Consider the following 55,940-nt stretch of genomic DNA (forward strand, 5'->3'; position numbering starts at 1 on the left):
CCGAAGCTCGCGCCTACCCGGACCGCCCGGCCGTCAATCTGGATCGGCGGGATGATCGCGTTCCGCAGCCGCACCGCGAGGTCCTGCGCCTCGGCCGGGCCCAGCCCGTCGGCCAGCACCACGAACTCGTCGCCGCCCAGCCGCGCGACCGTGTCGTCGTCCCGGACCCCGGCCTCCAGGCGGCGGGCCACCGCGATGAGCACGCCGTCCCCGCAGTGGTGGCCGTAGCGGTCGTTGATGGACTTGAAACCGTCCAGATCGCAGAAGAGGACGGCGAGCCCCTTCTCACCGGGCCCGTCGCCCTTCGGCGGCACCGCGTGCACATGGTGCGGATCCGCTCCCCCGTCCGCGCCGGACCCGCCGAATTCGTCGGCGCCCGCGGAGCCGGGCGGACCGCCGGGTGCCACGGCGGTCGCGTACGGAGCGGTGGCCTGCCGGCTGCCCGCGGGGGGCGGGCCGGTACCGGGTCCCGTCCCGGCGCCGGGTATTCCTCCCAGACCCTCCAGGTCCCAGAAACCACCCCCCTGCCCGTGCAGCCGGCCGGGCCCGCCCTCCGCGTACCCGGAGGGCCCGACGCCGGGCAGCACGCTGGACTGGACCGCAGGCCGGTCCGGCCTCGCACACAGCCTGCTGCTCAGCCGCGCTCGCAGCTCGGCGCTGTTCGGCAGCCCGGTCAGCTGGTCGTGGCTGGCACGGTGCGCGAGCTGGAGCTCGTGCCGCTTGCGCTCCTCGATGTCCTCGACGTGAGTGAGCAGGTAGCGCGGCCCGTCAGCGGTGTCGGCGACCACGGAGTTGCGCAGCGAGACCCAGACATAGCTGCCGTCCCGACGCGCCAGCCGCAGCTCGGCCCGGCCGCCCTCCGCCGAGGTGCGCAGCAGGGTGCGGATGTCCTCCGGGTGCACCAGATCGGAGAAGGAGTAGCGGCGCATCGCGGCCGCCGGGCGGCCCAGCAGCCGGCACAGCGCGTCGTTGATCCGCAGCAGCCGCCCGTGCTGGTCCCCGCCCATCTCGGCGACCGCCATCCCGCTGGGCGCGTACTCGAACGCCTGCCGGAAGCTTTCCTCGCTGGCCCGCAGCGCCTGCTGCTCGCGCTCCAGCCGCACGAGCGCACGCTGCATGTTCGACCGCAGCCGGGCGTTGCTGAGGGCGATCGCGGCCTGGGAGGCGTACATCTGCAGCGCCTCGCAGCCCCACGCACCGGGGCGGCGGCCGTTGCGCGGGCGGTCGACGGACAGCACCCCCAGCAGCTCGCCGTCGGAGGCGTACAGCGGTGCGAAGAGGCGGTCCATGGGGTGCCAGGCGTCCGGGGTGTCCCGTACCGCCGACGGCGCGTGCCACTCCGGCACCTCGTCGTCGTCCAGGACCCAGCCCTCGGTGTACGGGACGAAGTGCAGCGCCCCCCACTGCCGGCCCAGCGACAGCCGCCGCTCCCAGGCGGCGCGTGACCCCGAGCGGCCCGCCATCATGGCCTCGGCCGCGGCGCTCCCGGCGACGGCGGCCACGACCAGTTCGCCCTCGGCCCGCACCAGGTGGACGGCGGCTATCTCGAAGCCGAGGCCCTCGACCACCCCGTCGGCGACGATCTGCAGGGTGTCGGCGAGGCTGCGGGCGGTGTTGAGCTGTGCCACGACGTGGTGGAGCTGCCGCAGGCTGGCGAGGCGGACGTAGGGCTCCGACTCGGTTTCCATAGCCCTCCCCCTGAGCCTTGCTCGTCCACTCCAGGTGCTCGTGGCGTCGCTTCCGGGCCTCACTGACTCAGTGCTTCGGCTGTCTTTCGGCTGCCACCGCCACTGAATCACAGCGAGCTGTTCACTCGGTACACAGGGTCAACAATTAATGCCCTCTGTGACTCAAGTCACAACAGTCCGCGATTAGTTGATTGCGCAACGTGTACCCCCGCGGGGCAGCGGTATACGTCGCGTACATCTCGTGCAAATTCCCCGCATACTCCGGACGGCCTCGGCCGGTCCTAGTACCCACCTGGTCCCCGAGTCCGATGCGGGGCCGGGAGAGCGCCCGTTAGCGTAGCCGACGTGTCCCACGCAGTGCAGCAGCAAACGACCCCCGCGCCCCCGGGCCCCGCCATGCCCCATGCTGATGGGGTGAGCGACGAGGAGTTCCGCGCGGCGATGGCCCGGCTCGCGGCCGGGGTGGTGCTCGTCACCGCACACGACCCCGAGGAGGGCGTGCGCGGTGAGGACGTCGGCATGACCGCCACCGCGTTCCTGTCCGTCTCGCTCGACCCTCCCCTGGTGCTGGTCAGCGTGCGCGAGGACTCACGGATGGACGAGCTGCTCTCCCGCCAGAACCACTGGGCCGTCTCCCTGCTCACCGAGGCCCAGCACCAGACCGCCGGTCGTTTCGCGATGAAGGCGCGGCTCAGCGACCGGCTCCTCTTCCAGGAGCTCCCCCACACCCGCGGCCCCGTCAGCGGCGCACCCCTGGTCGACGGCGCGCTGGCGGCCGTCGAGTGCCGCACCGAGCAGCGGGTCACCGCGGGCGACCACACCCTGGTCATCGGGCGCGTCCTGGCCACGCGGCTCACCCACGGGGAGAGCGGGCCGCTGCTGTACCACAGCGGGCGGTACCGGTCCCTGCGCTGATCCGCTGCCGCGGGGCCCGGGGACGGTCCGGGTCCGGGGGCGAGTCCGGGGACGGGTCCGGGGGCGTCAGTCCCAGCCGCGTCCCGCCCGGCCCCGCTTCAGGTCGCTGCGCTGCTTCTTCTGGCGCAGCCTGCGCTCATTGATCCCGCGGGGCGTCTTCTTCTTGCGCCGCGGCGGCGGAGGGGGCTCCGTGGCCTCCGCGAGCAGCGCCGCCATCCGCACGGCCGCCGTCTCCCGGTTGCGCCACTGCGAACGGTGCTCGCTCGCCCGCACGACCAGCACCGCACCGTCCACCAGCCGGTTCGCGAGCCGCTCCAGCGCCCGGCGCTTCCACACCTCGGGCAGCACCTGGGTGCGGGCCAGGTCGAAGCGCAGCTCCGCCTGGCTGTCGCTGGTGTTCACATGCTGGCCGCCCGGACCCGACGAACGGGTGAAGCGCCACGTCAGCTCAGCCTCGGGCAGGGCGACGTCACCGCGGATGAAGTGGGGGCCAGACATGGACATGGTCTCCATGGTCCGGCCTCCGGGCGCGGCCGTCATCCGCTTTTCCGGACACCAGCCCCGGTACCGCGCCGGACACCCGCGGGGATGCCGCTTCGGACACGCTCGGACCTCGCGGGCGGGACCGCGAAGGTAAAGAACGCAAAGTGGACCGGGAAAGCTGGAACCCGTCCGTCCTCCGGCTGCGTTGTGCAGGGTGTGAGGCGTACGGCCGCGGACCCCGGTGAGGTTCCGTTCCGGCGCCGGTGATTCCCTCGGAGTCACCACCAGAGCCAGACACGACAGAAGGGCACCCCATGGCTGTAAGCCTGTCCAAGGGCGGCAACGTCTCGCTCACCAAGGAGGCACCGGGCCTGAGCGCCGTCACGGTCGGCCTCGGCTGGGACGTGCGCACCACCACCGGTACGGACTTCGACCTCGACGCGAGCGCCATCGCGGTGACCGCCGAAGGCAAGGTCTACTCCGACCAGCACTTCATCTTCTTCAACAACAAGGCGACGCCGGACCAGTCGATCGTCCACACCGGTGACAACGTCACCGGCGAGGGCGAGGGCGACGACGAGCAGATCAACGTCAACCTGGCCGCGCTGCCCGCCGAGATCGACAAGATCGTTTTCCCGGTCTCGATCTACGACGCGGAGAGCCGCAGCCAGAACTTCGGCCAGGTGCGGAACGCCTTCATCCGCATCGTCAACCAGGCCGGCGGCACCGAGATCGCCCGCTACGACCTGAGCGAGGACGCCGCCACCGAGACCGCCATGGTCTTCGGCGAGCTGTACCGCAACGGCGCGGAGTGGAAGTTCCGCGCGGTCGGCCAAGGCTACGCCTCCGGCCTCGTCGGCATCGCCCAGGACTTCGGCGTCAACGTCTGAGACCGGCGGACCGCCGCCCGGCCCGCCGGTCCGGCACGCCGGGCACCCGCCCAGCCCCGGGCCCTCCGGCCCGCAGGCCCATCCGGCGGGGACCGACCGGACACCGGCCGGGCACCGGCGGTGGCGCTCCCCGACACGGGAGCGCCACCGCCCACCCGCGCCCGTGCCGCACAGGGACCGCCCGACACCGGCCGGAACCCCCCGACCGGAACCCCCCGTCACCGTCCGGAACCGCGCGGCACCGCGATCCCGGCGGGCGTGACACCATCGCGCCGTGCTCGACATCGGCTACGCCCTCTCCCGCCGCTTCCCCGACCCGCCCCAGACGGACTACCGCACCGCCGACGTGCGGACCCTGCGGCACGACCTGTTCTGCGGCGACATCTACCTCGCCGACACCGACACCGACACCGAGCTGTCCACAGCCTGGGGATGGGTGCCGGTGCTCGACTTCGCCTGGGCACTCTGCGACATCGTCGAGGAACTGGACCGCGACCCGCTGGGCAGCCGCTCCCCGGGCCCGCACCACGCCGCCCTGGACTTCACCGAGTCCGCGGACCTGCTGCGCTTCACCCGCCGGTTCGGCTGGATCGAGATCACCGCCGACTGGTCGCCGGCCGGCGAGGAACCGCTCTCCTTCTCCCACGGCGCCCTGCGCCGGGAGGCCCGCGACTTCCTGCACGACCTCGTCGCGGACCTCACGGACCTGCACGAGGACCTGGCCGCCAACCCCGCCGTCCACGTCCTCACCTCCCGCTTCCCCCGGGTGCCCTGACTCCGTTCCCGTGCGCCGGGGCTCCCTCCACCAGGGGGCTCAGGGCTCCACCCGCACGCCGATCTGCGCCGCGAACGCGCCGGCCAGCTCCAGCAGCTGCCCCGGGTTGATGGTGGCGCCGGCCAGCCGGTCCACGCCCGAAGCGATATCCAGCTCGGTCGCTCCCCGCAGGTCCACGTCCTTGAGCCGCACCTCGCGAAGCTCGGCCCGGCGCACCACACAGTCGCGGAAGGCCACGCGCTCCAGCGCGGCACCCGCGAAGTCCGGCTCGTCCAGCACACAGCCCTCGAACGTGACGTCGGTGAGCGACGCCTGCCGGAGGTTGAGGAAATCGATCTTCCCGCCGGACACCAGCACCCGGTTCAACCGCGCCCCGTGCAGCCGGACACCGCCCAGCCGCGCGTCCCGCAACTCCACGTCACGGAACTCGGCGCCCGCCAGCTCCGTACCGACACCGCGGACTCCCTCCAGCACCGAGTCGATCACCCGGAGCCGCCCCAGCCGGGCCTCGTCCAGCACGCACCGGTACATCCCCACGTCCAGGAACGTCGCACCACCGCCCTCGGTCCCGCTCAGGTCCAGTTCCTCGAACCGCACGCCGTCGTAGTCCCCGTCGGGCTCCAGCCCCCGCCCCTCGAAGGGCCGCAGCGCGGGAAGAGAGACCTGCGGGCGCCGCGCCGCCCGTACCGCCGATGTCGCCATCCCCTCATGGTGCGGCCGACCACTGACAACGGCGCCACCGACGGCGGGTCGGCGGCGGCGCGCACCGCCCCGAACGGCTGCGCGCGCCCCGCTCGGAAAGTGGTCCTGGTCCCATAACCGGTATCCGGGCCCCGCCACCCGGCGCACTGGCCTAGCGTTTCTCCCATGACCACCAGGACCGGGAACCGGAAGCGATGGCTCATCGCGGTGGCCCTGCTGTGCGCCCTGGCCGTCACCGCGGCCGCCGTGGTGCTGATCCGGCAGTACCAACAGGACCGGGCGTCGAAACCCTTCGTCGTCCCCGAGGGGTGGCGCGCCACCCAGGTGTACACGGCGGCCGACAAGGCGCTCTCCGTGCCCGAGGGCACGACGCGGAAGGCCGCCGAGCGCGCCGCCCGCGCGGGCGAACTCCCCCTCCCCGCCGCGGCGAAGCACAATCCCGAGGGGTACCTCTACCCCGCCACCTATCCGGTCCGCGCCAAGACGACCCCGACCGCGCTGCTCACCTTCATGGCCGAGACGGCGAAGGAGCGGCACGCGGCGGCGGGCGTGGGCGACTACGACACCCTCGTCATCGCCAGCCTGGTCCAGGCGGAGGCCGACACCCCCGAGGACATGGCGAAGGTCGCCCGCGTCATAGACAACCGCCTCAAGCGCGACATGCCGCTACAGATGGACTCGACCATCAACTACGCCCTCGGCCGCTCCACCCTCGACACCAGCCACGCCGACACCCGCCTCGACTCCCCCTACAACACCTACCGCCACAAGGGCCTGCCTCCCTCTCCCATCAACAACCCGGGCCCCGAAGCCCTGGAAGCCGCCCAGCACCCCACTGCCGGCGACTGGCTCTACTTCGTCACCGTGAAACCGGGCGACACCCGTTTCACGGACGACTACGCACAGCACGAGAAATGGGTGGAGGAGTTCAACACCGAACAGGCCGACGGCGCCTGAGCCGATCCGCCACTCGGCACCGGGACCGAGGACCGGACCCGGCGACGAGAGGGGCCGCAGCCGATTTCCCGCGAACCCCGCAGGCACCGGGCATGAGTACTACGATTTTCTCGGTGTGTCGTACGTCACATGGAGAGTGCGACAGGTGGTCCGTGCGGGAGAGCTGTGTGCCCCGCACGGGAGATGGGGGGTTCTTGTGCGCGAGATGACCAAGGGGATGAATGTAGGGCTCAGCTCTCTCAGCCCCCATGTCGGCTCGGTGCTCGTCGGTCTGAGCTGGGTCAGCCCGACCGGGGACGGCGACGCGGACGTGTCCGTCCTGCTGCTGGACGCGAACGGCAAGGTGCGCGGAGACAGCGACTTCTACTTCTACAACAACCCCACCGCGGCCGACGGCAGTGTGCAGCTTCTGGGCAAGACACCGACGGAGAACGGCGACGAGGACCGCATCAGCTTCGACCTGACCGCCGTCCCGCCGGGGATCGACCGCATCGTCGTCACCGCGAGCCGCTACGGCGGCCGGAACTTCGAGGAGTTGGCGGACGTCGAGGTCACGCTGGCCGACGGGACCGGCGAGCGCCTCCTCCGCTTCGCCGTCGAGGACGCCGACACGGTCAGCGCGATCATCTTCGGTGAGCTGTACCGGCGCGGCGGGGAATGGAAGTTCCGGGCCGTCGGCCAGGGGTACGCCAGCGGACTGGCCGGACTGGCGACGGACTTCGGCGTCGACATCGAGGACGACGCCGGCACCGCGGAAGGCGCTCATGCCGAGGACGGCGAGGACACGCTCCCCGACGAGCAGGGCACCGCCCGGACCGGGCACACGGCCACGGACGCGCACAGCAGCGCGAACGCTGCCGGGGCCGGGACCGGCAAGGAGCCCGGGGACGGGGCTGCGCAGGCCGGCGGTCCGGATTCGGTGGCGCCCCCCGGCCCGGCACCGGCTCCGCGCACGGTGCCGACTCCGCGCGCGCCCGACGGCCCCGTCCGGCCGACAACGCGTACGCCCCGGCCCCGCACCGCGAAGAAGAAGGTCACCCTGCCCCGGGCGGACCGGAAGGCGCTGGCGGAGAACGAGTCCTGGCGGCCGTCCCGGCTGGTACCGGTCCCGACGCTCAAGAGCGACCGGGACCGCGAGGTGCGGGCCACCTCGGTGCTGCTGTCGGTGATGGCCCAGGTGCCGGAGTTCGGCAGGAGACTCACGGCCGCGTTCGGGGCGCCCGCCGGGCGCATGGAGACCTACACCGAAGTCGTCCTCCCGCACGGCGAGACACCGCGCCGCCCGGACGGGGTGATCCGCGTCGAGCGGGCCGGCAAGCTGTGGACCGCTCTCGTGGAGACCAAGACCAACGGAAGCGCCCTCAAGCCCGACCAGGTGCAGGCGTACATGGACATCGCCGCACGCCGCGGCTACGAGGCAGTGATCACGGTGTCCAACGACGTCGCGCTGGAGGGCAGCCCGCTCGTCGACGTCAAGATCGACGGACGGCGCAAGCACCGCGTGGCCCTCCGGCACCTGTCCTGGGCCGAAGTCACCTACCAGGCGCAGATGCTGATCCGGCACGAGGGCGTCGGAGACAAGGCGCACGCCTGGCTGCTCCAGGAACTGCTGCACTACCTGCAGCACGAGAACTCCGGCTGCCACGGCTTCCAGAACATGGGCGCGGCCTGGGTACCCGTACGCAACGCGATCAACGACGAAACCCTGTGCGAGGGTGATCCGCGCGCTCTGGACGTGGTCGAGAACTGGGAGCGGCTCGTCCGCCAACTGTGCCTCGGCCTCGGCGGCGAACTCGGGCAGAAGGTGCTGCCCGTCCATCGTGCCAAGCGCGGCGCCGATCCCTCCGCACGCCGCAACCGCCTGGCCGACCGGCTCTGCCGCGAGGGGCTGCTCCAGGCGGAGTTCCGGATCGACGGCGCCCCCGGAATCCTGGCACTCACCGCGGATCTGCGCACGGGGAAGCTGCGCACCTCCATCGAGATCCCGGCCCCCGAGAAGGGCTACCCGCTCAGCAGGGCGAAGCGGCTGCTTCGTCGGCTGGCCGAGGCACCGGCGGACCTCCACGTGGAAACGCTGCTGGAAGGCGGGGCGGGTGGCCCGCGGGGCACGCTGGAGAGGCTGCGGCCGGAACCGGCGGACATGCTCCCGAAGGGCGACGCCGGGATCACCGGTTTCCGGCTGTCGTTGTTCAAGAGCATGGGCAACAGCCGGGGAAACGCCGAATCCGGCTTCATCCGCAGCGTCGACAACGCGGTGCACCGCTTCTACACGACCGTGGTGGTGCATCTCGACCAGCCCTGACCCCCTGTCGGTCCCCGCAGCCGGTCTCCGCAGGACAAGCAGGGACCGACGAAATCAGGCCGTCGAAGCCGGCTGGTCGGCCCGGCGGCAAGCCTCCTCCCGAACCGCCTGCATTCGCCGCCCGCACGCCGTACGGACCTCCCGGCGGGCGTGCCGCGCACGTCCACCCGGGTTCACGAGGGGTGGTCGGATGACAGCGCCGGGTCGAATCGGCCCTGTACCGGCGGGTGCGGGGCCGCTATGGTGAAGGCCCGTCATACACGTTGCGGAGAGCAGTGAGAGGAGGAATTCCGTGCCCTATCGAGAGACACGCTGGAACGCCGCAGATCCCTCGCGGATCGGCGTACACCGTGACCGGCGAGAAGCTGCTGGAGAGGCCGGATCCTCCAGCTTCTCCGTCCGAGGAGTCGTTCTCCTGTCGTTGTGAATCACAGAGTGCACGCCCGGCCCGTGTGCGGTAAGGCGAGCGCGATGTATCTCGATCTCATGGAAGCCCTCGGCACATTCTTCGGCGGTCTCGGTGCCTTTCTCGCCGCCACGGCCCAACTGCTGAAAACCCTGCAGAAGAAGGACCAGGAAGAGCGGGGTGCGGGCAGCAGCCACGACGCACCGGTCGGCTGGGAAATCCCCCAGGCGCTGCCCCGCCACCTGACCACCGCGGCCTGACCCGCTCCCTCTGACCTCGCCCTCGGGAGACGCCACCCCGCACCACGCGTCCCTCAGGCCGGCCCAAGCCGGTCGGCCGGCTGAACCCAGCCGGGCCGGGCAGCCGCGTCAGGCCGCAGGCGCCCTACTTCGGCGTGGCCGGGCACCACACGCGCACGCGCCCCCACAGGGGGAGGAGCACTCCCGCTCCTCCCCCTGTTGCCGCGAGGCCCGAGGCTGAACGTCGGACATCGGATGTCCGACCTCACACGTCCTACGGTTCCCACGCGCCCAACACGCTCCACGCAGAACGCGAAAACCAGCACACAGACCCACTCCCAGGCGAGCACTGGTCACAGAATGGCCACCTCTCGTCCAAGTTCTCCACCCGGTGCACCGCAGGGCACTACGGTCACTCCACCCGAAACACACTTGGGGGGACGAGATGACCAATCCGTACACCGCTCCCATACCTACGGCTCCCCGCCTGCCCGACACCCGCCCCCTCCGCAAGCGGGTCCTCGTATGGGTCGCAGGCGTGGCCCTCTTCGTCGCCGGAGTAGGCATCGGCGCCACCGGCGAGGACGGGCAGCAGCCGGTCGGCGACGAGGCGAGACCCGCGACAACTGTCACCGCGACTCGGACGGCAGACCCCGAACCCGCGCCCACGGTCACCGAGACCGTCAAAGCCAAGGCGAAACCCCGCCCCACGGTGACCGTCACCATGACCGCAGCCGCGAAGGCGGCCGACGACGGCGGCGACGGAGGCGGCGGCAACAGCAGTGACACCAGCAGCGGCCAGGGCAGCTCGGGCACCTGCTCGATCGTCTCCAACTCGGGGAACTGCTATTCGGCAGGGCAGTACTGCCGCAACGGCGACCACGGCGCCACCACCTCCACCGCGAGCGGCCGGACGCTCAAGTGCGCCTCCTCCCGCTCGGGCTCCTGGCGCTGGACATACAACTGACGCCCCATCAGTCCAGCACAGGCACGGCATCGTGGTCGTCGCCCCGCTCGGCCCGCTCGGCACGTGCGGGCGGGCCGGACCGGCGCAGGACGAGAAGCGCGACGAGGACGGCGGCGGCCAACAGCCCGGCGCCGAGGCGCAGGCCGAGCGCGTACCCCGTGTTGAGCGCCTCGGGAGTGACGGCGCCGCCGGCGCGGTGCTGGGCCGCGGTGCCCAGTACCGCCAGCCCGAGGGAGGCACCGATCTGGCGAGAGCTGTTGAGCAGGCCGGACGCGGTACCCACCTCATGCGCTGCCACCCCCGCGGTGGCGGTGGAGACGACGGGCCCGAGGCAGAGCCCGAAGCCGGCCCCGGCGACGACCGACGGCCCGAGGACATCGGTGGCGAAGGCGCCGTCGGCGCTGATCAGGCCGAACCAGGCGAACCCGGCCGCGGTCAGCGACCCGCCGACGACCAGCAGGGTGCGGGGCGCGACGCGGTAGCCGAGGACGATGGCGAGCACCGACCCGGCGATCACCGCGAGGGCGAAGGGCAGGAACATCACCCCGGTCAGCGCCGGACCGTTCCCGAGGACCTGCTGGAGGTAGAGGGAGACGAAGTAGAAGGACGCGGCCATCGCCGCACCCACCAGGAGATTGTAGGTGTTCGCACCCGCGACCGATCTGTTGGCGAACAGGCCCAGCCGGACCAGCGGTTCGCGGGCCGTGGTCCGCTCGACGTGGAGGAACGCGGCCAGCAGCACAGCGGCGACCGCCAGCGTCACCAGAGTGACCAGCGAGCCCCAGGCGTACCGGTCGGTCCGGACGATGCCGAACACCAGCAGCGTCGTCCCCGCCGTCACCAGGACGGCACCGAGCACGTCCGGACGGCCACGGGGAGCCGGCGCGCTGTCGGCGACGCCGCGCCAGGCCAGTGCCAGCGCGCAGGCGGCCATCGGCACGTTCACGAACATCACCCAGCGCCAGTCGGCGTACTCGGTGAGCAACCCGCCCATCAGCACGCCCATGGCGCCGCCCGCGGCGTTCATCGCACTCCACACACCGAAGGCCCGGACCCGCGCCCGCCCCTCGAGGAACGTCTCGGCCAGCACCGCCAGCGCGGCCGGTGCCAGCGCGGCGGCCCCCACGCCCTGCGCGGCCCGGGCGGCGACGAGGTGGCCGGGCTCATGGGCGAGGCCCCCGACCAGCGAGGCAAGGCCGAACAGAGCCAGCCCGAGCAGCAGGACGCGCTTGCGGCCGTACCGGTCCGCGGTCCGGCCTCCCAGGAGCAGCAGCCCGCCGAAGGTGAGGGCGTAGGCGTGGATGACCCAGGTCAGGCCCGCATCGCTGAAGCCGAGACCCTCGGCAATCTTCGGGAGTCCGACATTCACGACCGACAGGTCCAGCGACACCATGAACTGCACGACAGCCACCGCGGCAAGCGTCAATCCGGGGCGGGCGGTTCGGCTCTCCGTCATCGCGTTCTTCTCCGTTCCCGGCGGGGGCCCGTGGCGGGGCGGGGCAAATTTTCGAACATGTTCCAAAAGTAGCACTGGAGCGTCCGCGCTCACAAAGAGCTTCGGGAGCGGGCCACGACTGCGCGGACGGCGAGGGATCACCGCGCTCAGCGGCATGGGCGGGACGGCCTCGTCCACGGCGGAGGCGCCGTCCTCGTCCCGACAGACGGGACGGCATGATGGGGCAATGCCTCGACCGCCCGAACCGTCCGAGCCGACCGGCCCACACGAGTCAGCCGAGACACGTGAGACGCCCGACGTACGTGAGATGTCCGAGGCACGCGAGTCACCCGCACCGAGACCGCAGGACGGGAGCGCTCGCACCGGCACTCGCACCGGCCCCGCCAGGGACTCCGGCCGCAGCGGACGCACCGGTCGCACCGGCCGCCCGCGGTTGACCTCCCGCGCGGAGATCCTGGCGGCGGCCCGCCGGCTCATCGACCGGGACGGCTGGGAGAAACTGACCATCCGCCGCCTGGCCGCCGAACTCGGCGTCGGCGCGACGACCCTGTACCACCACATCCGGGACAAGGACGAACTGCTCGTCCTCCTCCTCAACCACCACGTCGACCAGAGCGAACGCCCGCAACTGCCGGACGACCCGCGCGACCGCGTCGTCACGGCCGCCACCGCCCTGCACGACGCCCTCGCCAACTGGCCCTGGGCCGCGGAGATCCTCACCGCCGACGGATTCGTCGGCCTGCTCGACGCATCGGCCCTGTGGATGGTCGAAGCCATCGTCGCCGGAGCCGAGGACTGCGGCTGCACACCCGCCCAGGCCGTCGACGTCTTCCGGGACCTCTGGTACTACACCGTCGGCGAGATCCTCGTCCGCGCCCACTCGGTGCGCCGACCGGCCGACGGCACGCACCCCGCCCCCCGCGGCCCCTCCTTCAGCGGCCTCGACGCCACGCAGACGCCCCGCCTCGCCGCCATCGGCGACCGGTGGCCGGAGCTGGCCGCACGCGACACCTACGCCCGCGGACTCCGCACCTTCGCCGACGCGCTCCTCCCCCACACCCCGCCGACCACACCCACAACCACCGCCTGAGCCCGCGCACCCAGCCGGCACGTCCAGCACAGAGCACGCCCTGCACGGAACATGCGCACACGACAAGCGCCGGCGCGCCGCCGCACCGCACCTCGGATGCGCGACGCTTCCGCGCCGAACGGGGATGAACCCGCCCGCGACGGGTACGGCGTCGCACATACGGCAGCCGCCCGACGCCCATCATCAGGAACGGGCGCTGCTGACGGCCCATCTACGCACCGCCCGGGGGACGACATGGACGAGAGCAACTTCCTGCGCGAGCGGTTTCGCTGGGCACTCCGCGCAGGCGGCGCCCTCACGGCCTTCTGCGTCGTAGGGGCGGTGCTGTCCGCCCTGTTCGGCGCCCCCGACCTGGTGTCCTGGCCCGTGGCAGCGGGTGCGGCCGTCGTCGGCTGGCGCGTCGGCAACCAGCTGATGCAGCGCTACGAAGGCCGCCGGTGACGCGGTGACAACCGGCCGGGGCCACACCGGCTGCCTGTCGGTGGGGGTGCGGGCGTCCCCTGAAAAAGCAGTGGAGCGGCAGTCCGGGGTGCCGCTACCGTGCTACCGCCCTTGTCGCCTCACCGAGGACGTGCCCTTGTACACCAAGTGAGACCCCCCGAGTGCTGATCTGTCGCGCGTCGCGCCTGTGCGCCGCGCTGCTTTCCGCTGCGGACTTCTCACTGAAACCGGTGTACTGCTGTGCAAACGACCTGGGTGGTCGTTCCCACCTGCCTGCCCGAAATCCTCCGCCGTTGTCATGTCTGCGCCTCCGAGCGCTTCCGCACGAGCGGCAAATTCCGCGTCAACGCGAACCACAAGCTCCTCGACGCCTGGCTCCTCGCCCTGTGCACCGGCTGCGGGGAGACCACCAAGCTCACCGTCCTGGAGCGGATCAACGTCCGCTCCATCCGACCCGACCTACTGGACCGCCTGCACGGCAACGACCCCGGCCTGGCAGCCGAACTGCTCCAGGACCCGCCCGTACGGCGTCGCAACCGCATCGCCCTCGACTGGCGCGACGCCTGGCGACTGGAGACCTCCGGCCCGACGCCGCCGGCGGCCGGGGACGGGCCGGGCGAGCGGGCACCGGCGGACGAGGCGGCGGCCCTGCCGGAAGGCGAGACGCTCGAAGTCTCGGTCCGCTTCGCCGCACGGATACCCATCCGCCCGGTACGCCTGATCGCTGACGGCTTCGGCCTTTCACGGGCCGAAGTGGGGAGACTGCTCGCCGAGGGCAACCTCGTCTCGACGGTCCGCCTGAGCGGCAAACTCTCCGCCAACTTCACCTTCACGTTCAAACGCTGAACCGGCCCTGCCAGGGAGGTCCTGTTCGGCCCGTCGCGGCCGGGCAGGACCTACCCGGACTCCACGATCGACTTGAGCCGGGCAAGGTCGGCGGCAACGGTGTCCGCGTCCCGCTCGAAGTCGGCCTCACTCATCTCCGGCCGCCGACGCAGCGTGAACACCACCTCGCTCCCCGCACCATGGGCGATCACGCGCACCGGGTTGTAGACGGACTGCCCCGAAGGCAACGTGACGTCGTGATCGAGCACACCCAGCTCATTACGCGGTGTGAAAGTGACCACCACCCGCCCCATCGGCGACGACTCCGCGACCCACCCCTCGTCCCTCTGTTCGATGGAATCTCCCAGCCCATGGGCCCACACGGGCAGATTCACCGGGTTCGACGCATAGTCGTAGACCTCGCCGAGGGGTCGGTCGATATAGACGCTCACGTGGCGTGATGCGGTGACTTGGCTGCTCATGGGACGACGGTAGCCCTCCGCCCGTCCGACTTTCTTGAACGAATCGGCCGCGCCACGGCCGCCCGCCCCGCGTTGGTACGGCACTCCACGGGCAGCGCCATTCCGCCGCGGGACAGGACATACGAGGTGGAACCTGCCGGACGCGGACGGCGTCCGGCAGCCGGCCCGGGCCCGAAGACCGTTCGATCCGCCCGGGGAACGCAATCGGCTCACCCGGCCGGCGCTGCGCGTCGACCGACGGCTCGGGGCTACCGTGCGCACCCCTCCTCACCGTCGAACGCGCTGACTCAGGTGCCGGCTGCCGTCTCGGGCTCGGGCTCGGGCTCGGGCTCGGGCTCGGCAGGAGGCAACGTGGGACAGGGGTCGGTGAGGCTGCCGCCGCGGCGGCGACGCATATGGGACTCGATCAGGCGAACGGCCGGCCCGTGACCGCAGTGAAAGGCGAAGAGCCGGGGGACCGTACCGTCGGGGCCCGAGAGTTCGGGGTCGGCACCATAGGCCAGCAGCGCCGCCGTGCACGCGGAGTTCAGCGGCTTCCCCGTCTGGACCGCACCGTCCGCCTCGACGTCGATCGCGTGCAGCAGCAACGTCATGTTCGACGACACCCCATTCGGGTCGACCCCGATGTCCAGCAGCCGGGTGAGGTCCTCGACCCGTCCGCGCGCAATGGCGTCGTACGCCGGGGAAGTCTTCTCGCCGAGTCGGCCCTTGTATTCCATGGTGCGATCCAAGCAGGCGGGTCCCGGGCGCTGTTCAGCAGCGAGTTCCCCCGCACCGGTTCCGCGTCCACCGGGTCGCCGTCCACCGCGTCCGGGTCTGCTGCATGGTCGGGTGACATCTGCTCTGGCTTGCCCGTAGGGCGGCCTGGAAGGATGTAGCCGTGCCAGTTCCCTATCCTCAAGAGTTCCGTGACGACGTGGTCCGCGTCGCGCTCAACCGCGAGAAGGGCGTCACCCTCGCGCAGATCGCGAAGGACTTCGGCGTCCATGAGATGACGCTGTCGAAGTGGATGCGCCAGGCCGCGGTCGAGGACGGCGAGAAGCCCGGTGTCACCAGGTCTGAGTCGGCGGAGAACACTGAGCTGAAGAAGCGGGTCCGGCTGCTGGAGCAGGAGAACGAGGTCCTGCGCCGAGCTGCCGCGTATCTGTCGCAGGCGAACTTGCCGGGAAAAGGCTCTACCCGCTCGTGAGAGAGCTCGCCGCCGACGGAGTCCCCGTCGCGGTCGCGTGCCGGATGCTCAAGCTCTCCCGCCAGCACTACTACCGCTGGCTGTCTCAGCCCGTGACCGATGCCGAGGTCACCGTGGCCTACCGCGCGAATGCGCTGTTCGACGCCCACCGCGACGACCCCGAGTTCGGCTACCGCCTTCTCGCCGGGGAGGCCGAGACGGCCGGGGAGCGCATGAGCGAGCGGACCGCGTGGCGGATCTGCCGGGACAACGCCTGGTGGTCGGCCTTCGGGAAGAAGCGATCGAAGAACGGCAAGAGACCGGGTCCGGCCGTGCACGATGATCTCGTCCAACGCGACTTCACCGCCGATGCCCCGAACCAGCTGTGGCTGACCGACATCACCGAACACCCCACGAGCCAGGGCAAGCTGTACCTGTGCGCGGTCAAGGACGCCTTCTGCGGCCGGATCGTCGGCTACTCCATCGACAACCGGATGAAGGCCCGCCTCGCGGTGAACGCCCTGGACAACGCGGCCGCCAGAAGAGGGGACGTGGCCGGCTGCACAGTCCATTCCGACCGCGGATCGCAATTCCGATCAAGAAAGTACGTCCACGCTCTGCACCGCCACGGCCTGGCCGGATCCATGGGAAGAGTCGGCTCGGCCGGCGACAACGCCGCCATGGAATCCTTCTTCGCTCTGCTGCAGAACAACGTCCTCGACCGCCGCACCTGGGCCACCCGGCAGGACCTCCGCACCGCGATCGTCACCTGGATCGAGCGGACCTACCACCGACGCCGCAGACAACTACGCCTGGGCCGTTTGACCCCCATCGAGTACGAGACCACCATGAAGCCCGCCGCCCTCGCCGCATGAAAACCGACTGTCACCTATACGTGCAGCAGTCCCAACCGTGGAACGACGCGCATGACAAGCTCACCCGGCTCAAAGCCAACTCCCACAGCGGCCTACCGATAGCCGCGAGCAAGATGACGCTTAGCGAGTACCTGACGTACTGGCTCACGCACGTCGCCCAGGTCAAGGTCCGCAAGACCACCTACGTCAACTACGAGTCCTGGGTTCGCAACTACGTCGCGCCGGGTCTCGGCAAGAAGAAGCTCGGGCGCCTGTCGGCCCGCGACATCCGAGCCTTCCTCCTGAAGACAGCCCAGACCTGCCAGTGCTGCGCCCAGGGCAAGGACAAGAACCGCCCCAAGGCCAAACAGCGTTGCTGCGCCCTCGGCAAGTGCTGCCATCAGACCCCGTCGGACCGAACTGTGCGCATCCTGCTTGCGCTCCTCCGGAGCGCTCTTCAGCACGCCGTGCGCGAAGACGAGATCCCCCGGAACGTCGCCAAGAATGTGGAGCTGGGCATGGGCACGATGCGCGAGATCGAACCGCTCACCGCCGCCGAGGGGCGACAACTCCTGGCCGCTGCCCGGGGCAATCGACTGTGCGCCGCGTATGAGCTGGCCGTACGGCTCGGTCTGCGGCGCGGCGAGCTGCTGGGCCTGCGGTGGGAAGACGTGGACCTGGACAAGGGCGTGCTGACCGTACGGCAGACCCTTCAGCGCGTCGGCGGCGACCTGGTCATCGTCCCGCCGAAGACCCAGAAGTCAGCCCGTCGAATCCCGCTTCCGCCCGAGTGCATCACAGCGCTCCGCGCCCAGCGGACACAGCAGCTCACAGACAAACGGCTTGCCGGGGACAAGTGGCGGGAAAACGGAAGCGGGCTGATCTTCACCACGAAGTTCGGAACCCCGATCGAGCCCCGTAACCTCAACCGCTCGTTCCAGGCACTGACGACTCGCGCCGGGGTCCGCAAGGTCCGCTTTCACGACCTGCGCCACACGTGCGCCTCGCTCCTCCACGAGCAGGGCGCCAGCGCCCGGACGATCATGCAGGTACTCGGGCACAGCTCGATCCGAGTGACCATGGACATCTACACCTTCGTTCGCCTCGACGAGCAGCGCGACGCGATCGGACGGCTCGGGGATGCCCTCAGCGGAGACGGCGACCCCGCCGATTCCTGATCCACTAGGTCCAACACCTGCGCTAGTCTTCTGAGTCAGGAATTCTATTCAGATAGCTGGCGAGGCGTTCGAGGATCTCGTCTGCGGTCTTCGTCCAGACGTAGGGCTTGGGGTCGGTGTTCCATGCGGCGATCCAGGTCCGGATGTCCTTCTCCAACGCCTGGACGCTTCTGTGGACGCCTCGCCGTATCTGCTTGTTCGTCAGCTCGGCGAACCACCGCTCGACCAGGTTGAGCCAGGACGAGCCGGTGGGCGTGAAGTGCAGGTGAAAGCGGGGGTGCGCCAGCAGCCAGGTTTTGATCGCCGGTGTCTTGTGGGTGGCGTAGTTGTCCAGCACCAGGTGCACGTCCAGGTCCGCCGGTATCTCCTGGTCGAGTTTGATCAGAAACTTCTTGAACTCCTCGGCCCGGTGCCGGCGGTGCAGGGAGCCGATCACCTTCCCCGTGGCCACCTCCAGCGCGGCGAACAATGTGGTGGTGCCCGCGCGCACGTAGTCATGGGTGACCCGCTGCGGGACACCGGGCATCATCGGCAGCACCGGCTGGGACCGGTCCAGGGCCTGGATCTGCGACTTCTCGTCGACACAGAAAACCAAGGCCCGCTCGGGCGGGTCCAGATAGAGGCCGACCACGTCGTGGACCTTGTCGACGAAGTACGGGTCCGTCGACAGCTTGAACGTCTCGGTGCGGTGTGGCTGCAGGCCGAAGGCCCGCCAGATCCGCGACACGGTCGACTGCGACAGGCCCATCTCCGTGGCCATTGCCCGCGTCGACCAGTGCGTGGCGTTCTTCGGCGCGGATTCAGTGTCCGCTTCACCACGGCGGCGACCTGCTCGTCGGTGACCGTCCGGGGCCCGCCGGACCGCGGCATGTCACCCAGCCCGGCGATCCGGTGCTCGACGAACCGCTTCCGCCAGCGGCCCACCGCATGCGGCGTCGAACCTAGTTGTCCGGCCACGTCCTTGTTGGACGCGCCGGCCGCGCAGGCCAGGATGATCCGGCACCGCAAAGCCCACGCCTGCGGGGTGGAACGGCGCCGAACCCATCCCTCCAGCGCAGCCCGCTCCTCATCCGACAGGATCAACTCGGCCTTCGGCCGCCCAGTACGTGCCACCAAGCAACCCTACACATCTGAATAGAATTCCTGACTCAGAAGACTAGTGGCCCGATGATTCCGGAAACCGTGCTCGCATCGGGCACGACGGATCGTCGCACGCCTGGTCGGGATCGCGATCGGGATCGCCCACCGCGTGTTCGAACTCGTAGTGGAAGCAAACCCAGTGCATGCGCTCGAAGGTGTCGTAGAGATCAGCGTTGACCCGGACCACACGGCCGCAGCGCACACAGACCGGTAGATGGAGGGACGCATGGTGGTGGGCCGTCATGGCAGCAGCATGCAGGATCCCGGGGGTGGCCGTCACGTCGGTTTCGGTGGTCGCCGGACCACGCCAGGCGAAGGTCGCCGCATACTGCCAACGAATCTCCGACTCACATCATTGGACGGCTGCCGTCAAAACTGCCGTCATCGGCACCACAGAGGCCCCGTCCCACACCAGGAACGGGGCCTCTGACCTGCGGAGCCGCCTGTCGGATTCGAACCGACGACCTTCTGTTTACAAGGTTCGGGCAGGGGCCTGGTGAGGCTCCTGGCCGACTTCCCGAGCGGTCGTCGCAGGGAGGCGCTGACGGGTGCGGTGTGCCGTCGTTGATGTCAGGGCTGATGTCATCGCGACGTGAGAAGCCTTGCCGTGACCCAAGGGACGAGTTGTGGTCGCGGCTCGAGCCGCTGCTGCCCGAGCCGAGCCGCACCCAAAGTTGAAGCCGGGAGAGCCCGGGTACCGACAGGCCCTCTGTGGCAACCTATTGGGCATGACTGATGAATTTCACCACTTCACGCGCACCTATCTACAGCTCGAAATAGCCTACGACGATATGGCCGCCACCCGAGAAACTCTCCAGCACTGCAACCCGAAATGGACCGCATCCGTTAAGGAGGGATTCAAAGCGGAGCTTGAGGAGCGGAGCTTGACAGTTGATGAGTACGAAGGCATGACCGACATCGAGTTCCCCGACAAGGAGTCGCTTTATGCATATCTGAGCGACGTCTATGCCTTCCTTTTCGAGGGTGGTTCCGAGAGTCCTCTCCCTCACGATGCCTGACCCCTTCGGCGAAGGGGTCTCAAAGCTCAGCCCAGATAGGGTCGCTCGCGGCGTTCCAGGAAGTGGCCGATTCTGAGCCGCTGGTTCGGGCAGCGCCCTTAAGGGCCAGTGACAGTCTTCTGGGGCGGTGATCGCGGCGCGGCGTGGGTGGAGGGTGTGCCGTCGTCGATATCTGGGATCGCGGTGGCTTGGCTACGCTGGTGCCGGTACCTCGCCATGTTCGAGGTACGCCGGGAGACCTTCGGCGCGCGCGATGACGGCACGCTTCACGCGACGGGCGAGCCTTGGGATCAGAAGCTGATCGAGGTCTTCAACCGGATGGAACTCGGCGGCCAACAGCTCGTCCGGGGCGAGCTTGATCGAGGCTGCGGCATCCGGGCTGAGTTCGCCCCCGTCGAAGACATACAAAACCTTGTCGCCCTCCTTGGCGTTCGGTGCCCAGTCGGTCACCAGGAGAGAACCGATGGGCGGCGCGATGCCCAGCTCTTCCTCGACCTCGCGGCGGCAGGCAGCCAACGGAGACTCGCCCGTCTCGACGTACCCACCAGGGATCTCCCACATCGGCTTGTACGAGGGACGGACCAGCAGGACGCGACCCTGGGCATCGAAGAACAGCGCACCTGAAGCCATTCGTGGCCGTGCCATCCGCTGTTCGTGATCGTTCTCGGGCATGCCCCGAGCCTACTGACTGTGCCCCTCAATGCTTGAGCCGGACACTTCACCTGCCGCGATACCACTACGCGTGTGACACTCGGGATCACAGAGTGAGGGGGTCACACAGTGCGTGGCATGGCAAACCATCTCCCGTTCGGCAAGCGCGTGCGGTTCTACCGGGAGCGCCGTGGCCTGCTTCAGTGGCAACTCGGGGAGCTGCTGAACCGTTCCGAGGACTGGGTGTACCGGGTGGAGTCCGGACGCATCCCGGTGAACAACGTGAAGATGCTCGCGGACCTGGCGGACGCCCTACGCGTGCATGTCGAGGACTTGCGAGGCGCCCCGGCACTTCTGGAGGACCACGGCAGTCACGAGGGCAGTGTGCCGGCCATTCGGGCCGCGCTCATGCAGTCACGGAGGCTCGCCGGTTCTCTGTACGACAACAGGGAGCCGTTGCGCCTGGAACGCCTCGCCGTCGAGGTCGATGACGTCTGGGGTTTGTTCCAAGCGTCCGCGTACGCCCGCCTCGCTGAACGTCTCCCGGCCTTGCTGGCGGACGCTCGTCTGGCGACGCACGAGCATTCCGCGGGGCCGGATCGTGTGCGAGCACTCAAGCTCTTCGCGCTCACCTGTCATGCCACGGCAGCGTTTCTCCGGAAGCTCGGGGAAACGAACCTCGCCTGGACGGCGGCCGATCAAGGTGACCTTGCCGCGAGTGAAACCGGGGACCCAGCCATCGTGCTGGCGCTGCGTCGCTGTGTCGCTCACGTCCAGCTCGGCGCCGGGTTGGCCTCGGAGGCGGTGAACGTCACGCAAGATGCGGCCAGTGACCTGCCTCGGGGCTGGTGGAAGTCCTCACCGTCCGCGCTTTCGCAGTACGGGACGCTGTTCCTGAACGGTGCCGTAGCTGCCGCACGGGTCCGCGACCGCTCGACGACCGCTGACATGATCGCTCAAGCGCAACAGGCCGCCGATCTGCTCGGCGCCGACATCAACGAGATGTGGACCTCCTTCGGTCCGACGAACGTCGAAATTCACCGGCTGGCGACGGCGCTTGAGTTCGAGGACGTACAGCTGGCCTTGGACATGGCGCCGCATATACGACCCAGCCGGTCCCTGCCCGTGGAGCGGCGGGCACGAGCGCGTCTTGACGTGGCTCGGGCCTACGGCGAAGCTGGCCGCACTGATGACGCGGCCGATCACCTGAAGCGAGCTTTCAGGACCGCTCCCGAGCAGATGAAGGCGCACGAGTTCGCTCGCGACCTGGCGCAGCGACTGCACGGTCGGAGCCGCCGCCGGGACGTACGCGAACTTGCCCTAGATGTATTGCTCTGTGAGGTTGGGGACGCGGCTGGCGGGTGGTTTGCCTGCGAGTGCGGTGTGTCCGCGGTGGTGATTGTAGGTGTGCAGCCACTGCGGGAACGCGTCGCGTCGTTCCTGTTCTGACCGGTAGGGGCGGGCGTAGGCCCATTCGTCGAGCAGGGTGCGGTTGAGGCGTTCGACCTTGCCGTTGGTCTGGGGCCGGTAGGGCCGGGTTCGCTTGTGGGTGATCCCGGCCGCTGCCAGTGTGTCGCGCCAGGTGTGGGACTTGTAGCAGGCGCCGTTGTCGGTCAGGACGCGTTCGACGGTGATGCCGACGCTGGTGAAGTAGGCGTGTGCCCGGGCCCAGAAGCCGGTGGCCGTGTCCTTCTTCTCGTCGGTGTGGATCTCGCTGTAGGCGAGGCGGGAGTGGTCGTCGACGGCGGTGTGGATGTAGCTGTAGCCGGCGTTCTTGCGGGTCTTGCGGCCGGCCTGGCGGCCGAGGACCTTGTGGCCGCCGCCGTCGGGGATGTTGCCCAGTTTCTTGATGTCGACGTGGACGAGCTCGCCGGGATGTTCGCGTTCGTAGCGGCGTATGACGCGGCCGGTCGCACGGTCCAGATGGGTCAGCCGGGCCAGCCCGAACCGCGTCAGCACGCGGTGCACGGTCGAGGGCACGAGGTCCAGCAGGTGCGCGATGCGGGCCGGGCCCCACCGGCGCAGGAGGCGGACCTTGATGATCCTTCGCTCGGTCCGTGTCGGCGTCCGCCGCGGGCTGTGACGGGGACGCGAGGAGCGGTCGGTCATCCCGGCCTCGCCCAGCAGCCGGTAGCGCTCAGCCCACCGCTGAGCCGTGGTCGGCGAGACCTGGAAGCGTTCGGCAGCCCGCCGGAGCGGCCAGCCGTCCTCGACCACGCAACGGGCCAGACGCAGACGTCCGGTCTCGGTCAGGGGTGCATTACGGTGGGGCACGAGGGCCTTTCTGGTCGGTGTAGACGTCGCAATCCACACCGAACCCGGAAGGCCCTCACCCGTTCAAGATCCCTCAGCCGAGACCTGCATCACCCGTCCACAACCTCCCGAGACAGAACACCTAGACCTCGGCGCGATCAAGTAGCCGCCGACACCCGGACGCTCAGGGGCTGACCCGGAATTTTCTTCCGGGTCAGCCCCTTTTTCGGCCTCTACGGTCTCCCCGTTCGCACCACTCAAGCGCGGGGAGGATGGCCGACCGGTGGACGTAGCGGAGATCAAAGCAACCATCAGCACGGCTCTGGCTGAACGGTCGGCGTTGCCTCCTTACGAAAAGCTGTGCTGCCTGCACGAGGCCCTGTTGGGGCACATCAAGGCGCTGATGCCCTTAGCCGAGAAGCAGATCGACGGCCTCTGGCGTGGTTCTCGGGAGTGGTACCGGAAGCGTGCCACGTTCGATTCCATCCCGTACGAGGTGGACCAAGGGCTGGGCGGGGGCCTGTGCACTGCCATAGCCCACGTGAAGAGCTTGGGCTACACCCTCAGATTCCTTCTGGAGAACGCCGGTTTGGCCGATGTAGGCGGGGGCTCACCCAGCCACCCTGACGGCTGAGCCCGCAGTTCCACCACACAACCTCAGACGCAAGGCCGGACCACCCCTCAGACCTTGGCGGGGAGAAGGGTGGTCCGGTGGAGAGTCCCTGTTCAGGACCCTGGTGCCAATGGTACCGGGGCGCTTGTCGTGCCCTCGTTCGCTGCCTCGGCCCAACTGCAAGCCATCTGACTGATAGGGCCCTTCACGAATGACAAGCGCTTCTGATGCCTCAGCCACCGAAAGCAAGCCACGACGGCGGGAGAGCCGCGCGGACACCTGCGCATGGCCCCCTCAGCCACCCACCGTCATCAGCCACGCCTTCCTGTTCTCGATCTCTGACCCGCAGACGCCTCCGCGCAGCCCCAGCCGACCACTTGGCGACTGCGGGGCCGGTTCGCAGCCCGCCGCGAGACTTGGCGCCGCGCCACGGGCGTTGTCGGCGTGCGGTGCTCCTGCCTCGCCTGGCTGGTCGGCGTCGTACTCCTGGTCGTGCTCGTGCTCGCGGGTGTTCAGCGGTCTGCCGAGTCACATCAAGCCAGGGCTCAGACGTTCCTTGCGGGGCCGGTGGGTTGCTGTGCGGGTCTGCGCGCTGAGCGGGCCGGGGCCGACGCGAGCGGGGCGGAGACAGGAGCGGGCGGCGGCCACTGGCCGCCAGCGCGCGCGGGCCGCGTCAGCGGCCCGCCTTGATCCAGTAAGGAAACTCTGAACAGCTCCGGCCCTGGTGGTTTTGTCTTGTCTCGGTTGATGCTTGACGTTGTGGCTTCACCTGATGCTTGACACCGCTTGTCTCGGCTTTGCTGTGCGCGTCGTATCCGCGTGCAGGGAGGGCCGGGGCCGTGCTGGTGGAGCTGAGCGTGGTCGAGCAGCGGTATCACGCGGTGATGGAGGTCGCCGCGGGGGTTCCGGTCACCCAAGTCGCCGCCCGGTATGGGGTGTCGAGGCAGTCAGTGCACTCGTGGGTGCGCAAGTACGAGCAGTCGGGTCTGCCGGGGCTGGCGGACCGGTCGCACCGGCCGGACTCGTGCCCGCACCGGATAGCGGCGGAGGTGGAGGCGGTGGTGTGTGAACTGCGGCGCCGGCATCGCGGCTGGGGCCCGCGTCGGCTGGTGCACGAGGTGGAACGCAGGGGCATCACGCCGGTGCCGTCCCGGGCGACGGTCTATCGAGTCCTGGTCCGCAACGGACTTGTTGAGCCCGGGGTGCGTAAGCGTCGCCGGTCGGATTACCGCAGGTGGGAGCGGTCGGCGTCGATGGAACTGTGGCAGATGGACATCGTCGGCGACATCCTGCTGGCGGACGGCAGCGAGTGCAAGATGGTCACCGGGATCGATGACCACTCCCGGTTCATGGTGATCGCGAAAGTGGTGCAGCGGGCCACGGCCCGAGCGGTGTGTCTGGCCTTCGGCGAGGCACTGGTGCGGTTCGGAGTGCCCGGCGAGGTGCTGACGGACAACGGCAAGCAGTTCACCTCCCGCTTCAGTCCCGGCAAGCCCGGAGAGACGATGTTCGACCGGATCTGCCGGGAGAACGGCATCGCTCACCGGCTGACGAAGCCGCAGTCCCCGACGACCACGGGGAAGATCGAACGCTTCCACCAGACTCTGCGGCGCGAACTCCTCGACCGGCGTGATCCGTTCGTCGACCTGGCGGCTGCGCAGGCGGCGGTGGATGCCTGGCTGGAGGACTACAACCGGATGCGGCCGCACCAGGGACTGGAGATGGCCGTCCCGGCCAGCCGGTTCGTTTCCCGGCCGCGGTCCGAGCAGGATGCGCTGCCGGTGGTGCTGCCCGCCCGCCTCGACCCCGTCCCCCAACCTGATGTCCCAGTGTCTCCTCCCGAGCCGGTCGCGGCGGTTTGGCCGATGGCGGAGGGAGAGGTCGGTGCGATCGAGCTGGAGCGGGTGGTGCCTGCGTCGGGGAACCTGAGCCTGCGTGGTCAGCAGGTCTGGTTCGGTCCGGCACTGGCCGGCATCACGGTGACCTTGCGGATCGACGTGAACCGGCTGCACGTGTTGATCGGCGGCGGTCGGCACAAGACGCTGCCCTCGAAGCTGTCCGGCCGCGACCTCAAAGCCCTGCTGGCAGGCGGGGGCGCCCGGCCCGCCGGGCCCTGGGCGGAGGATCCCAGACCGGCGCAGGACACGAAGGGGGTGGTGGAGGTGGACCGGACCGTGAACGCGGTCGGCTACGTCGGCCTGGGCGGTGACAAGGTCCTGATCGGCTGGCCGTTCGCCGGACAGCGGGTCACCCTCCGGCTCGACGGGAAAGTCCTTCAGGTCCTGGACGAGCAGCGTGTCTTGCAGGCCACCCTGCCCAGCCCTCTGCCGCCCTCTGCATGCGGGCGCCTGCAAGGTGCTCGTCCGGCCGGGCCGTCACCGCTGCTGCCTCCGCCAGCCGAGCAGATCACCGAACGGACGGTCAGCAGTGTCGGCGGCTTCATGATCGCCGGACAGCGCGTCCAGCTCGGCCGCGGCTATGCGCACCAGGTCGTCACCGCCCACCTGGACGAGACATCGATCCGGGTATTCCACAGCGGCGAGCTGATCACCACCGTCCCGCGTGTCACCAGGAAGGAGGTGGTGGTCCGCAAGTCCGGCGAACACAACCGCCGGAAGATCGTCTAGGGAAAGCGTCAAGCATCACCTGACGCCAACCCGTCAATCATCACCTGAGACTCGACACGGCCCTGGTGGTTTCGACTGACCTCACGATTTCGTCCAACTCCGCTGAGCACGCCGCACGAAGGGGAAGCAATGCACGAAGCTCACGTCCACCGCATAGGCCAGGCAGGCAGCACTCAGCCCGAGCGCACCGCCAGGCGGACGGAGACCATGGGAGCCTGGGCACTGAACGAGTCGGAACATGCGCTTCTGTTGGAGATCGCCTCGATGGCCAAGCGTATCTGCGAAGAGGTGGAAAGCGTGCGCGCGGAGATCGCAGACCTCAGCGAGTCGAGTGCCCCCGCCCCTGCTCCCCCTTCAGCTCTGCGACGTCCTGCTTAAGAGCCTGAACCTCTGCGTTCAGCGTCCGCAGCTGCTCACGAATGGCGAGCAGCGTTTCCGCGTACGGGCCGGTTGCTTCGGAGGTGTCCGGAGATGCCGGCCCGTCCGCTTCCTCAGGCTCGGGGAACTGCTGTGAGCTCTTGGCTTCAACCAGCGCCGTCACTTCCCCGTCCTGAACGACCACCACGTCAGCTACGTAGCTGCCGCGTCCCTGGACGGTGTAAATCAGACCCTCGTCGCGCAAGAGGCGCAGTGCGCTGCGGGCGGTCATGTTGGCGACGCCGAACCGCTCTTGCAGCTCCCGGTGCGAGGGGAGCTGTTCCCCCGGCTTGAGCCTGCCGGACTTGATCTCTTTCCGGATCTCGTCGGCGGCCTGCTGGTAGGGCGGGCGCGAGTCGTGAGGCGGCGGCGTCATGGCCCAAGGGTAGCCCGCGTTAGCCCACCTATCACAGACAGCCGACCTATCTCCCACCAACTCTGACACCTAGCTCGCTTGACATAGCTAGCCCAGCTAGATGACAGTGGTGATCCGCCGGGAGGACCGATCCCGGGGACCAGAAGGGAATTTGAGTCATGGCGCGCATTCGCGTGGGGCTGCTGCCGTCCACGATGTTCATGGTCGGGACGCTGCCGGTGCCGAAGATCGCGGACCAGGAGACGGGCAAGATCGCTCAGGACCGCGACACCGGCGAGGACCTGTTCACGCTGACGGTGTTCCTCATGGAAGACGGTCGTGCGGAGCAGATGAAGATCACTGTTCCGAAGTCGGGACTGCCGGACGGGCTGAACCTCGGTCTGCCGGTTCGGCCGGTGGATCTGTTCGCGATCCCGTGGGCCCGGGTGTTCAACGGTCAGCTTTCCGACGGGGTTGCCTACCGGGCTAGCTCGCTGGAGCTGGCTGGGGCACCGCAGTTCGCGGAGCAGGGCCAGTGACGGCGCCTGGCCGTCGGCCGGTCTACCCGCTGCCGTTGGACGACCCGCCCAACGACCCCCGGTTCAACTGCGGCTTGATCTTCGCCGTGGCTGGGGTCCTTGAGTCGCACGGCTATCCGGAGGTGGCAGCGGGCCAGGACCTGACGGCGCTGATGCAAACGCTGTTCCGCTTCATCTACTCGACTGAGGACAAGGTGTGACTGTGCAGGAAGTCATGGGGACCGCTTCGGCTCTGGTCGGGGCGGTCCTGGCCCTCGGCGTCATATGGGCGCTGTGGTGGCTGGTGCGCTACGTGCGGGCCGACAGGATGAAGCGGGCGAGTATCCGTCAGGCGGTCCGTGTCCGCTTTGGCTGGCGGCGTCTGGCTCCGATGGCCGGGTTGTCCGTGCAGGACAAGACTCCTGCGGCTGTAGTGATCTCCCAGGACGGCAAGGTGCCCAAGCCACGGGTGATCATCCCCAAGATCAAGGTCCGCGCGGACCGGTACGGGGTCGTCGTGCGTGCGGCGTGTGTGCCGAAGGTGAGCCTGGCCGAGTTCCAGAAGGCGGCCCCGTACCTGGCGGATGCCTGGCGGTGTACCCGCGTCTCTGTCCTGCCTGACAAGCCGGGGCAGCTCGTCGTCCGGGACGTGCGGGTGGACCCGTTGATCGTGCCCACTGAGCACGTCCCGACTGGTGACGTGCCGGAGGAACTGGCCCGGTGGCACATGGGGCTGGATGAGTACGCGCAGCCGTTGAGCGTGGACCTGTCCGACGTGCCCGGCGTCACCGTCGCCGGTCTGCCCGGCTTCGGCAAAACCTCGCTGATCAACCGCTTCATCTGTGACACCGCCCCCTCGGCGGCGGTTCAGTTCGCCTTCGCCGACGGCAAGGTGACCTCCTCTCACGAGGGGGACTACGCAGATCTGGCACAGCGGGCGTTCGCCTTCGTCGGTGACGACCTGACCGACGCGATCACGCTGTTCAAGCGGCTGGTGAAGCTGCGGCGTGCTCGCTCGGCGTCGATCCGGGACGTGCTCGGCGTCAAGAACATGTGGCACCTGGGCCCCTCGGACACCTGGCCCCTGGTCGTCCTGGTCGTGGATGAGGCGCACACCTACTTCCGCGACTACAAGGGCTCCGACGTGCAGACGAAGAAGCTCGCGGCGCTGGCGGCCGACAACGCCCGCCTCGTCGAGGACCTGGTGAAGAAGGGCCGCAGTGTCGGCATCGTGGTGATCATCGCGACGCAGAAGGCGACCGGCGACGCCATCCCCACCTTCATCCGCGATGTCTGCCCCGTGGGGCTGTCCTTCGCGCAGAAGACCGCTGAAGCGGCGGTTGTCGCCCTCGGGGAGGACATCCGCAACTGGCCGGACGCGAACCCGACCGCGCTTCAGGACCCGGCCTATGTCGGCGTCGCCTCCATGGCTCACCAGGGCCGACCCGGCTTCACCCGCATCCGCACCCCGTACGTCGCCGACGCGGACGCGGCCCGCATCGCCGCCGACACCGCCCACCTGACCCGCGACCCCGCCGAACTCCTTGAGGCCCTGACCGGCCCGCGTATCCCGCTACCGGGGCTGCTCTCCAAGGACGACGACGCGGAAGCGGCCTGACTCCCCCAACCCAACGACGCAGCGAAAGGAGGTGACATCCCAATGACTGAGGACCGGATCACCCAGCGCACGGTCATCGTGGTCATGGGCATCATCGCGGGCCTGGCGTTCGTCTTCTCCTTCGGCAACGTCTGGGCCCTCGCGCTCCGCCTCGGCGTCCCCGGGCCCATCGCACCCCTGATCGCCCCCATGGTCGACCTGTCGGTTACCGGCCTCCTGGCGGCCCTCTGGTACCTGTCCCTACGCGGCGTACCCGCCCAACAGCTCAAGGGCGCCACACGCCTCATGCACCTGTCCGGCCTGCTGACGCTGGCCCTCAACATCGCCGAACCCATCGCCGCCGGACACTACGGCCGCGCTGCCGTCGACACCGTCGCGCCCGTGCTCCTCCTCGGCTGGGGAGCGGTCGGCCCGCAACTCCTCCGCCACCTTCACGCCGCAACTCGGCCGGCGCCTGCCCCGGAACCTGCTGAGAAGCCTGCCCCCGCCCCGACGCCTGCTGTCGCTCCGCAAACAGCCCCGCCCAAGGAGACGGCTTCCCCGGTCCCTGAGCCGCTGATGGACGCGGCCCGGTCGATCGCCGCCACCTACCTCGCCGAACACGGCCGACCGATCACGGCGCCACAGCTACGGACCCGACTCGGCGTCGCGCTGCCGCTGGCTACAGCCGCTCACGCCCGCCTCACTGTCTGACCCCCGCCGGAGGCTCCGGCCCTCTCCCCCACCCACGCCCGACCGGGCTCGGTCTGTCATGTCCGGGCCCGGTCTCGGCATCCCACCATGGAAGGACAGACCCACCGTGAAGCCCCTTCCGTCCCTGCGCCACGTCGCGAGCCTGGCCCTTCGGGACCTCATCGGCTTCGCCCAGCGTCCCGACTTCGACCGCGTCCAAGACCAGATCCGCCAAGTCCGCGGTTGCACCCATCCCGTCAACCTCGTCGGCGGAACGGCAACCCTCGACGCCGCGACCCAAACCGTCCTGCGGTCCTACTCGACGGCAGACGAACCAACCGGGCGGCTTCTCACCACCTGCGGCAACCGCCGCGCCTCGCGCTGCCCGTCCTGCTCCCGCCTCTACGCGGCCGACACCTACCACCTGATCAAGGCCGGACTCTCCGGCGGCAAGACCGTGCCCGAGAACGTCCGCGAACACCCCCGCGTCTTCGCCACCCTCACGGCCCCGTCCTTCGGAGCGGTGCACAACCGCCGCACCACCGACGCCGGAAAGGCCCTGCCCTGCCGCTGCGGCACTACACACGCGACCGATGCCCCAGAACTGGGCACGCCACTGAACCCGGCCACCTACGACTACTCCGGCGCCGTGCTGTGGAACGCGCACGCTGGTGCCCTCTGGGCCCGCTTCACGACCTACCTGCGCCGCGAGCTGGCCGCCCACCTGGGCATGACGCAGAAGGACCTGAACGCCAAACTGCGAGTCTCCTTCGCCAAGGTCGCCGAGTACCAGAAACGCGGCCTGGTCCACTTCCACGCCGTGATCCGCCTCGACGGCCCTGACGGGCACACCGACGCACCCCCGTCCTGGGCGACCACTGACGCACTCACTCACGCGATCACCAACGCGGCCGAACGCTCCGTGCTCACGGTCTCCTCGGACGCCATCGGAGAACGCGAACTGCGCTGGGGCTCTCAGCTCGACATACGCGAGATCGCGGCCCTCGGCGACGGTGAACTGACTGATCAGAAAGTCGCCGCCTACGTCGCCAAGTACGCCACCAAGAGCGCGGAAGCCTCCGGCACCGTGGACCGGTCACTGCGTTGCCCCCGCTGCACCGGACGCGGCCACGTCACCGGCCCGGACGGGTTCCGCGATCTGTGCGACCACTGCGACGGGACGGGACAGTCCGAACCGATCGCCCTGCTGCCCGTGCACCGCCACGTGCGCCAGATGATCCGCACCGCCTGGGCGCTCGGTCACCTGCCGGAGTTCGCGGACCTCAAGCTCTGGCGCTGGGCTCACATGCTCGGCTTCCGGGGCCACTTCTCCAGCAAGTCCCGCCGCTACTCCACCACCCTCGGCGCACTCCGCGACGTCCGCCGCGCCTGGAATACGGCTCAGGCACAACCGGCCGGCGCACCCCCGGAGCCTGACGGCGAAAGCACCCTCGTTCTCTCCCACTGGAAGTACCTGGCCTCCGGCTACAGCCCCGGCGAGGAGCTGATCGCGGCCCAAGTCCGCCATGACATCGCCCTCGCCCGTGACGAAGAACAACGCCGCAAGACGGAGGGAGACCCGTGGCTGTGACTCCGGGACTGCTCAACGTGGACCAGGTCGCCGCCCGACTCCAGGTGAGCCGCTGGACCGTCTACAACCTGATCCGCTCGCGCGAGCTGGCCTCCTTCACCATCGGCCGCTGCCGCCGCATCGCCGAAACCGCACTGCACGACTACATCGCACGACAGACCGAACGAGAGGCTGCCTGATGGCCAAGGCCAAGAGGAACGTCAACGGCGAAGGCACCATCGTGCAGCGCAAGGACGGCCGTTGGCAGGGAGCCGCCTACGTACTTGCCTCCGACGGGACGTACAAGCGGCGTTTCGTATACGGGAGCAGCTGGGAGGATGCGCACGACAAGCTGACCCGCCTCAAGGCCGACTCCCTGAATGGTCTGCCGGTTTCCGCCAGCAAGATGACGGTCGGCGAGTACATGGCGTACTGGCTCACCCATGTGGCCAAGGTCAAGGTCCGCAAGACCACCTACGTCAACTACGAGTCCTGGGTGCGCAACTACATCGCACCGGGCCTCGGCAAGAAGAAGCTCGGGCGTCTGTCCGCCCGTGACATCCGGGCCTTCCTGCTGAAGACAGCCCAGACCTGCCAGTGCTGCGCCCAGGGCAAGGACAAGAACCGTCCAAAGCCCAAACGGCGCTGCTGCGCCCTCGGCCAGTGCTGCCAGAAATTTCCGTCAGACAGAACGGTCCGCATCCTGCTGGCCCTTCTGCGGACAGCCCTTCAGCACGCCGTGCGCGAAGACGAGATCCCCCGGAACGTCGCCAAGAATGTGGAGCTGGGCATGGGAACGATGCGCGAGATAGAGCCGCTGACGGTGCAGGAGGGGCGGCAGCTCCTGGCGGCTGCTCGGGGTACCCGGCTGTGGGCCGCGTACGAGCTGGCCCTGCGCATCGGCCTCCGGCGCGGGGAAGTCCTGGGGCTGCGCTGGCAGGACGTGGACCTGACCGCGGGAGTGCTCACAGTCCGGCAGACGCTTCAGCGCGTCGGCGGCGAGCTCTTCATCGGCCTCCCGAAGACTCAGCGATCGGCGCGACGGGTGGCGCTGCCTGGCGAGTGCCTGACAGCACTCCGGGCACGCCGTGCAGAGCAGCAGGGCGACCGGCGTGCGGCTGGCGACCAGTGGAAGGACACCGGGGGCGATCTGGTCTTCACGACGAAGAAGGGGACCCCCATCGAGCCGCGCAACCTCAACCGATCTTTCACGGCGCTGTGCGACCGAGCCAAGGTGCGCCGCGTCCGCTTCCACGATCTCCGGCACACCTGCGCCTCGCTGCTTCACGAGCAGGGCGCAGACGCGCGAATGATCATGGAAGTCCTCGGGCACAGCTCCATCCGCGTGACCATGGACATCTACACCTTCGTCCGGCTCGACTCCCAGCGGTCCGCCTTCGACCGCGTGGGCGACGCCCTGCGTGACATCAGCGAGGACGACGACGATGACGGAACGAGCGGCGTTCCTGCCCGCACCTGATCTTTCACACTGCCGTTGATGTCAGAACTGATGTCACGGCAACGCCAGAGGCCCCGTACCAAACCCGGTACGGGGCCTCTGACCTGCGGAGCCGCCTGTCGGATTCGAACCGACGACCTTCTGTTTACAAGACAGATGCTCTAACCAGCTGAGCTAAGGCGGCGGGGGGTGCGTCGCTCGTGCAGTGTACCTGGGAGATGGATCGTGATGCTTGCGACTACTGACAAACGGGCGTGCAGCGGCTAGCGTCTCGCCAGGTCCACACAGTGGACTACACCTCCCTTTACGACGGATCGTCCGGCACGTACCTGCCGGTGAAGGAGAAGAGAACATGGCCACGGTCACCTATGACCAGGCGACCCGGGTGTACCCGGGCGCCGACACCCCTGCCGTCGACAAGCTCGACATCGAGATCGCGGACGGGGAGTTCCTCGTTCTCGTCGGTCCCTCCGGCTGCGGCAAGTCCACCTCGCTGCGGATGCTCGCCGGCCTGGAGGACGTGAACGAGGGCAACATACGCATCGGCGAGCGCGACGTGACCCACCTTCCGCCGAAGGACCGGGACATCGCGATGGTGTTCCAGAACTACGCGCTCTACCCGCACATGACCGTGGCGGACAACATGGGCTTCGCGCTCAAGATCGCGGGTGTGGCGAAGACCGAGATCCGCAAGAAGGTCGAGGACGCGGCCAAGATCCTCGACCTGACCAAATACCTGGACCGCAAGCCCAAGGCGCTCTCCGGCGGTCAGCGGCAGCGTGTCGCGATGGGCCGGGCCATCGTCCGGGAGCCGCAGGTCTTCCTGATGGACGAGCCGCTCTCCAACCTGGACGCCAAGCTCCGCGTCCAGACCCGTACGGAGATCGCGAGCCTCCAGCGGCGCCTCGGCATCACCACCGTGTACGTCACCCACGACCAGGTCGAAGCCCTGACGATGGGCGACCGGGTGGCCGTGCTCAAGGACGGGCTGCTCCAGCAGGTCGACAGCCCGCGCAACATGTACGACCGCCCCGCCAACCTTTTCGTCGCGGGCTTCATCGGCTCTCCCGCCATGAACCTGGTCGAGGTCCCGATCGCCGACGGCGGGGTCAAGTTCGGCAACAGCGTGGTGCCGGTCGAGCGCGAGGCCGTCGGCTCCGCGGCGGACAAGGGCGACAAGACCGTCACGGTCGGTGTCCGTCCCGAGCACTTCGAGATCGTCAACGGTGAGGGCGGTGGCACGGGCCTCTCCAAGGACGAGCACGCCGGTGTTCCCGTCACGGTGAACGTCGTCGAGGAGCTGGGCGCCGACGGCTACGTCTACGGCACCGCCGACATCGGCGGCGAGCAGCGCGACCTGGTGGTCCGCGTGCCCGGCCGCAGCGTTCCGGAGAAGGGCTCCACCATCCACGTGGTGCCGAAGGGCGGCGAGGCCCACGTCTTCGCCACCACATCCGGCGAGCGCCTCAGCGACTGAGCACCTCAGCTCCTGAGCGGCTGAGCACCTCAACGACTGAGCGACTGGGCGCCTGAGCACCTCAGCGACTGATGCGGCTCTTCGGTGCGGCTGCTCGCACCGGCGTCCTCGCGTTCGACGTCCCGCGGCCGCGGGATCCGGCTTCCGGCCCCATGCAGGCATTTCGCCCTGCATGGGGCCTGTGCCGTGCCGCGCCCTGCTGCGTTGTTCGGCCTGTCGGTCCGTGCGGGCCGTGCCTCCGCTCCGTATGCTCGTCCTCCTCGTCCCCTCCTGCTCGGCTCCCGCTGCTGCGGGGTCGCCGTACGCGGCGTACCGGCCTCCGGCGTCATCTCACCGCCGCGGTGTTCCCGCTCCCGTGCGGTATCTCTTCGAACAAGCCGAGTTCCTGTCACTCGACGTGGTGACAAAATGTCGCCAAATCACCACCCCCCGCTACCATCGCGGGCGTGAACCATGCAGCCCGCCGTATCGGCCGATCCCTCGCACTCGTACTCCCGGTCGTGCTCGTCCTGTCCGGGACCCTCGCCGTCACGTATGTTCCGTGGGCATCCGCGCCCGCGGACGCACCGGTTCTCGCCTCCTCGGCACAGAAGGCGTCGGCGGACACCGCCTCGACGCCCGCCGGGCCGGCGAGCCGCCACAAGCCGGAGCACGAGCTCCGGGACCGGCTCATCGCCGAACTCCAGGAGCAGGACCCCGGGGTGGCGCTGAACAGCCTCCAGCGCGCCATCGCCCGCAAGCCGTCGCTCGCCCGCCACTGCGCCTCGATCGCCCGGGCGCTCGGAAAGGCCGCCGTCCACAAGTACGGGGCCCAGCGCGCGCAGCGGTTCTCGCGGCCGGTGTGCGACACCTCGTTCGCCTACGGGGTCGCGCAGTTGAGCTGACGCCGGAAGAGAGCGGGAAGCGCCGGGCCGGGGCGTGGCAACCGGCGCGGGTCGTGTGGCGCATAGGCTGCGCCACATGACCCAGCACCCGACCCAGGCCGTGATCCTCGCCGGTGGACAGGGATCACGGCTGCGGCCGTACACCGACGACCGTCCCAAGCCGATGGTGGAGATTCCCGGCACAGGAGTACCGATCATCGGCCACCAGTTGGCCTGGCTCGCGGCCGAGGGCGTCACCGACGTCGTCGTCTCCTGCGGACACCTCGCCGAGGTGCTCGACGAGTGGCTCACGCAGGCGGAACTCCCCTGCCGCGTCATGACGGTGGTCGAGCGTGAACCGTTGGGACGCGGCGGCGGGCTCAAATTCGCGGCGCGTTCGCTGCCGCGGCCCGATGAGCCGTGGTACGCGACCAACGGCGACATCTGGACGCGCTTCTCGCTGCGCGAGATGGCCGACTTCCACGCCGAGCGCGACGCCACCGCCACGCTCGCGCTCGCCCGTCCGCGCATCCCCTGGGGTGCGGTGGAGACCGACGAGTTCGGTCACGTCCTCGATTTCATCGAGGCGCCGCCCTCCCCCTATCTGATCAACGCGGGCGTCTACGTCTTCTCCCCCCGGTTCGTCGGGCTGCTGCCCGAGCGGGGAGACCATGAGCGGACCACCTTCCCGCGCCTCGCCCGCGAGCGGGCCCTGGCGGGCTTCCCGCTGCCGCAGGGCTCGTACTGGCGGGCCATCGACACCGCGAAGGATCTGCGCGAGGCCGCCCGCGAGCTCGCCGACGGCGCCCCGCGCTGAAAGCCTCGGGGGCGTCCTGAACGTCCCTGCCGTGGCCGCCACGTCCCTGCCGTGGCCGCCGTCGCTGCCGTGCCCGCCCGTGCCCGCCCGTGCCCGCCGCACCTTTCCGGCACGGCTCTTTCGGCCCGGCGGCTGTCAGCCCGCGTGCGAGCCGCGTGCGAGCGAAGAAGCGAAGCCGAGCCCTTCCACAGGCGCCGGGACAGAGCCGGCCAGAGCCGGCCGGGCGAGGTTCCCGGCCAGTGCCGGGCGAGGGCCGGAAGCACGAAGCCGGGTGGGGTTGTCGATCTCCGAGGATCGACAACCCCACCCGGCTTCACACGCCTGCGGCGGGCACCCATGGTGGTGGCCCGGCCGCGGAGCGGCCCGGCCACCAGGGCCGGATCGCCGCCGCGGATCAGTGTCCGAGCAGTCCGCCCAGTGCGCCGCGGCGGCCGCCGCTGCCGGACGAGGACCCGCTGCCGGAGCCGGACGACGAGGCGCCCGTGCCGGAGGAGTCGCTGGAGCCGGAGCCGGAGCCGCCGCTGCCGCCGGGGTTGGCCTGCGGCTGCTGCGGGGCCGGCTGCCGCTGGGCCGGCGGTGCCGTGGTGCCCTGCTGCTGGCCGGGGGTGGCGGCGCCCTGCCCGCTGCCCTGGTTCGCGCCCTGGGTACGGCCCTGGCTGGGGGTGGACTCGGGGCCGGTGGTGGCCCGCTGCTCGCCCGGGCTGGTCTCCTCCGCCGAGGGGCTGCCGTCCTTGTCCCTGCTGTCCTTGTCGCCGTCCCGCCCGTCGGCGCCGGACGGGCCCTGGGTGGCCTGGCCGGAGCTGGAGCGGCCCGGCTCCTGCGGCATCGGGGAGCCCGGCAGCCGGTTGGTGGGCAGGTCGCCGCGTTCGGGCCCGGAGGCGGGCTGCGAGGTGCGGACGGCGCTGCCCAGCAGGGAGCCGACGAGCAGCGCGAGTCCGACGACGACGGTGGCGATGAGGGTGCCCCGGCGCAGTACGCGCCGTCGCAGGTCGCGCAGTTCGACGCGGGGGCCGAGCTTGCGCCACGCCTCGCTCGCCAGCCGGCCGTCGAGGGAGAAGACGGGGGCGCCCGCGATGATCAGGGGGCTCCAGGCGGCGAGGTAGATGATGTCCGGCGCCTCGTAGGCGGGGACGCTGCTCCAGCTGACCGTCATCAGCAGGGCGGCGGAGAGCAGCGCGCCGATCCCGGCGGCGACCCGCTGCCAGAGTCCGAACATGGTCAGTACGCCGACGATGACCTGGAGGAAGGCGACGGTGAGGCCGGCGCCGACGGGGTGCGCGAGTGCGAAGTCCCGCAGCGGGGTGGCGATGGTCCACGGCTCGAGGGAGCGCAGCCAGGTGACCATGGAGCCGCGTTCGCCGCCGTCGAAGTAGACGGGGTCGCACAGCTTGCCCATCCCGGCGTAGACCGTGATGAAGCCCAGGAAGAGCCGCAGCGGGAGCAGGACGACGCCCAGGTTCATCCGGCGGCCCGGGTAGTACGCGTGCCGGACGGTGTCGCGGCGGGGGGCCGCGGTGGCCCCCCGGGTGTGCTCGTCTTCGTCGTCCGCGTACGCCTCGTCCCCGTACGCGTCGGGGTCCCCGTAGCGGGGGGTGCCGGGGCCGCCGGGGTGGAGGCCGCCGCCGCGGTGGGTGACGGCCGGCAGTTCGCCGGTCTCCGGCCCGACCGCCTCGAATTCGCCGGTGTCCTCGTCGAACGCGCTGCGGGCCGGGCGTACGCCCTTCAGCAGCGGCTCGGTGCGGTGTTCGCGCGGCGGCGGGCTTCCGCTCTCGGAGGGCTGGGGGCCGCGCGGCGGGCCGACCACGGTGGCCGGACCGTTCCCGGTGCGGCCCGGGCCCGCGGTGCCGGGGCCCTTGACGCGGGGCAGCGTCTGGGTGGCGGTGGGGTCGGACTCGGCGGGGCCGGCCTCGAAGCCGACCAGGCCCGCCGTGCGGGCGGCCTGGATGAGCTTGGTCGCGCCCGTGTCGTCGGGTGCGGCGCCGCCGCTCCACACCACAGGAGCGCGGCGTCCGGTCGTGGGGCGGCGGGCGCCCGGGGGGCTGCTGCCCGCTGTGACCGGCATGGGCTCGGTGTCCTCGAACGCCGGCGCCCCGCGCCCGTCCGCCGGTCCGGGCTGCGACAGCGGCCAGGTGGGCGACGTCGGCACCGTGGCGGTGGCCGCGGGCGACAGCGCGCCCCGGGCGTGCGCGGACGAGGCGGCGGACGGTGCGTACGGCATGGCCGCGGTGGGCGGCGCGGCGGCCCCGCCGAGCCGCACGCGGAAGCTCGCGTGGTTGACGACCACCTCGGCGGGGTCGGACGGGACCTTGACCGTGCTCAGCACCGGTTCGTCGTCGAAGAAACCGCGTGGGCTTCCCGCTGGGCTGTGCCCGGAGCCGCGGCCCGAAGCGCCGGGTGCGCGGGGTGTTCTGGTGTCCACACTCATCTAACCGAGTGACGGACGGTTAGGACACTGCCTTGACCGCCTCGATCTGTCCGAGGTCCGTCAAGAGATCATCGGAGTGGCGGGCCGAGGCGCCGGGGCGCGGCCCGCGCGGCGCCCGGACCGCCCGGACCGCCCGGACCGGGTGCGGCCCCCGGCGGTATCGGTGACCGGTCGGGGCGACGCGGCCGCCGTGCGCACGGAACGGCGCGGAAGCAGTACGCCGCTGGGGCGCGGAAGCTGTCGCTCGGCGGGGTCAGGCGCGGCGCCTGGCCGCCTCGTAGAGTACGACGCCCGCCGCGACACCCGCGTTCAGCGACTCGGCTCCGCCCGGCATGGGGATCCGCACCCGCACGTCGCAGGTCTCGCCGACCAGCCGGGACAGGCCCTTGCCCTCGCTGCCGACGACGACCACGAGCGGGCCGTCGAGCGCGGCGACCTCGCCGAGTTCCAGTTCGCCGTCCGCCGCGAGTCCGATCACCGTCAGTCCCGCCTTCTGGTACCCCTCCAGCGCACGGGTGAGGTTGGTGGCGCGCGCGACCGGCGTGCGCGCCGCCGTGCCGGCGGACGTCTTCCACGCGCCGGCCGTCATCCCCGCCGCGCGCCGCTCCGGGACGACCACGCCGTGCCCGCCGAACGCGGAGGCGGAGCGGACGACGGCACCCAGGTTCCGCGGGTCGGTGACCCCGTCCAGGGCGACGATCAGCGGGTCCTCGCCGCGGTCGAAGGCGGCGGCGGCCAGGTCCTCCGGGTGCGCGTACTCGTACGGCGGGACCTGCAGGACGACGCCCTGGTGGTTGAGGCCGTTGGTCATCCGGTCCAGTTCGGGCCGGGGGGCCTCGACCAGGCGGATGCCGCCGCGTTCGCCCGCCACGCGGACCGCCTCGCGGACCCGTTCGTCGTTGTCGATGAACTGCTGCACGTACAGCGCGTTGGCGGGTACGCCCTCGCGGAGGGCCTCCATGACGGAGTTGCGGCCCACGACCAGCTCCGAGGTGCCCTTGCTGCCGCGCTGCGGACGGCCCTGGGAGCGGCGGGCCTTCGCCTGCGCGGCGCGCTGCTTGGCGTGGCCCTTGCGCATCTCGGCGGGCGGCGTCGGGCCCTTGCCCGCCAGACCGCGGCGGCGGTTGCCGCCGCTGCCGATCTGCGGCCCCTTCTTCTTCCCGGGCATGTGGGCACCTACCTTGCTGTCCGCGGCCTTCGGGGGCCTGTCGTCGACCCGGTCGCGGGTCTGTCCTGGGCCCGTCGGGCCTGTTGTTCGTGGAGCGGCCGGCCGGGTGGCCGGATGGCCGCAGGGCCGGACGTACGCAGCGCTCGCCGAGCGGTCGGACGTACGTACGGCCTTACCACGGTACCGGTTTCCGCTCCGTGGCCCGCGCCCCCATCCGGGGAGCGGGCCGGGGCCTGCCGCGCCCCTCTCGAGAGGCGGGCCCCTTATGGAGCGGCCGGGCCTCCCCGGGGTCCGGAGAGGCGGGGTGGCAGGGGCCCGGGGGCCCGGGTCACTCCCCGGCGAGCTCCCAGCGGGGTCCGGCGGGGGTGTCCTCGACGGCGAGTCCGGCGCGCTTGAGCTCGTCGCGGATGGCGTCCGCGGTCGCGTAGTCCTTCCGGGCCCGCGCGGCCTGCCGCTGCTCCAGCACCAGGCCGACCAGCGAGTCGACCACGGAGTCGAGCCGGGCACCGGCTCCGGAGGCCGCGCCGGACCACTCGGCGGCGAGCGGATCCATGCCCAGCACCCCGAGCATGGCGCGGACCTCGGCCACCGCCGTCGCCACGGCGGTGGCGTCGCCGTCGGCCAGTGCGGCGTTGCCCTGCCGGACCGTGGTGTGGACGACGGCGAGCGCCTGCGGCACGGCGAAGTCGTCGTCCATGGCCGCGGCGAACGCCTCCGGCACCTGGGCGGCGGGAGCCACCTGGCCGGCGAGTTCGACGCCGCGCTGCAGGAAGCCCTCGATGCGGCCGAGCGCCGACTCCGCCTCGCGCAGCGACTCGGGGCTGTACTCGATGGTCGAGCGGTAGTGCGGGGTGCCCAGGTAGTAGCGCAGGACGAGGGGGCGCCACTGTTTGACCATCTCGCTGACGAGCACCGAGTTGCCCAGCGACTTGCTCATCTTCTCGCCGCTCATGGTGACCCAGGCGTTGTGCGCCCAGTAGCGGGCGAAATCGTCGCCGAAGGCGCGGGACTGGGCGATCTCGTTCTCGTGGTGCGGGAAGACGAGGTCGACGCCGCCGCCGTGGATGTCGAAGACCCGGCCGAGGTACTTGTGCGCCATCGCGGAGCACTCCAGGTGCCAGCCGGGGCGGCCGGGCCCGAAGGGGGTCTCCCAGCAGGGCTCGCCGGGTTTGGCGGCCTTCCACATGGCGAAGTCGCGCGGGTCCCGCTTGCCGGTCTCGCCCTCGCCCGCGGGCTGGCGCAGGTTGTCCAGCTCCTGGTTGGAGAGGGCGAGGTAGTCGCCGAAGGAGCGGACGTCGAAGTAGACGTTGCCGTCGGCGGCGTAGGCGTGGCCGCGGTCGATCAGGACCTGCATCATCTCGACCATCTCGGGGATGTGGCCGGTGGCGCGGGGTTCGTTCGTCGGCGGCAGGCAGCCGAGTGCCTGGTAGGCGGCGTCGAAGGCGCGCTCGTTCTGGTAGCCGATCGCCCACCAGGGGCGGCCCTGCTCGGCGGACTTGGTGATGATCTTGTCGTCGATGTCGGTGACGTTGCGGATGAACGTCACGTCGTAACCGCGGTGGGCGAACCAGCGGCGCATGATGTCGAAGTTCAGTCCGGAGCGGACGTGCCCGATGTGCGGCGGCGCCTGCACCGTGGCGCCGCACAGGTAGATCGAGACGCAGCCGGGTTCGAGCGGGCTGAAGTCGCGGATCTGCCGGGCGCTGGTGTCGTACAGGCGAAGAGTCACATGGCCCAGGGTAGTAGCCCGCCGGGCCGCGCCGTGCCCGGACCGGAGCGGATGCCCCGGCGGGCGAGGCCGGGCCCGGAGCGCTCCGGCCGCGTCGGGCACAGGCGACCGAGGCGGCCGGGTCAGAGGCGGCCGACGACCTTGTCGACGCTGACCCGGACCACGACGCGCTCGGCGTCCTGGTCGGAGGCGGGGTTGAACTCGGCGTAGCTCTTGCCGACGTACTTGTGGGCCAGCTCGTCGATCAGCTCCGGCCCGCCCTCGGTGCTGAGGGAGGCGGTGCCGCGCAGTTCGGCGTAGGTGTAGGGCGCCTCGGCCGGGTGCACCAGGACGGTCACCCGCGGGTCGCGCCGCATGTTGCGGGTCTTGCGGCGGTCCACGGTGGTGGAGATGAGCAGGTCCTCGCCGTCGCGCTTCACCCACACCGGCGACACCTGGGGGCTGCCGTCGGGCTGGATGGTGGCGACGGCGACGAAGACCTTTCCGTCGAGTACCTTCTTCAGTTCCTCGGAGAGCACCTGCTGGGCCACGGGAACGGCTCCCTTCCTCATTCGCGGTGCGGGATGCGGGCCTGGGCGGACGCCGCGGGGCCGCACGGCCGCCGCGGCCGGTCCGGAGCACCGCGGGCGCCCCGGCGGCCCTGCCTGCGGGGACGGTATCTCACATCCCGTCGGCGGCGGGGGTGCACGCGTCGGGTCGGCCGCACGGATCCCAGGTCGAAGCGGGTGCGCTTCCGCAGGCCGGGCGGGCGGGGACCCGCCGGTCCTCGCGGGGGCGCGGCTCGGTCATCGGGACCGTCGGCGGCCCGGATCCGCGCGGACGACCAGCGCGGTCGCGACGGCCGCCAGTCCTTCGCCGCGGCCGGTGAGGCCGAGCCCGTCGGTGGTGGTGCCGGAGAGCGAGACAGGGGCGCCGAGCGCGTCGGAGAGCACCTGGACGGCCTCCGCCCTTCGCTTGCCGATTTTCGGCCGGACGCCGATGACCTGGACGGCCACGTTGCCGATCTCGTAGCCCGCGGCACGTACGATGCGCGCCGTCTCGGAGAGCAGTGCGGCGCCCGAGGCGCCGGACCACTCGGGTCGGTCCGTGCCGAAGTGGGCGCCGAGGTCGCCGAGCCCGGCGGCGGAGAACAGCGCGTCGCATGCCGCGTGTGCGGCCACGTCGCCGTCGGAGTGCCCGGCGAGGCCGTATCGTTCGCCCTCCCACAGCAGTCCGCCGCACCACAGCTCGCGTCCTTCCTCGAAGGCGTGCACGTCGGTGCCGACGCCGACCAGCGGCAGGGCGGCGGCGACCGGCGCGGGTCCGGCAGCGCCCTGAAGGTCCTCGGTGTCCTCAGAACGCATCGTGCGCCCTCCTCCTGGCCAGGACGGCCTCCGCGAGCACCAGGTCGAGGGGGCGGGTCACCTTGAACGCCTCCTCGTGGCCGGGTACGACGACCACCTCGACGCCGAGCCGTTCGACCATGCCCGCGTCGTCCGTGGCGCCGTCGCCCTCGGCCGCCAGCCGGGTGTGCGCCTCGGCGAGCACGGTGCGGGCGAAGCCCTGCGGGGTCTGCACGGCCCGCAGCAGGCTGCGGTCGACGGTGCCGGTGACGGGCTCCGGCTCCGCGCCGGGGCGGGGCTCGACCTGCTTGACGGTGTCGGTGACGGGGAGTGCCGGCACCACGGCGGGTGCGCCCGCGCGGACGGCCCGCGCGACGGCGTCCACCGTCTCGTCCGGTACCAGTGGCCGGGCCGCGTCGTGCACCAGCACCGCCTCGACGGTGTCGGGGAGTGCCGCCAGGCCGAGCCGTACGGAGTCCTGGCGGGTTCCGCCGCCGGGTACGACGACGACCTCGGGGAGCCCGTGCTCGTCGAGCAGGGTGCGGACGGCGGGGGCGCCGTCCGGCGGTGCCACCACGACGACCAGGTCGACGGCGCGCGCTCGTGCCGTCGCCCGGACGGCGTGTACGAGCATCGGCGTACCGCCCAGCTCGCGGAGCGCCTTGGGGGCTCCCGGGCCCAGCCGTACGCCCTTGCCCGCTGCGGGGATGACGACGGCCGTGCGGGGTCCGGAGTCATCCGAGGGTTGCTGATCGCCGGAAGGAGCGAAGTCCGTGGAATCGATTGACATCGGTAGCGCGTTCAGGGTTTGTGTCCTCAGCCGGGGTGGGTATGGCCTGGGGGTACCCCCAGGCCAGGGTCAATGCCCTGGGTTGACGGGAGTGCCGGGCGCAGCCACTCGATCGAGCCCTTTCCGTGACCAGCGGTCGAGTCGGGCGCCCGGGCCCGGCACGCGACCCGTTGGCAGCGTGCACGCGTGCCGCGACCGCCGGGAGTCAGTTCCGGGAACCGCGGTCGCAGAGTTGTCCGGACAGGGAGCTGTTCGGACAGGCCGCCGAACATGCCGCAGCGCCCGGCGACGACTGATGTCATCCGGGCACCGCGGCATCGTGGGGCAGTTCGAATGTCAGGAAGCGAGAACCTCGTCGAGCAGCGCCTCGGCCTTGTCCTCGTTCGTGTTCTCCGCCAGCGCCAGCTCGCTCACCAGGATCTGCCGGGCCTTGGCCAGCATCCGCTTCTCCCCGGCGGACAGGCCGCGCTCCCGCTCACGGCGCCACAGGTCACGCACGACCTCCGCCACCTTGATCACGTCGCCGGACGCGAGCTTCTCGAGATTCGCCTTGTAGCGGCGGGACCAGTTGGTCGGCTCCTCGGCGTACGGCGCGCGGAGCACCTCGAAGACCCTGTCCAGCCCGTCCGAACCAACGACGTCGCGCACGCCTACGAACTCCGCATTGTCCGCCGGGACGCGAACGGTCAAATCGCCCTGCGCAACCTTCAGAACCAAGTAGGTCTTGTCCACGCCTTTGATCTGGCGAGTTTCGATAGCCTCGATCAGCGCGGCCCCGTGATGGGGATAGACCACGGTGTCGCCAACCTTGAACGTCATGTGTCAGGTACCCCTTCCGTGGCTATCCAGGGTAACACGGCGGCGACGTCTTCTGAATGGCGTTTTCGCAGGTCAGGGCGCATCTCGGGGCTTGACAAGCGACCCTCTATCGTGCATCGACCAACCAATGCAAGCGGGTATTCGCAGGTGGGAGCGGTTCTGCGCACACACGGAAACAGCCGCCGGGGACCCGTCGAAGTACACCGCGACACGTCCATCATGGCCGATTTGTCCGACTGTAGGGAGTAGCATCTTCGCGCCGCCCTTCCCGCTTTCCGGGAATTGATCAATGAACCCGCAAGAGCCTGTTGATCAATTCTTCATCGAGCTCTCGCATTCTCCTGGAATCCCCCGTACGGAGGTCGCTCGTACCGCGGCCGGAGCTATTCGACGGCGCACAGGACTGCCGCGCGCCCCCTGCCGCCCCCGAACCGGGCCGGCACCCGGGCGACGCCCCCTCGCAAACGCCCCTGCCCCGACTCTCCGGGCCCAAGGCCGGTCCGGAGAGTCGGCCCTGGGGCCCGGCCGGGTCCCAGGGCCGGGTCGGAGGGTCGGGTGCGGGGCGTCAGCAGGCTGTCGGTAATCTGAGCGCGCACGCGAAAGCCCCATCCGTACGCGACCGGCACGCGCTCTGGAGCGTGCCGCCGCCATAGCTCGCCTAGGAGTTGCCGCCGCCGTGAGCAGCAGCCTTCGTCGCGGCGCCCTCGCCGCCACCACCCTCGCGCTCGCCGCCGTCTCGCTGACCGCCTGCGGCGCCGGGAACGACGCGCAGACGCTGGAGGTCAAGCCCGACAACGCGGCGACGCACGTCGGGGTCATCAAGGTCCAGAACGCCAACATCGTCACCGACACCAAGGGTTCGGACGAGGCGGCCGTCACGGCGCGGATCTTCAACGACGGGGACCGGGACCAGACCCTCAAGGGCATCCGCGTCGACGGGGCACGCGCCGAACTGAGCCCCGCCAAGGGCGAGAAGAAGCTCGTCGTACCGGCCGGCGGCTCGCTGGCGCTGGGCGGCAAGGGCAACGCCTCCGCGCTGCTGCGGGACGTCGAGGCCGCGGGCGTCGAGGACGGCAACGCGCAGCCGGTCACCTTCGACCTGAGCCGGACCGGCGCGGTCAAGCTGCGGGCGACCGTGCTGCCCGCCGAGCACGCCTTCGAGACGGTCGGCCCGAGCTCCTCGCCGACCGAGAGGGCGCCCGAGCCGGGTTCCTCCGCGTCTCCCGGCCGGGGCGGCGAGGAGAGCCCCTCCGGGAGCCCCTCCGACGACGCCTCCACCGGCGCCTCGGCCGACGAGCGGGGCGCGGGCACGGACGAGGGCGCGACGTCCCCGAGCACCTCGCCGGGTACCGAGCAGGGCGGCGAGCCCTCGGGGAGCTGAGTCGCGGAACCGCACCGCGGAGACGTACGGCGAGGGGCCGCACCCACCACGGGTGCGGCCCCTCGCCGTACGTCCCTGCCGGCGTCGCACGGACCACTCGGCCCGCGGCGAGACCGCCGGCCCGGAAGCTCTTCCTCCGCGAAGCGCGCAGCCGGGTGAAGCGCGCAGCCGGATCCCGGTGCGGCGGCTTACGGCTCGAACTTGTAGCCGAGGCCGCGCACCGTCACCAGGTAGCGCGGCGCCCCGGGGTCGGGTTCGATCTTGGCGCGGAGGCGCTTGACGTGCACGTCGAGGGTCTTGGTGTCGCCCACGTAGTCCGCACCCCAGACCCGGTCGATGAGCTGCATCCGGGTGAGCACCCGTCCCGCGTTCCGCAGCAGCATCTCCAGCAGGTCGAACTCCTTGAGCGGCAGATCGACCTTGCCGCCGCCGACGGTGACCACGTGCCGTTCCACGTCCATCCGGACCGGGCCCGCCTCCAGCGCCGCGGGCGCGACCTCCTGCTCCGGCTCGCCGCGGCGGCGCAGCACGGCGCGCACGCGGGCCACCAGCTCACGCGAGGAGAACGGTTTGGTGACGTAGTCGTCGGCGCCTATCTCCAGGCCGACCACCTTGTCGATCTCGCTGTCCTTGGCCGTCACCATGATCACCGGGACGTTGGAGCGCCCCCGCAGCTGCCGGCAGACTTCGGTGCCGGGCAGCCCCGGCAGCATCAGATCGAGCAGCACCAGGTCGGCGCCGTTGCGTTCGAACTCGTCGAGCCCGTCGGGACCCGTGGCCGCGATCGCGACCTCGAAGCCTTCCTTACGGAGCATGTACGACAGTGCGTCGCTGAACGATTCCTCGTCCTCGACGACGAGCACTCGGGTCACGGGAGGACCTCCGGGGCGGAAAGTTGTTCATCAGCCTGATCGACATACGGCCGCTCCTCGTCCTCGAAGGCGGCCGGTTCCTGCAGCGCTCCCGACAGGCGGTTCCGGCCGAGCCGGTCGGCCTTGTCGAGTGCGGCCTGCTCACGCGCGCTGCCCGCCTCGGGCAGCCGCAGGGTGAAGGTGGAGCCCTGTCCCTCGGCGCTCCACACGGTGACCTCCCCGCCGTGCGAGGCGGCCACGTGCTTGACGATGGACAGGCCCAGTCCGGTGCCTCCGGTGGCCCGGGACCTGGCCGGGTCGACGCGGTAGAAGCGCTCGAAGATGCGGTCCTTGTCGCGTTCGGAGATGCCGATGCCCTGGTCGGTGACGGCGATCTCGATCAGATCGCCGCCCGGGGTCTGGGCGAGGCGGCCCGCGACCTTGACGCGGGTGCGGGCCGGTGAGTAGTTGACGGCGTTCTCCACGAGGTTGCCGAGCGCCGCGGCGAGCTGGCCGCGGTTGCCCCACACGTGGAGGCTCTCGGTGCCGCCCGCGAGGAGGGTGATCTGCTTGCTGTCGGCGCTGTGCCGGCTGCGCTCGATGGCCTCGGTCACCAGTTCGTCCACCCGGACGGACTCGGAGTCCTCCAGCGGGTCGTCGTTCTGCACCCGGGAGAGGTCGATGAGTTCCTGGACGAGGTTGGTCAGCCGGGTCGCCTCGTTCTGCATCCGCCCGGCGAAGCGCTGCACCGCCTCCGGGTCGTCGGAGGCGTCCAGCACCGCCTCCGAGAGCAGCGAGAGCGCACCGACCGGGGTCTTGAGTTCATGGCTGACGTTGGCGACGAAGTCGCGCCGCACTGCCTCGATCCTGCGGGCCTCCGTCAGATCCTCCACCAGCAGGAGGACCAGCCGGGAGCCGAGTGGGGCGACCCGTGCGGAGACCGCGAGGGCATCACCCCGTCCCGTACCGCGCCGGGGCAGGTCCAGCTCGACCTGCCGTATCTCGCCGTCCCGTCTGGTGTCCCTGGCCATCTGGAGCATGGGCTCGACGGCGAGCTTGCCGCCGCGGACCAGACCCAGCGCGTAGGCGGCCGAGCTGGCCTTGACGACGCCGTCGCTCTCGTCCAGCACCACGGCCGAGGAGCGGAGCACCGACAGTACGGTGTCGACACCCGGGGGCAGCCCCGGCTCGGTGTGCAGGGAGGTGCGGGTGGGGCGGGCCTGCTCCCGCTCGCTCCACCGGAACGCCAGCATCGCGATCACACCGGTACAGACCCCGGCGATCGCTGCTGCCGCGGCGACAGCCGCATTAACGTCCATACACCCAGGTTATGCGCCTCTCGTGAGAGTGCCCCAGCCCTGGACGGCGCCGCCGAAAGAGCTGTCGCCCAGTGTTTACCCGCACGGCGTCTCCGGTTCACCGTGGAGGGCCGCACCGGTCGCATTTCGGGCGCACCGTGGGAGCGTAGGGGCCCGAGCGCCCCTGTGAGAACGGCCGGGGCCGTGCACCCCGGAAGAACATTCGTACGAGGGAAGGACAGCCATGCGGGACGCGTACCACGAGGAGCTGGACTCGATCGGGGACAGCCTGGTCGAGATGGCCCGGCTCGTCGGCTCCGCGGTCGGGCGCGCCACCACGGCGATGCTGGACGCGGACCTCAAGCTCGCCGAGAGCGTCATCGCCGCCGACGAGAAGGTCGACGACATCCAGCGCGACCTGGAGACCAGGGCGATACAGCTGCTGGCCCGGCAGCAGCCGGTCGCCACCGACCTGCGGATCGTCGTCACCTCGCTGCGGATGAGCGCCGACCTGGAGCGTTCGGGCGACCTGGCGCAGCATGTGGCGAAGGTCGCCAGGCTGCGCTTCCCCGAGTCGGCCGTCCCCCAGGACCTCCAGGCGACCCTGCTGGAGATGGGGCAGCTCGCGCAGCGGCTGATGGCGAAGGCGGCCGAGGTGATCGTCACCAAGGACGTCGACCTGGCCCTGCAACTGGAGCAGGACGACGACGCCATGGACCTGCTGCACCGCACCCTCTTCCAGCACCTGATGGACGACCGCTGGAAGCACGGCATCGAGACCGCCGTGGACGTCACGCTGCTGGGCCGCTACTACGAGCGGTTCGCCGACCACGCCGTGTCGGTGGCCCGCCGGGTCGTCTACCTGGTGACCGGCGACTACGCGGACGAGATCGACCCGGCGGCCGCCGTGGCCGGTGCGGACGCCGCCGCGGGCAGCATCCAGGGCGGCGACGCGAGCGCCGCGGGCGGTGCGGGAGAGGGGACCGGGGCGAGCGAGGGCCGGTAGCCCCCGCCTTCCGGCGCCCCGGCGAGCACCGGCCGCCCGGCGGCCGACCGGCACCGGGCGGTCGCTCGCCGGTCACCGCCGCCGGGCGTCGTGCACCCGCGCGCCCTTGATGCGCCCGTGCCGCCGCGGCCTGCAATGGGGAAGGTCATGTCTTGTCCATGACTGTCCCTGCCGAGGAGGGCACGATGGCTGACTCCACCGAACCGCTCCGGACCACGGCCGGCCCGCAGCCGCCGACCGCAGCACAGGAAGCACGGCAGCTGCCCCTGCTGGGGGCGTGCGGATGCGGTGCCGGCTGCGGCTGCGGCTGCCAGTCGGGCGGCCCCTGCCAGTGCGGGGGGTCCTGCGGCTGACCGGCGTGCCTCGCGCACCCGTGCCCCGCGAGCCGCGGGCGCGGCCGCGGGCGCGCGACGGACAACACGGCGCGCACGACGGGCGGCTCCGGCCGGTTCACGCCGGTCAGGGCCCCGCGTCGGGTCCGGGTTCCGGAGCGGGCCACGGCAGCCGGACGGTCAGCGTGAACATGCCGTCCTCGGGGCCGTAGGCGAGGGTGCCGCCCTCGATCTCCAGCCGCTCCCGCAGTCCCGTCAGCCCGGCACCGGCGCCGGGAATCGGTGATCCGGTGCGCCCCGCCGCGCTGCCGACCGGCAGCGGGTTGCTGACCCGCACGGTCAGCTCCTGCTCCACGGCGCCCGCCACCCGCACCTCCACCGGCCGGCCCGGCGCGTGCTTGCGCGCGTTGGTGAGCCCTTCCTGTACGGCCCGGTAGGCGGTGCGCTGCAACTGGGGGCGGAGCGGATAGCCGCCCTCGCCGGCGGCCCGCTCGGGCAGCGCCACCTCAAGCCGTACGGTCTGGCCCGCGGCCCGCGCCTCGTCGACCAGTTCATCCAGCCGCGTCAGATCCGGCTGCGGCCGGGCACCGTCGGACGCCCCGGGCACCCCGGTCGCGTCGACGGGGACCCCGGGGGCACCAGGGACATCGTCCTCCTCGTCCTCGCGCAGCACGTGCAGGACGTCGCGCAGCTCCTCCAGGGCCTGGTGCGCGTTGTCGCGGATGACGGTGGCGCTCTCGGCGATCTCCGCGTCGTCCAGCGCGGGGCTCTCGCCCGCGGCCGTGCGCTGCGTCCGGTAGGCGAGCGCCCCCGCGTGCACGGACAGCAGCGAGACACGGTGCGCGAGCACGTCGTGCATCTCCCGCGCGATCGCCCGGCGCTCGGCGCGCCGCACGTCCGCCAGCCGCCGCGTATGGTCCGCCTGGGCACGCACCGCGTCCTCGCGCAGCTTGAGTACGAGCTGGCGCCGGGCCCGGGTCGCGCTGCCCCAGGTGAAGAAGAGCAGATAGAAGACGAGGACGAACGCGGCGACCGTCCAGCGCTCCTCGTGCGGCACCCCGTAGAGCAGTACGTAGGGCAGCGTCGCCGCCAGGTGCAGCAGCAGCACCAGGGCCGCCGGGCGGGGCGGGACACGCAGCGCCAAATTGAAGATGATCACGGCGAGGGCGCCGACGACGGTGTCGGTCAGCGCCGCGGCGGGCACCGCAGCCAGCGCCACGCCCAGCGGCCACCGGCGCCGCAGCCACAGCGACAGGCAGGCCAGCGCACCCAGCGGCGGATCGATCGCCACCAGCCAGCCGGGCAGGTACTCCTTGGCCCCGGCCTGCTGGAAGAGCGCCGCCCAGCACAGCACCGCCCAGCCGAACAGCACGATGTCGACGACCCAGTCGCGGGCGCTGCGCCGCACCCGCCGCGGATCCGGCGGGCCACCCGCGGTCAGTTCCCCGGGCAGCAGCCGCTGCGCCAGCGCCGAGACGGGATGGATCGTCATGGTCCGAGCGTATGCGGGAGACGGCCGACCGCCCGCCGGACCGAGTCCGGCCGGGCACCGACGGGCACCGACGGCACCGGGCGCGGGGCGTCAGCGCTTCGCGTACCCCGAGAAGCCCTGCCAGTCGACGAGGACGCAGGGTTCCTGGCCGACGACCCAGGCGTCGTGCCCGGGCGGGCAGTCCAGGGCGTCACCGGGCCCGATCTCGATCTCCTGGCCGTCGTCCGTCACGATCTTCATCCGCCCCGAGACGATGTACCCGGCGTGCGCCGCCTGGCAGCTCTCCGTCCCGGCGATCGGCTTGACGTGCTTGGACCACTGCCAGCCCGGCTGGAACGTCCCCCGGCCCACCTCTCCCCCGGCCAGGTTGACGACCTCCAGCTGCCCCGTACCGTCCTCGAAGGGCCGGACCTCGTCCGGCGCGTCGAAGCTCTTGCGAACAAGTCCCGCCATAGCGCGCCTCCCGCGTCGACCGTCCCCCGCCCCATCGTCCGGGCGGCGGAGCGTGATCGCATCCGGGGGACCGGGACACGGCCCGCATGCTGTCTCTGGCGTCAGGGTGCCCTGGTAGTCTGGTACCAGGATGGGTACCAAAGTCGAGGGAGGAGGCATCATGCCCGCACTGAACGTGACGTTCAGCGAAGAAGAGATGGCTCAAGTCCGCGAGGCTGCGGCCCAGGAGGGCATCAGCATGAAGTCCCTCGCACACGACACCGTTCTCGCCGAACTGCGTCGCCGGAAGGTACGTGCCGCCGCTCTGCGGACGGCCAGGATCTCCGCTGGTCTCAATAAGCGGCTGGCCACCAAGTAGCTCGGAGCCCTCACATCACCGAGTACCTCGACGAAGAGGATGTCCTCTCCATCGCCGAAATCACGCTCGGTGGTCGACCGGGGATTCGGGAGTGGGGGCTGCTGTCCTCTGCCGTACAACGGCCCCGCTCCAGCGCCTTCGGCCAGGATGCGTACCCAGGCCTGTTCGAGAAGGCTGGCGCCCTTCTCCATTCTGTCGCCGGCAACCACAGTCTGATCGACGGCAACAAGCGCACCGGCTGGGCGACGGCCATCGTCTTCCTGGACCTCAACGGGTACGAGCTTGTCGAGCCGCTGGACGAGGACAAGGCAGAAGCCTTCGTCCTCGAGGTCTCTCAGAGCCGGCTCGAGGTTGGTGAAATCGCCGATACCTTGTCGGCTTTTGTGCGCCTTCGTAGCTGAGGCTCTGGCATCGGCGCAGTCGGTGTCACACAACCGGGGCGGCCCACCAACGGCCATCTCCAGAGCGAAGCCCCCTGCCCGCGGGAAACCGCGGGCAGGGGGCTTACTCGTGTTCCGGGGTACTACTTCTTGCCCTGATTCTTCACCGCTTCGATGGCGGCCTTGGCGGCCTCCGGGTCGAGGTAGGTGCCGCCCTTGGTGACCGGTGCGAAGTCGGCGTCCAGGTCGTAGACGAGCGGGATGCCGGTGGGGATGTTGAGGCCGGCGATGTCCTCGTCGGAGATCCCGTCCAGGTGCTTGACCAGGGCGCGCAGCGAGTTGCCGTGCGCGGCGACCAGGACGGTGTGGCCGTCGAGCAGGTCCGGGATGATGCCGTCGAACCAGTACGGCAGCATCCGCTCCACGACGTCCTTGAGGCACTCGGTGCGCGGCCGCAGCTCGCTGGGCAGCGCCGCGTAGCGCGGGTCGCCGCTCTGCGAGAACTCGGCGCCGTCCTCCAGGACCGGCGGCGGGGTGTCGTAGGAGCGGCGCCAGAGCATGAACTGCTCCTCGCCGAACTCGTCGCGGACCTGCGCCTTGTCCTTGCCCTGGAGCGCACCGTAGTGCCGCTCGTTCAGCCGCCAGGAGCGGCGTACGGGGATCCACAGGCGGTCCGCGGACTCCAGCGCGAGCTGCGCGGTGCGGATGGCGCGCTTCTGCACGGAGGTGTGCAGTACGTCGGGCAGCAGGCCGGCGTCCTTGAGCAGCTCGCCGCCGCGGACCGCCTCCTTCTCACCCTTGTCCGTGAGGTTGACGTCCACCCACCCGGTGAACAGGTTCTTGGCGTTCCACTCGCTCTCGCCATGGCGGAGCAGGATCAGCTTGTACGGTGCGTCGGCCATACCGGAGAGCCTACGCGCCCCCCGGGAGCCCGGGAGCGAGGTGGGGTCCCGTCGGACAGCGGGGCGGCGAAGTGTGGGGTGCGGCCACATGGGGGCCGGGAGCGGGGTTACCTAGCGTGCGACGGCATGGTCTCCGCTTCCTCGTCCCCACATGACTCCGGTTCCGCCGAGTCCTCCAAGTCCCCCGAGTCCCCCGAGTCCGCACCGGGCGGCGGGCGGTCGCTGCGCCGGATCGTCGCGGCCAGCCTGGTCGGTACCACCATCGAGTGGTACGACTTCTTCCTCTACGGCTCGGCCGCCGCGCTGGTCTTCAACAAGCTCTTCTTCCCGGACTCCGATCCGCTGGTCGGCACGCTGCTGGCGTTTCTGACCTACGCGGTCGGCTTCGCCGCCCGCCCGATCGGCGCGCTGGTCTTCGGCCACTACGGCGACCGCGTCGGCCGGAAGAAACTGCTGGTCATCAGCTTGCTGATGATGGGCGGCGCCACGTTCGCCATCGGGCTGCTGCCCACCCACGCGACGGTGGGCGCGTTCGCTCCCGTCCTGCTGACGACGCTGCGGCTGGTGCAGGGCTTCGCGCTGGGCGGCGAGTGGGGCGGGGCGGTGCTGCTGGTCTCCGAGCACGGGGATCCGCGGCGGCGCGGGTTCTGGGCCTCCTGGCCGCAGACCGGTGCTCCGGCCGGTCAGCTGCTGGCCACGGGCGTGCTGGCGGCGCTGACGGCGCTGCTGTCCGACGGTGCGTTCGAGAGTTGGGGCTGGCGGATACCGTTCCTGCTCTCCGGGCTGCTGGTGGTGGTCGGCCTGTGGGTGCGGCTGGCCGTGGACGAGTCGCCCGTCTTCCGGGAGGCCCGCGCCCGTGCGGAGGCCCGCAAGGAGCGGGACCGCGCGGCGGGCTCGAAGGCGGCGGAGGAGATGCCGGTGCTGGCCGTGCTGCGGCATCACTGGCGGGACGTGCTGGTCGCGATGGGTGCCCGGATGGCGGAGAACATCAGCTTCTACGTCCTGACCGCGTTCCTGCTGGTCTACCTGACCGATCACCTGGACCTGTCCAAGCAGACCGGGCTGAACGCGGTGCTGATCGCCTCCGCCGTCCACTTCACCGTCATCCCGCTGTGGGGCGCCCTCTCCGACCGGGTCGGGCGGCGTCCGGTCTACATCCTGGGAGCGGCCGGCGTCGGGGTGTGGATCTTCCCGTTCTTCGCCCTGCTGGACACCGGCAGCTTCGGGCTGATCGTGCTGGCGGTGACGGTCGGGCTGGTGCTGCACGGGGCGATGTACGCGCCGCAGGCGGCGTTCTTCTCCGAGCTGTTCGCCACCCGGATGCGGTACTCGGGCGCCTCGATCGGCGCGCAGTTCTCGTCGGTGGCGGCCGGGGCTCCGGCGCCGATGATCGCGACGGCGCTGCTGGCGGAGTTCGACGGTTCGGCGCTGGTGTCGGTGTATGTGATCGCCGCCGCGCTGCTCACCGTCGTGGCGCTGGTCTGTGCGAAGGAGACCCGGGACCGGGATCTGGCGACCGTGGGGGAGCCGGGCGCGGCGGCGGCCGGTGCGGCCGGGGCCCCCGGGACCGCGCCCGCCCCGGGCTCCCCCGGCTCAGCTCCCGAGGGCGCCCGTCAGCCGGTGGAGCCGTAGGGCGAGCTGGATCTCCAGCGCGCGGTGCGGCGCCTGCCAGTCGTCGCCCAGCAGCCGGCCGACCCGCTCCAGCCGCTGGGCGACGGTGTTGACGTGTACGTGCAGGACGTCCTTGGCGCGCACCGGGCTGGCGCCGCTCTCGAAGTACGCGTCGAGGGTGGCGACCAGTTCGGTGCCGCGGCGCTGGTCGTAGTCGAGCGCGGGGCCGAGGACGCGGCGGACGAATCCGGTGACGTCCCGGGTGTCGGCCAGCAGCAGCCCGAGGAAGCCCAGGTCCTCGGCCGCGGCGCCGTCGCCGCGGCGGCCGAGCAGGCTGAGCACGTCCAGGCAGCGCCGGGCCTCCGGGTAAGCGGCGGCGACGGATCCGGGCCGGGTGGCCGGGGACGGTACGGGCGCGGAGGCGCCGACGGTGACCGGGCCGCCCACCGCGCGGCCCAGCTCGGCGGCGGCCCGGCGCGCCGTACGGGAGACGGCATCGGCGGAGTCGGGGCCGGGGTCACCGGAGACGGGGGTGCCCCGGTCGGCGCCTCGGTCGGTGGCTTCGAGGGGCAGCAGCAGGACCAGTCCGCCGTCCCGGGTCGCGGCCAGGCCGCGGCGGGTGGCGGCCAGATGCGCGGCCGCGGACCACAGGCGCTGCCGTTCCTCCTCGTCGGGCGCCTGCCCGGCGTCACGCGGCGGCGCCCCGGCGGCAGAGGCGTGCGCGGCGCCCCCGGACGGCGCCCCGGCGGCGGGCGCCGGGTCGAGGCGGGCGGCCAGCACGGTGTGCGGCACGTCCAGGTCGGCGCCGACCCGGGCCGCGCGGTCGCGCAGCAGGTGCGGGTCGCGGTGCGCGGCGTCCAGCAGGTCGTCCAGCAGTTCACCCCGGACCCGCTGTTCGGCCTCGCCCGCCGAGCGGCGGGCGAGTTGCAGCAGCGAGGTGACCATCGCGGCACGCTCCAGGGTGCGCTGGTCGACCGGGTCGAGGTCCGGGTGTCCGTGCAGCAGCAGCGCGCCCAGCAGTTCGCCGCCCGCGGAGACGGCCGCCACCCAGCTGCCGCCCTCGCGCACGGCGTGCCCGTCGCGGCGGGAGCGCTCGACCGCGGCCGGTACGCCGTCGGAGGGCACGGGGCCGGAGGGCGCCCCTTCCGGCGGCACGCCCCCGGAGGCCACGCCCCCGGGCGCCGCGCCGCCTGCCTGCGTCGGTACGTCGCCGAACCGCACGCTGTCGCGGAACTCCACCCGGCCGCCCAGCACCTCGGCCAGCGCGCGGGTCACGTCGTCCACCCCGCCGCCGCGCAGCACCAGCTCCGTCAGCCGGTCGTGGATGTCGGAGGCGCGGCGGATGGTCTCGTTGACGGCACGCAGCCCGGCCAGCGCCTGGGTCGTCTCGGTGAGCAGGCGGGTGCTGTCGATCGCGACGGCGGCGTGCGCCGCGAACGAGCGCAGCAGCGCGATCTGCTCCGGTTCGAAGACCCGCTCGCGCCGGTCGGCCGCGTACAGCACGCCGATGACCTCCCGGCCGCCGAGCAGCAGCGGCACTCCGAGGATGGCGACCAGCCCTTCCTCACCGACGCCCCGGTCGATGGGGAGGGTGTGCTGGAAGCGGGCGTCCCGCGGGTAGTCCTGGGTCGCGTAGGGGCGCGCGGTCTGCGCCACGAGCCCGCCCAGTCCCTCGCCCATGCCGAGCCGCAACTGCTGGAAGCGGGCCGAGACCGAACCCTCGGTGACCCGCATGT

52 protein-coding genes, 1 tRNA gene and 2 pseudogenes (2 of these 55 running past the window's edge) are annotated in these 55,940 nt (G+C 70.8%); 30 read left to right on the forward strand and 25 right to left on the reverse strand.

Annotated elements, in window-relative coordinates:
* Positions 1–1,688 carry the 5' portion of a diguanylate cyclase CdgB gene (gene cdgB / locus P2424_RS13655; protein ID WP_276476025.1) on the reverse strand. Its footprint begins 112 nt before the window's first position, so 1,688 of the gene's 1,800 nt are visible here — the first part of the coding sequence; it begins with the start codon at positions 1,686–1,688; its stop codon lies beyond the left edge, outside the window.
* 396 nt (positions 1,689–2,084) lie between these two features.
* Here cdgB and P2424_RS13660 point away from each other — a divergent pair, with 396 nt between their 5' ends.
* On the forward strand, positions 2,085–2,603 hold the full coding sequence (locus P2424_RS13660; RefSeq protein WP_276478960.1) for a flavin reductase family protein: 519 nt from the start codon (positions 2,085–2,087) through the stop codon (positions 2,601–2,603).
* 66 nt (positions 2,604–2,669) lie between these two features.
* Here the strand turns inward: P2424_RS13660 and arfB are convergent, their stop codons facing one another.
* Positions 2,670–3,101, reverse strand: coding sequence for an alternative ribosome rescue aminoacyl-tRNA hydrolase ArfB (gene arfB / locus P2424_RS13665; RefSeq protein ID WP_276476026.1), 432 nt, complete (start codon positions 3,099–3,101; stop codon positions 2,670–2,672).
* Positions 3,102–3,400: 299 nt separating this feature from the next.
* On the opposite strand from arfB, the gene P2424_RS13670 reads away from it, so the two are divergent.
* Complete coding sequence (locus P2424_RS13670; RefSeq protein ID WP_276476027.1) at positions 3,401–3,976, forward strand: TerD family protein; 576 nt, start codon at positions 3,401–3,403, stop codon at positions 3,974–3,976.
* Between the two features lie 274 nt (positions 3,977–4,250).
* On the forward strand, positions 4,251–4,751 hold the full coding sequence (locus P2424_RS13675) for a hypothetical protein (RefSeq protein WP_276476028.1): 501 nt from the start codon (positions 4,251–4,253) through the stop codon (positions 4,749–4,751).
* A gap of 39 nt (positions 4,752–4,790) precedes the next feature.
* Here P2424_RS13675 and P2424_RS13680 read toward each other — a convergent pair whose 3' ends face one another.
* A complete protein-coding gene (locus P2424_RS13680; protein WP_276476029.1) occupies positions 4,791–5,453 on the reverse strand; it encodes a pentapeptide repeat-containing protein in 663 nt (220 codons plus the stop codon).
* A gap of 165 nt (positions 5,454–5,618) precedes the next feature.
* Here P2424_RS13680 and mltG point away from each other — a divergent pair, with 165 nt between their 5' ends.
* The 4 genes from mltG (at position 5,619) to P2424_RS13700 (ending at position 10,324) form a co-directional block, all read left to right on the forward strand.
* Positions 5,619–6,410, forward strand: a complete 792-nt coding sequence (mltG, locus tag P2424_RS13685; RefSeq protein ID WP_276476030.1) for an endolytic transglycosylase MltG — start codon at positions 5,619–5,621, stop codon at positions 6,408–6,410.
* Positions 6,411–6,615: 205 nt separating this feature from the next.
* Positions 6,616–8,712 (forward strand): TerD family protein, encoded by a 2,097-nt coding sequence (locus P2424_RS13690; protein ID WP_276476031.1) that lies wholly within the window; start codon positions 6,616–6,618, stop codon positions 8,710–8,712.
* 471 nt (positions 8,713–9,183) lie between these two features.
* On the forward strand, positions 9,184–9,378 hold the full coding sequence (locus P2424_RS13695; protein ID WP_276476032.1) for a hypothetical protein: 195 nt from the start codon (positions 9,184–9,186) through the stop codon (positions 9,376–9,378).
* A 424-nt stretch (positions 9,379–9,802) separates the two neighbouring features.
* Positions 9,803–10,324, forward strand: coding sequence for a hypothetical protein (locus P2424_RS13700; protein WP_276476033.1), 522 nt, complete (start codon positions 9,803–9,805; stop codon positions 10,322–10,324).
* Between the two features lie 7 nt (positions 10,325–10,331).
* Here P2424_RS13700 and P2424_RS13705 read toward each other — a convergent pair whose 3' ends face one another.
* Positions 10,332–11,780: an MFS transporter gene (locus P2424_RS13705; protein ID WP_276476034.1), complete on the reverse strand. Its 1,449-nt coding sequence runs from the start codon at positions 11,778–11,780 to the stop codon at positions 10,332–10,334.
* Positions 11,781–12,213: 433 nt separating this feature from the next.
* Between P2424_RS13705 and P2424_RS13710 the strand changes: the two genes are divergently transcribed.
* The 3 genes from P2424_RS13710 to P2424_RS13720 all read left to right on the forward strand — a co-directional run bounded on the left by P2424_RS13710 (position 12,214) and on the right by P2424_RS13720 (position 14,157).
* Positions 12,214–12,870, forward strand: a complete 657-nt coding sequence (locus P2424_RS13710) for a TetR/AcrR family transcriptional regulator (RefSeq protein WP_276478961.1) — start codon at positions 12,214–12,216, stop codon at positions 12,868–12,870.
* A 234-nt stretch (positions 12,871–13,104) separates the two neighbouring features.
* Positions 13,105–13,311, forward strand: a complete 207-nt coding sequence (locus tag P2424_RS13715; RefSeq protein WP_276476035.1) for a hypothetical protein — start codon at positions 13,105–13,107, stop codon at positions 13,309–13,311.
* Positions 13,312–13,551: 240 nt separating this feature from the next.
* On the forward strand, positions 13,552–14,157 hold the full coding sequence (locus P2424_RS13720; RefSeq protein WP_276476036.1) for a DUF1062 domain-containing protein: 606 nt from the start codon (positions 13,552–13,554) through the stop codon (positions 14,155–14,157).
* A gap of 50 nt (positions 14,158–14,207) precedes the next feature.
* Here the strand turns inward: P2424_RS13720 and P2424_RS13725 are convergent, their stop codons facing one another.
* Positions 14,208–14,618 carry an SRPBCC family protein gene (locus P2424_RS13725; protein ID WP_276476037.1) on the reverse strand — a complete coding sequence of 137 codons (411 nt, stop codon included), beginning with the start codon at positions 14,616–14,618 and terminating at the stop codon, positions 14,208–14,210.
* A 287-nt stretch (positions 14,619–14,905) separates the two neighbouring features.
* Entirely contained in the window at positions 14,906–15,337 is a 432-nt protein-coding gene (locus P2424_RS13730) for an ankyrin repeat domain-containing protein (RefSeq protein WP_276476038.1), read from the reverse strand.
* A gap of 161 nt (positions 15,338–15,498) precedes the next feature.
* Here P2424_RS13730 and P2424_RS13735 point away from each other — a divergent pair.
* Together P2424_RS13735 and P2424_RS13740 are read left to right on the forward strand one after the other, a co-directional pair.
* Positions 15,499–16,661 (forward strand): IS3 family transposase gene (locus P2424_RS13735; protein WP_276476039.1). Its coding sequence is split into 2 segments (ribosomal slippage): positions 15,499–15,783 and positions 15,786–16,661, totalling 1,161 coding nucleotides; the frame shifts between segments, so codons are not numbered across the junction.
* 113 nt (positions 16,662–16,774) lie between these two features.
* Positions 16,775–17,818, forward strand: a complete 1,044-nt coding sequence (locus P2424_RS13740; RefSeq protein ID WP_276476040.1) for a site-specific integrase — start codon at positions 16,775–16,777, stop codon at positions 17,816–17,818.
* Positions 17,819–17,840: 22 nt separating this feature from the next.
* Here the strand turns inward: P2424_RS13740 and P2424_RS13745 are convergent.
* Positions 17,841–18,931, reverse strand: a pseudogene (locus tag P2424_RS13745) (IS630 family transposase).
* A 43-nt stretch (positions 18,932–18,974) separates the two neighbouring features.
* Positions 18,975–19,238, reverse strand: a complete 264-nt coding sequence (locus P2424_RS13750) for a hypothetical protein (RefSeq protein ID WP_276476041.1) — start codon at positions 19,236–19,238, stop codon at positions 18,975–18,977.
* Positions 19,239–19,686: 448 nt separating this feature from the next.
* On the opposite strand from P2424_RS13750, the gene P2424_RS13755 reads away from it, so the two are divergent.
* Positions 19,687–19,977, forward strand: coding sequence for a hypothetical protein (locus tag P2424_RS13755; protein WP_276476042.1), 291 nt, complete (start codon positions 19,687–19,689; stop codon positions 19,975–19,977).
* 192 nt (positions 19,978–20,169) lie between these two features.
* On the opposite strand, the gene P2424_RS13760 is transcribed toward P2424_RS13755, so the two are convergent.
* The gene (locus P2424_RS13760; protein WP_276476043.1) at positions 20,170–20,649 is read right to left on the reverse strand and encodes an NUDIX hydrolase; all 480 of its coding nucleotides are present in this window, start codon (positions 20,647–20,649) and stop codon (positions 20,170–20,172) included.
* Positions 20,650–20,766: 117 nt separating this feature from the next.
* Here P2424_RS13760 and P2424_RS13765 point away from each other — a divergent pair.
* A pseudogene (locus P2424_RS13765) lies at positions 20,767–20,952 on the forward strand (helix-turn-helix transcriptional regulator); the annotation flags it as partial.
* Between the two features lie 996 nt (positions 20,953–21,948).
* On the opposite strand, the gene P2424_RS13770 reads toward P2424_RS13765, so the two are convergent.
* Complete coding sequence (locus P2424_RS13770; RefSeq protein ID WP_276475919.1) at positions 21,949–22,902, reverse strand: IS481 family transposase; 954 nt, start codon at positions 22,900–22,902, stop codon at positions 21,949–21,951.
* Between the two features lie 262 nt (positions 22,903–23,164).
* Here P2424_RS13770 and P2424_RS13775 point away from each other — a divergent pair, with 262 nt between their 5' ends.
* On the forward strand, positions 23,165–23,515 hold the full coding sequence (locus tag P2424_RS13775) for a DUF6415 family natural product biosynthesis protein (protein WP_276476044.1): 351 nt from the start codon (positions 23,165–23,167) through the stop codon (positions 23,513–23,515).
* Between the two features lie 830 nt (positions 23,516–24,345).
* Complete coding sequence (locus tag P2424_RS13780; protein WP_276478962.1) at positions 24,346–26,121, forward strand: IS481 family transposase; 1,776 nt, start codon at positions 24,346–24,348, stop codon at positions 26,119–26,121.
* A gap of 319 nt (positions 26,122–26,440) precedes the next feature.
* Here the strand turns inward: P2424_RS13780 and P2424_RS13785 are convergent, their stop codons facing one another.
* Positions 26,441–26,914 carry a GntR family transcriptional regulator gene (locus P2424_RS13785; RefSeq protein ID WP_276476045.1) on the reverse strand — a complete coding sequence of 158 codons (474 nt, stop codon included), beginning with the start codon at positions 26,912–26,914 and terminating at the stop codon, positions 26,441–26,443.
* A 158-nt stretch (positions 26,915–27,072) separates the two neighbouring features.
* Here P2424_RS13785 and P2424_RS13790 point away from each other — a divergent pair, with 158 nt between their 5' ends.
* From P2424_RS13790 to P2424_RS13815, 6 genes are all read left to right on the forward strand, one after another.
* Positions 27,073–27,432, forward strand: a complete 360-nt coding sequence (locus P2424_RS13790) for a hypothetical protein (protein ID WP_276476046.1) — start codon at positions 27,073–27,075, stop codon at positions 27,430–27,432.
* Between the two features lie 214 nt (positions 27,433–27,646).
* On the forward strand, positions 27,647–29,029 hold the full coding sequence (locus P2424_RS13795; protein ID WP_276478963.1) for an FtsK/SpoIIIE domain-containing protein: 1,383 nt from the start codon (positions 27,647–27,649) through the stop codon (positions 29,027–29,029).
* Positions 29,030–29,071: 42 nt separating this feature from the next.
* Complete coding sequence (locus P2424_RS13800) at positions 29,072–29,722, forward strand: DUF2637 domain-containing protein (protein WP_276476047.1); 651 nt, start codon at positions 29,072–29,074, stop codon at positions 29,720–29,722.
* A gap of 106 nt (positions 29,723–29,828) precedes the next feature.
* On the forward strand, positions 29,829–31,292 hold the full coding sequence (locus P2424_RS13805; RefSeq protein ID WP_276476048.1) for a replication initiator: 1,464 nt from the start codon (positions 29,829–29,831) through the stop codon (positions 31,290–31,292).
* Complete coding sequence (locus P2424_RS13810; protein ID WP_276478964.1) at positions 31,289–31,471, forward strand: helix-turn-helix domain-containing protein; 183 nt, start codon at positions 31,289–31,291, stop codon at positions 31,469–31,471. The genes P2424_RS13805 and P2424_RS13810 overlap by 4 nt, the downstream gene beginning before the upstream one ends.
* The gene (locus P2424_RS13815) at positions 31,471–32,751 is read left to right on the forward strand and encodes a site-specific integrase (RefSeq protein ID WP_276476049.1); all 1,281 of its coding nucleotides are present in this window, start codon (positions 31,471–31,473) and stop codon (positions 32,749–32,751) included. The genes P2424_RS13810 and P2424_RS13815 overlap by 1 nt, the downstream gene beginning before the upstream one ends.
* Before the next feature lie 89 nt (positions 32,752–32,840).
* On the opposite strand, the gene P2424_RS13820 is transcribed toward P2424_RS13815, so the two are convergent.
* Positions 32,841–32,914 (reverse strand) — tRNA-Thr (locus P2424_RS13820).
* 168 nt (positions 32,915–33,082) lie between these two features.
* Between P2424_RS13820 and ugpC the strand changes: the two genes are divergently transcribed.
* The 3 genes from ugpC (at position 33,083) to P2424_RS13835 (ending at position 35,887) form a co-directional block, all read left to right on the forward strand.
* Positions 33,083–34,207, forward strand: coding sequence for a sn-glycerol-3-phosphate ABC transporter ATP-binding protein UgpC (gene ugpC, locus P2424_RS13825; RefSeq protein WP_276476050.1), 1,125 nt, complete (start codon positions 33,083–33,085; stop codon positions 34,205–34,207).
* A gap of 446 nt (positions 34,208–34,653) precedes the next feature.
* Positions 34,654–35,091: a hypothetical protein gene (locus P2424_RS13830; RefSeq protein WP_276476051.1), complete on the forward strand. Its 438-nt coding sequence runs from the start codon at positions 34,654–34,656 to the stop codon at positions 35,089–35,091.
* A gap of 76 nt (positions 35,092–35,167) precedes the next feature.
* A complete protein-coding gene (locus P2424_RS13835; RefSeq protein ID WP_276476052.1) occupies positions 35,168–35,887 on the forward strand; it encodes a nucleotidyltransferase family protein in 720 nt (239 codons plus the stop codon).
* 394 nt (positions 35,888–36,281) lie between these two features.
* Here P2424_RS13835 and P2424_RS13840 read toward each other — a convergent pair whose 3' ends face one another.
* From P2424_RS13840 to P2424_RS13870, 7 genes are all read right to left on the reverse strand, one after another.
* Entirely contained in the window at positions 36,282–38,312 is a 2,031-nt protein-coding gene (locus P2424_RS13840; RefSeq protein WP_276476053.1) for a DoxX family membrane protein, read from the reverse strand.
* 253 nt (positions 38,313–38,565) lie between these two features.
* Positions 38,566–39,480 (reverse strand): 23S rRNA (guanosine(2251)-2'-O)-methyltransferase RlmB, encoded by a 915-nt coding sequence (gene rlmB / locus P2424_RS13845; protein WP_276476054.1) that lies wholly within the window; start codon positions 39,478–39,480, stop codon positions 38,566–38,568.
* A 328-nt stretch (positions 39,481–39,808) separates the two neighbouring features.
* Positions 39,809–41,209: a cysteine--tRNA ligase gene (gene cysS, locus P2424_RS13850; protein ID WP_276476055.1), complete on the reverse strand. Its 1,401-nt coding sequence runs from the start codon at positions 41,207–41,209 to the stop codon at positions 39,809–39,811.
* Between the two features lie 122 nt (positions 41,210–41,331).
* Complete coding sequence (locus tag P2424_RS13855) at positions 41,332–41,739, reverse strand: PPOX class F420-dependent oxidoreductase (protein WP_276476056.1); 408 nt, start codon at positions 41,737–41,739, stop codon at positions 41,332–41,334.
* 255 nt (positions 41,740–41,994) lie between these two features.
* Complete coding sequence (gene ispF / locus P2424_RS13860) at positions 41,995–42,552, reverse strand: 2-C-methyl-D-erythritol 2,4-cyclodiphosphate synthase (protein WP_276476057.1); 558 nt, start codon at positions 42,550–42,552, stop codon at positions 41,995–41,997.
* Complete coding sequence (ispD, locus tag P2424_RS13865; RefSeq protein ID WP_276476058.1) at positions 42,542–43,321, reverse strand: 2-C-methyl-D-erythritol 4-phosphate cytidylyltransferase; 780 nt, start codon at positions 43,319–43,321, stop codon at positions 42,542–42,544. The genes ispF and ispD overlap by 11 nt, the downstream gene beginning before the upstream one ends.
* Before the next feature lie 336 nt (positions 43,322–43,657).
* Positions 43,658–44,140, reverse strand: a complete 483-nt coding sequence (locus tag P2424_RS13870) for a CarD family transcriptional regulator (protein ID WP_016472332.1) — start codon at positions 44,138–44,140, stop codon at positions 43,658–43,660.
* Positions 44,141–44,816: 676 nt separating this feature from the next.
* On the opposite strand from P2424_RS13870, the gene P2424_RS13875 reads away from it, so the two are divergent.
* Positions 44,817–45,521: a DUF461 domain-containing protein gene (locus P2424_RS13875; protein ID WP_276476059.1), complete on the forward strand. Its 705-nt coding sequence runs from the start codon at positions 44,817–44,819 to the stop codon at positions 45,519–45,521.
* 188 nt (positions 45,522–45,709) lie between these two features.
* On the opposite strand, the gene P2424_RS13880 is transcribed toward P2424_RS13875, so the two are convergent.
* Both P2424_RS13880 and P2424_RS13885 read right to left on the reverse strand, forming a co-directional pair.
* Complete coding sequence (locus P2424_RS13880) at positions 45,710–46,393, reverse strand: response regulator transcription factor (RefSeq protein WP_276476060.1); 684 nt, start codon at positions 46,391–46,393, stop codon at positions 45,710–45,712.
* The gene (locus P2424_RS13885) at positions 46,390–47,691 is read right to left on the reverse strand and encodes an ATP-binding protein (protein WP_276476061.1); all 1,302 of its coding nucleotides are present in this window, start codon (positions 47,689–47,691) and stop codon (positions 46,390–46,392) included. Before P2424_RS13885 ends, P2424_RS13880 begins: the two co-directional genes overlap by 4 nt.
* Positions 47,692–47,914: 223 nt before the next feature.
* Between P2424_RS13885 and phoU the strand changes: the two genes are divergently transcribed.
* Positions 47,915–48,676: a phosphate signaling complex protein PhoU gene (gene phoU / locus P2424_RS13890; protein WP_276476062.1), complete on the forward strand. Its 762-nt coding sequence runs from the start codon at positions 47,915–47,917 to the stop codon at positions 48,674–48,676.
* Between the two features lie 459 nt (positions 48,677–49,135).
* Here the strand turns inward: phoU and P2424_RS13895 are convergent, their stop codons facing one another.
* Positions 49,136–50,500, reverse strand: coding sequence for a histidine kinase (locus tag P2424_RS13895; protein WP_276476063.1), 1,365 nt, complete (start codon positions 50,498–50,500; stop codon positions 49,136–49,138).
* Positions 50,501–50,590: 90 nt separating this feature from the next.
* A complete protein-coding gene (locus tag P2424_RS13900) occupies positions 50,591–50,953 on the reverse strand; it encodes a cupin domain-containing protein (RefSeq protein ID WP_276476064.1) in 363 nt (120 codons plus the stop codon).
* 160 nt (positions 50,954–51,113) lie between these two features.
* Between P2424_RS13900 and P2424_RS13905 the strand changes: the two genes are divergently transcribed.
* Together P2424_RS13905 and P2424_RS13910 are read left to right on the forward strand one after the other, a co-directional pair.
* The gene (locus P2424_RS13905; RefSeq protein ID WP_276476065.1) at positions 51,114–51,311 is read left to right on the forward strand and encodes a hypothetical protein; all 198 of its coding nucleotides are present in this window, start codon (positions 51,114–51,116) and stop codon (positions 51,309–51,311) included.
* Positions 51,312–51,325: 14 nt separating this feature from the next.
* Positions 51,326–51,712 carry a type II toxin-antitoxin system death-on-curing family toxin gene (locus tag P2424_RS13910; RefSeq protein ID WP_276478965.1) on the forward strand — a complete coding sequence of 129 codons (387 nt, stop codon included), beginning with the start codon at positions 51,326–51,328 and terminating at the stop codon, positions 51,710–51,712.
* A gap of 122 nt (positions 51,713–51,834) precedes the next feature.
* On the opposite strand, the gene P2424_RS13915 is transcribed toward P2424_RS13910, so the two are convergent.
* Entirely contained in the window at positions 51,835–52,593 is a 759-nt protein-coding gene (locus P2424_RS13915) for a phosphoglyceromutase (protein ID WP_276476066.1), read from the reverse strand.
* 126 nt (positions 52,594–52,719) lie between these two features.
* Between P2424_RS13915 and P2424_RS13920 the strand changes: the two genes are divergently transcribed.
* Entirely contained in the window at positions 52,720–54,225 is a 1,506-nt protein-coding gene (locus P2424_RS13920; RefSeq protein WP_276476067.1) for an MFS transporter, read from the forward strand.
* Here P2424_RS13920 and P2424_RS13925 read toward each other — a convergent pair.
* Positions 54,187–55,940: the 3' portion of a GAF domain-containing protein gene (locus P2424_RS13925; RefSeq protein ID WP_276476068.1), read on the reverse strand. The gene runs 436 nt beyond the window's last position; the window shows 1,754 of its 2,190 coding nt (coding positions 437–2,190); its start codon lies beyond the right edge, outside the window; its stop codon occupies positions 54,187–54,189. The two genes, P2424_RS13920 and P2424_RS13925, sit on opposite strands and share 39 nt — an antisense overlap.

It is taken from the genome of Streptomyces sp. WMMB303, from assembly GCF_029351045.1.
GTDB lineage: Bacteria > Actinomycetota > Actinomycetes > Streptomycetales > Streptomycetaceae > Streptomyces.

What these genes read in the sequence shown, in the direction of transcription:
- P2424_RS13660 (WP_276478960.1), top strand. Translation starts at nt 2,085, where the DNA reads ATGCCCCATGCTGATGGGGTGAGCGACGAGGAGTTCCGCGCGGCGATG.
- arfB (WP_276476026.1), bottom strand. Translation starts at nt 3,101, where the DNA reads ATGTCTGGCCCCCACTTCATCCGCGGTGACGTCGCCCTGCCCGAGGCT.
- P2424_RS13670 (WP_276476027.1), top strand. Translation starts at nt 3,401, where the DNA reads ATGGCTGTAAGCCTGTCCAAGGGCGGCAACGTCTCGCTCACCAAGGAG.
- P2424_RS13680 (WP_276476029.1), bottom strand. Translation starts at nt 5,453, where the DNA reads ATGGCGACATCGGCGGTACGGGCGGCGCGGCGCCCGCAGGTCTCTCTT.
- mltG (WP_276476030.1), top strand. Translation starts at nt 5,619, where the DNA reads ATGACCACCAGGACCGGGAACCGGAAGCGATGGCTCATCGCGGTGGCC.
- P2424_RS13690 (WP_276476031.1), top strand. Translation starts at nt 6,616, where the DNA reads ATGACCAAGGGGATGAATGTAGGGCTCAGCTCTCTCAGCCCCCATGTC.
- P2424_RS13695 (WP_276476032.1), top strand. Translation starts at nt 9,184, where the DNA reads ATGTATCTCGATCTCATGGAAGCCCTCGGCACATTCTTCGGCGGTCTC.
- P2424_RS13700 (WP_276476033.1), top strand. Translation starts at nt 9,803, where the DNA reads ATGACCAATCCGTACACCGCTCCCATACCTACGGCTCCCCGCCTGCCC.
- P2424_RS13705 (WP_276476034.1), bottom strand. Translation starts at nt 11,780, where the DNA reads ATGACGGAGAGCCGAACCGCCCGCCCCGGATTGACGCTTGCCGCGGTG.
- P2424_RS13715 (WP_276476035.1), top strand. Translation starts at nt 13,105, where the DNA reads ATGGACGAGAGCAACTTCCTGCGCGAGCGGTTTCGCTGGGCACTCCGC.
- P2424_RS13725 (WP_276476037.1), bottom strand. Translation starts at nt 14,618, where the DNA reads ATGAGCAGCCAAGTCACCGCATCACGCCACGTGAGCGTCTATATCGAC.
- P2424_RS13730 (WP_276476038.1), bottom strand. Translation starts at nt 15,337, where the DNA reads ATGGAATACAAGGGCCGACTCGGCGAGAAGACTTCCCCGGCGTACGAC.
- P2424_RS13740 (WP_276476040.1), top strand. Translation starts at nt 16,775, where the DNA reads ATGACGCTTAGCGAGTACCTGACGTACTGGCTCACGCACGTCGCCCAG.
- P2424_RS13755 (WP_276476042.1), top strand. Translation starts at nt 19,687, where the DNA reads ATGACTGATGAATTTCACCACTTCACGCGCACCTATCTACAGCTCGAA.
- P2424_RS13760 (WP_276476043.1), bottom strand. Translation starts at nt 20,649, where the DNA reads ATGCCCGAGAACGATCACGAACAGCGGATGGCACGGCCACGAATGGCT.
- P2424_RS13785 (WP_276476045.1), bottom strand. Translation starts at nt 26,914, where the DNA reads ATGACGCCGCCGCCTCACGACTCGCGCCCGCCCTACCAGCAGGCCGCC.
- P2424_RS13790 (WP_276476046.1), top strand. Translation starts at nt 27,073, where the DNA reads ATGGCGCGCATTCGCGTGGGGCTGCTGCCGTCCACGATGTTCATGGTC.
- P2424_RS13795 (WP_276478963.1), top strand. Translation starts at nt 27,647, where the DNA reads ATGGGGACCGCTTCGGCTCTGGTCGGGGCGGTCCTGGCCCTCGGCGTC.
- P2424_RS13800 (WP_276476047.1), top strand. Translation starts at nt 29,072, where the DNA reads ATGACTGAGGACCGGATCACCCAGCGCACGGTCATCGTGGTCATGGGC.
- P2424_RS13815 (WP_276476049.1), top strand. Translation starts at nt 31,471, where the DNA reads ATGGCCAAGGCCAAGAGGAACGTCAACGGCGAAGGCACCATCGTGCAG.
- ugpC (WP_276476050.1), top strand. Translation starts at nt 33,083, where the DNA reads ATGGCCACGGTCACCTATGACCAGGCGACCCGGGTGTACCCGGGCGCC.
- P2424_RS13835 (WP_276476052.1), top strand. Translation starts at nt 35,168, where the DNA reads ATGACCCAGCACCCGACCCAGGCCGTGATCCTCGCCGGTGGACAGGGA.
- P2424_RS13840 (WP_276476053.1), bottom strand. Translation starts at nt 38,312, where the DNA reads ATGAGTGTGGACACCAGAACACCCCGCGCACCCGGCGCTTCGGGCCGC.
- rlmB (WP_276476054.1), bottom strand. Translation starts at nt 39,480, where the DNA reads ATGCCCGGGAAGAAGAAGGGGCCGCAGATCGGCAGCGGCGGCAACCGC.
- ispF (WP_276476057.1), bottom strand. Translation starts at nt 42,552, where the DNA reads ATGCGTTCTGAGGACACCGAGGACCTTCAGGGCGCTGCCGGACCCGCG.
- ispD (WP_276476058.1), bottom strand. Translation starts at nt 43,321, where the DNA reads ATGTCAATCGATTCCACGGACTTCGCTCCTTCCGGCGATCAGCAACCC.
- P2424_RS13870 (WP_016472332.1), bottom strand. Translation starts at nt 44,140, where the DNA reads ATGACGTTCAAGGTTGGCGACACCGTGGTCTATCCCCATCACGGGGCC.
- P2424_RS13885 (WP_276476061.1), bottom strand. Translation starts at nt 47,691, where the DNA reads ATGGACGTTAATGCGGCTGTCGCCGCGGCAGCAGCGATCGCCGGGGTC.
- phoU (WP_276476062.1), top strand. Translation starts at nt 47,915, where the DNA reads ATGCGGGACGCGTACCACGAGGAGCTGGACTCGATCGGGGACAGCCTG.
- P2424_RS13895 (WP_276476063.1), bottom strand. Translation starts at nt 50,500, where the DNA reads ATGACGATCCATCCCGTCTCGGCGCTGGCGCAGCGGCTGCTGCCCGGG.
- P2424_RS13900 (WP_276476064.1), bottom strand. Translation starts at nt 50,953, where the DNA reads ATGGCGGGACTTGTTCGCAAGAGCTTCGACGCGCCGGACGAGGTCCGG.
- P2424_RS13905 (WP_276476065.1), top strand. Translation starts at nt 51,114, where the DNA reads ATGCCCGCACTGAACGTGACGTTCAGCGAAGAAGAGATGGCTCAAGTC.
- P2424_RS13915 (WP_276476066.1), bottom strand. Translation starts at nt 52,593, where the DNA reads ATGGCCGACGCACCGTACAAGCTGATCCTGCTCCGCCATGGCGAGAGC.
- P2424_RS13920 (WP_276476067.1), top strand. Translation starts at nt 52,720, where the DNA reads ATGGTCTCCGCTTCCTCGTCCCCACATGACTCCGGTTCCGCCGAGTCC.